General features: G+C 71.8%; 53 protein-coding genes and 1 pseudogene (2 of these 54 running past the window's edge). 31 read left to right on the forward strand and 23 right to left on the reverse strand.

Annotation, left to right across the window (positions count from 1 at the left end; translation table 11 throughout):
- The 6 genes from MUY14_RS18890 to MUY14_RS18915 all read right to left on the reverse strand — a co-directional run.
- Positions 1–1120: the 5' portion of an MFS transporter gene (locus tag MUY14_RS18890; protein ID WP_247024327.1), read on the reverse strand. The gene continues 98 nt to the left of window position 1, outside the view; the window shows 1120 of its 1218 coding nt (coding positions 1–1120); the start codon lies at positions 1118–1120; its stop codon lies beyond the left edge, outside the window.
- A gap of 66 nt (positions 1121–1186) precedes the next feature.
- Entirely contained in the window at positions 1187–1801 is a 615-nt protein-coding gene (locus MUY14_RS18895; protein WP_315863288.1) for a VOC family protein, read from the reverse strand.
- The gene (locus tag MUY14_RS18900) at positions 1729–2091 is read right to left on the reverse strand and encodes a hypothetical protein (protein WP_247024328.1); all 363 of its coding nucleotides are present in this window, start codon (positions 2089–2091) and stop codon (positions 1729–1731) included. The genes MUY14_RS18895 and MUY14_RS18900 overlap by 73 nt, the downstream gene beginning before the upstream one ends.
- A 10-nt stretch (positions 2092–2101) precedes the next feature.
- Positions 2102–3145, reverse strand: coding sequence for a 4-oxalomesaconate tautomerase (locus MUY14_RS18905; RefSeq protein ID WP_247024329.1), 1044 nt, complete (start codon positions 3143–3145; stop codon positions 2102–2104).
- Positions 3142–3846, reverse strand: coding sequence for a 4-carboxy-4-hydroxy-2-oxoadipate aldolase/oxaloacetate decarboxylase (locus tag MUY14_RS18910; RefSeq protein WP_247024330.1), 705 nt, complete (start codon positions 3844–3846; stop codon positions 3142–3144). The genes MUY14_RS18905 and MUY14_RS18910 overlap by 4 nt, the downstream gene beginning before the upstream one ends.
- Positions 3847–3979: 133 nt before the next feature.
- Positions 3980–4654: a GntR family transcriptional regulator gene (locus tag MUY14_RS18915; RefSeq protein WP_247024331.1), complete on the reverse strand. Its 675-nt coding sequence runs from the start codon at positions 4652–4654 to the stop codon at positions 3980–3982.
- 78 nt (positions 4655–4732) lie between these two features.
- Here MUY14_RS18915 and MUY14_RS18920 point away from each other — a divergent pair, with 78 nt between their 5' ends.
- Both MUY14_RS18920 and MUY14_RS18925 read left to right on the forward strand, forming a co-directional pair.
- Positions 4733–5938, forward strand: coding sequence for a DUF1932 domain-containing protein (locus MUY14_RS18920; RefSeq protein WP_247024332.1), 1206 nt, complete (start codon positions 4733–4735; stop codon positions 5936–5938).
- Entirely contained in the window at positions 5935–6072 is a 138-nt protein-coding gene (locus MUY14_RS18925; protein WP_247024333.1) for a hypothetical protein, read from the forward strand. Before MUY14_RS18920 ends, MUY14_RS18925 begins: the two co-directional genes overlap by 4 nt.
- Positions 6073–6121: 49 nt before the next feature.
- Here the strand turns inward: MUY14_RS18925 and MUY14_RS18930 are convergent, their stop codons facing one another.
- The 4 genes from MUY14_RS18930 to MUY14_RS18945 form a co-directional block, all read right to left on the reverse strand.
- Positions 6122–7474 (reverse strand): MFS transporter, encoded by a 1353-nt coding sequence (locus MUY14_RS18930; protein WP_247024334.1) that lies wholly within the window; start codon positions 7472–7474, stop codon positions 6122–6124.
- A gap of 19 nt (positions 7475–7493) precedes the next feature.
- Positions 7494–8408 carry an amidohydrolase family protein gene (locus tag MUY14_RS18935; RefSeq protein WP_247024335.1) on the reverse strand — a complete coding sequence of 305 codons (915 nt, stop codon included), beginning with the start codon at positions 8406–8408 and terminating at the stop codon, positions 7494–7496.
- Positions 8405–9430, reverse strand: coding sequence for an amidohydrolase family protein (locus MUY14_RS18940; RefSeq protein WP_247024336.1), 1026 nt, complete (start codon positions 9428–9430; stop codon positions 8405–8407). Before MUY14_RS18940 ends, MUY14_RS18935 begins: the two co-directional genes overlap by 4 nt.
- Positions 9431–9866: 436 nt before the next feature.
- A complete protein-coding gene (locus MUY14_RS18945) occupies positions 9867–11057 on the reverse strand; it encodes a NaeI family type II restriction endonuclease (protein ID WP_247024337.1) in 1191 nt (396 codons plus the stop codon).
- A 470-nt stretch (positions 11058–11527) separates the two neighbouring features.
- Here MUY14_RS18945 and MUY14_RS18950 point away from each other — a divergent pair, with 470 nt between their 5' ends.
- The 7 genes from MUY14_RS18950 (at position 11528) to MUY14_RS18980 (ending at position 20889) form a co-directional block, all read left to right on the forward strand.
- Positions 11528–12709: a carbohydrate-binding protein gene (locus MUY14_RS18950; RefSeq protein ID WP_247024338.1), complete on the forward strand. Its 1182-nt coding sequence runs from the start codon at positions 11528–11530 to the stop codon at positions 12707–12709.
- Between the two features lie 95 nt (positions 12710–12804).
- On the forward strand, positions 12805–14079 hold the full coding sequence (locus MUY14_RS18955) for an extracellular solute-binding protein (protein ID WP_247024339.1): 1275 nt from the start codon (positions 12805–12807) through the stop codon (positions 14077–14079).
- A gap of 76 nt (positions 14080–14155) precedes the next feature.
- A complete protein-coding gene (locus MUY14_RS18960) occupies positions 14156–15097 on the forward strand; it encodes a carbohydrate ABC transporter permease (protein ID WP_247024340.1) in 942 nt (313 codons plus the stop codon).
- Positions 15094–15912 (forward strand): carbohydrate ABC transporter permease, encoded by an 819-nt coding sequence (locus MUY14_RS18965; RefSeq protein WP_247024341.1) that lies wholly within the window; start codon positions 15094–15096, stop codon positions 15910–15912. Before MUY14_RS18960 ends, MUY14_RS18965 begins: the two co-directional genes overlap by 4 nt.
- Positions 15912–17405, forward strand: coding sequence for a beta-N-acetylhexosaminidase (locus MUY14_RS18970; RefSeq protein WP_247024342.1), 1494 nt, complete (start codon positions 15912–15914; stop codon positions 17403–17405). Before MUY14_RS18965 ends, MUY14_RS18970 begins: the two co-directional genes overlap by 1 nt.
- Positions 17406–17500: 95 nt before the next feature.
- The gene (locus MUY14_RS18975; RefSeq protein WP_247024343.1) at positions 17501–18199 is read left to right on the forward strand and encodes a GntR family transcriptional regulator; all 699 of its coding nucleotides are present in this window, start codon (positions 17501–17503) and stop codon (positions 18197–18199) included.
- Positions 18200–18492: 293 nt separating this feature from the next.
- Entirely contained in the window at positions 18493–20889 is a 2397-nt protein-coding gene (locus MUY14_RS18980) for a hypothetical protein (RefSeq protein WP_247024344.1), read from the forward strand.
- Here MUY14_RS18980 and MUY14_RS18985 read toward each other — a convergent pair.
- From MUY14_RS18985 to MUY14_RS46945, 4 genes are read right to left on the reverse strand one after another with little or no spacing between them, the layout of a single operon-like run.
- On the reverse strand, positions 20869–21657 hold the full coding sequence (locus MUY14_RS18985; protein ID WP_247024345.1) for an MHYT domain-containing protein: 789 nt from the start codon (positions 21655–21657) through the stop codon (positions 20869–20871). The genes MUY14_RS18980 and MUY14_RS18985 overlap by 21 nt on opposite strands.
- Positions 21658–21670: 13 nt before the next feature.
- Positions 21671–22051, reverse strand: coding sequence for a DUF742 domain-containing protein (locus MUY14_RS18990; RefSeq protein WP_247024346.1), 381 nt, complete (start codon positions 22049–22051; stop codon positions 21671–21673).
- Positions 22048–22551 (reverse strand): roadblock/LC7 domain-containing protein, encoded by a 504-nt coding sequence (locus MUY14_RS18995; protein WP_247025170.1) that lies wholly within the window; start codon positions 22549–22551, stop codon positions 22048–22050. Before MUY14_RS18995 ends, MUY14_RS18990 begins: the two co-directional genes overlap by 4 nt.
- On the reverse strand, positions 22548–25721 hold the full coding sequence (locus tag MUY14_RS46945; RefSeq protein WP_281506317.1) for an ATP-binding protein: 3174 nt from the start codon (positions 25719–25721) through the stop codon (positions 22548–22550). The genes MUY14_RS18995 and MUY14_RS46945 overlap by 4 nt, the downstream gene beginning before the upstream one ends.
- Positions 25722–26171: 450 nt before the next feature.
- Here MUY14_RS46945 and MUY14_RS19005 point away from each other — a divergent pair, with 450 nt between their 5' ends.
- Positions 26172–27425 (forward strand): low temperature requirement protein A, encoded by a 1254-nt coding sequence (locus MUY14_RS19005; protein WP_247024347.1) that lies wholly within the window; start codon positions 26172–26174, stop codon positions 27423–27425.
- 282 nt (positions 27426–27707) lie between these two features.
- On the opposite strand, the gene MUY14_RS19010 is transcribed toward MUY14_RS19005, so the two are convergent.
- Positions 27708–28184: a MarR family winged helix-turn-helix transcriptional regulator gene (locus MUY14_RS19010; RefSeq protein ID WP_247024348.1), complete on the reverse strand. Its 477-nt coding sequence runs from the start codon at positions 28182–28184 to the stop codon at positions 27708–27710.
- 61 nt (positions 28185–28245) lie between these two features.
- Here MUY14_RS19010 and MUY14_RS19015 point away from each other — a divergent pair, with 61 nt between their 5' ends.
- The gene (locus MUY14_RS19015) at positions 28246–30036 is read left to right on the forward strand and encodes a thiamine pyrophosphate-requiring protein (RefSeq protein WP_247024349.1); all 1791 of its coding nucleotides are present in this window, start codon (positions 28246–28248) and stop codon (positions 30034–30036) included.
- A gap of 106 nt (positions 30037–30142) precedes the next feature.
- Here the strand turns inward: MUY14_RS19015 and MUY14_RS19020 are convergent, their stop codons facing one another.
- On the reverse strand, positions 30143–30568 hold the full coding sequence (locus MUY14_RS19020; protein WP_247024350.1) for an STAS domain-containing protein: 426 nt from the start codon (positions 30566–30568) through the stop codon (positions 30143–30145).
- A 372-nt stretch (positions 30569–30940) separates the two neighbouring features.
- On the opposite strand from MUY14_RS19020, the gene MUY14_RS19025 reads away from it, so the two are divergent.
- The 6 genes from MUY14_RS19025 to MUY14_RS19050 all read left to right on the forward strand — a co-directional run bounded on the left by MUY14_RS19025 (position 30941) and on the right by MUY14_RS19050 (position 37202).
- Positions 30941–32512: a long-chain fatty acid--CoA ligase gene (locus MUY14_RS19025; protein ID WP_247024351.1), complete on the forward strand. Its 1572-nt coding sequence runs from the start codon at positions 30941–30943 to the stop codon at positions 32510–32512.
- Positions 32509–33285, forward strand: coding sequence for a crotonase/enoyl-CoA hydratase family protein (locus MUY14_RS19030; RefSeq protein ID WP_247024352.1), 777 nt, complete (start codon positions 32509–32511; stop codon positions 33283–33285). Before MUY14_RS19025 ends, MUY14_RS19030 begins: the two co-directional genes overlap by 4 nt.
- Positions 33282–35162 carry an acetoacetate--CoA ligase gene (locus tag MUY14_RS19035; RefSeq protein WP_247024353.1) on the forward strand — a complete coding sequence of 627 codons (1881 nt, stop codon included), beginning with the start codon at positions 33282–33284 and terminating at the stop codon, positions 35160–35162. The genes MUY14_RS19030 and MUY14_RS19035 overlap by 4 nt, the downstream gene beginning before the upstream one ends.
- Positions 35159–36052, forward strand: coding sequence for a 3-hydroxyacyl-CoA dehydrogenase NAD-binding domain-containing protein (locus tag MUY14_RS19040; protein ID WP_247024354.1), 894 nt, complete (start codon positions 35159–35161; stop codon positions 36050–36052). Before MUY14_RS19035 ends, MUY14_RS19040 begins: the two co-directional genes overlap by 4 nt.
- Positions 36053–36064: 12 nt before the next feature.
- Positions 36065–36931 carry a 4-hydroxyphenyl-beta-ketoacyl-CoA hydrolase gene (couO, locus tag MUY14_RS19045; RefSeq protein WP_247024355.1) on the forward strand — a complete coding sequence of 289 codons (867 nt, stop codon included), beginning with the start codon at positions 36065–36067 and terminating at the stop codon, positions 36929–36931.
- A 61-nt stretch (positions 36932–36992) separates the two neighbouring features.
- Complete coding sequence (locus MUY14_RS19050) at positions 36993–37202, forward strand: DUF2188 domain-containing protein (protein WP_247024356.1); 210 nt, start codon at positions 36993–36995, stop codon at positions 37200–37202.
- Between the two features lie 18 nt (positions 37203–37220).
- Here MUY14_RS19050 and MUY14_RS19055 read toward each other — a convergent pair whose 3' ends face one another.
- Positions 37221–37955, reverse strand: coding sequence for an ATP-binding protein (locus MUY14_RS19055; protein WP_247024357.1), 735 nt, complete (start codon positions 37953–37955; stop codon positions 37221–37223).
- 158 nt (positions 37956–38113) lie between these two features.
- On the opposite strand from MUY14_RS19055, the gene MUY14_RS19060 reads away from it, so the two are divergent.
- From MUY14_RS19060 to MUY14_RS19070, 3 genes are all read left to right on the forward strand, one after another.
- The gene (locus MUY14_RS19060) at positions 38114–38758 is read left to right on the forward strand and encodes an HAD family hydrolase (protein WP_281506332.1); all 645 of its coding nucleotides are present in this window, start codon (positions 38114–38116) and stop codon (positions 38756–38758) included.
- A 218-nt stretch (positions 38759–38976) separates the two neighbouring features.
- On the forward strand, positions 38977–39186 hold the full coding sequence (locus MUY14_RS19065) for a hypothetical protein (protein ID WP_247024358.1): 210 nt from the start codon (positions 38977–38979) through the stop codon (positions 39184–39186).
- Entirely contained in the window at positions 39183–39704 is a 522-nt protein-coding gene (locus MUY14_RS19070; RefSeq protein WP_247024359.1) for a sigma factor-like helix-turn-helix DNA-binding protein, read from the forward strand. Before MUY14_RS19065 ends, MUY14_RS19070 begins: the two co-directional genes overlap by 4 nt.
- On the opposite strand, the pseudogene MUY14_RS19075 reads toward MUY14_RS19070, so the two are convergent.
- Positions 39697–40023 (reverse strand): annotated as a pseudogene (locus MUY14_RS19075) (class I SAM-dependent methyltransferase); the annotation flags it as partial. The gene MUY14_RS19070 and the pseudogene MUY14_RS19075 overlap by 8 nt on opposite strands.
- 83 nt (positions 40024–40106) lie before the next feature.
- Positions 40107–41447, reverse strand: coding sequence for an MFS transporter (locus MUY14_RS19080; RefSeq protein ID WP_247024360.1), 1341 nt, complete (start codon positions 41445–41447; stop codon positions 40107–40109).
- A gap of 100 nt (positions 41448–41547) precedes the next feature.
- Between MUY14_RS19080 and MUY14_RS19085 the strand changes: the two genes are divergently transcribed.
- From MUY14_RS19085 to MUY14_RS19115, 7 genes are read left to right on the forward strand one after another with little or no spacing between them, the layout of a single operon-like run.
- Complete coding sequence (locus tag MUY14_RS19085) at positions 41548–42039, forward strand: MarR family winged helix-turn-helix transcriptional regulator (protein WP_247024361.1); 492 nt, start codon at positions 41548–41550, stop codon at positions 42037–42039.
- Positions 42040–42091: 52 nt separating this feature from the next.
- Complete coding sequence (locus MUY14_RS19090) at positions 42092–43021, forward strand: hydroxymethylglutaryl-CoA lyase (RefSeq protein WP_247024362.1); 930 nt, start codon at positions 42092–42094, stop codon at positions 43019–43021.
- The gene (locus tag MUY14_RS19095) at positions 43018–43737 is read left to right on the forward strand and encodes an enoyl-CoA hydratase/isomerase family protein (protein WP_247024363.1); all 720 of its coding nucleotides are present in this window, start codon (positions 43018–43020) and stop codon (positions 43735–43737) included. Before MUY14_RS19090 ends, MUY14_RS19095 begins: the two co-directional genes overlap by 4 nt.
- On the forward strand, positions 43734–44918 hold the full coding sequence (locus tag MUY14_RS19100; protein WP_247024364.1) for a CaiB/BaiF CoA-transferase family protein: 1185 nt from the start codon (positions 43734–43736) through the stop codon (positions 44916–44918). Before MUY14_RS19095 ends, MUY14_RS19100 begins: the two co-directional genes overlap by 4 nt.
- Positions 44915–45667: an enoyl-CoA hydratase/isomerase family protein gene (locus tag MUY14_RS19105; protein ID WP_247024365.1), complete on the forward strand. Its 753-nt coding sequence runs from the start codon at positions 44915–44917 to the stop codon at positions 45665–45667. Before MUY14_RS19100 ends, MUY14_RS19105 begins: the two co-directional genes overlap by 4 nt.
- Positions 45664–47244: an AMP-binding protein gene (locus MUY14_RS19110; RefSeq protein ID WP_247024366.1), complete on the forward strand. Its 1581-nt coding sequence runs from the start codon at positions 45664–45666 to the stop codon at positions 47242–47244. Before MUY14_RS19105 ends, MUY14_RS19110 begins: the two co-directional genes overlap by 4 nt.
- Positions 47241–48200: a nitronate monooxygenase family protein gene (locus MUY14_RS19115; protein WP_247024367.1), complete on the forward strand. Its 960-nt coding sequence runs from the start codon at positions 47241–47243 to the stop codon at positions 48198–48200. Before MUY14_RS19110 ends, MUY14_RS19115 begins: the two co-directional genes overlap by 4 nt.
- 3 nt (positions 48201–48203) lie before the next feature.
- Here MUY14_RS19115 and MUY14_RS19120 read toward each other — a convergent pair whose 3' ends face one another.
- Positions 48204–48902, reverse strand: a complete 699-nt coding sequence (locus tag MUY14_RS19120; protein ID WP_247024368.1) for an alpha/beta fold hydrolase — start codon at positions 48900–48902, stop codon at positions 48204–48206.
- Between the two features lie 124 nt (positions 48903–49026).
- Here MUY14_RS19120 and MUY14_RS19125 point away from each other — a divergent pair, with 124 nt between their 5' ends.
- From MUY14_RS19125 to ligD, 3 genes are all read left to right on the forward strand, one after another.
- Positions 49027–49584: a TetR/AcrR family transcriptional regulator gene (locus MUY14_RS19125; protein ID WP_247024369.1), complete on the forward strand. Its 558-nt coding sequence runs from the start codon at positions 49027–49029 to the stop codon at positions 49582–49584.
- A 129-nt stretch (positions 49585–49713) separates the two neighbouring features.
- Positions 49714–51264: an FUSC family protein gene (locus tag MUY14_RS19130; protein WP_247024370.1), complete on the forward strand. Its 1551-nt coding sequence runs from the start codon at positions 49714–49716 to the stop codon at positions 51262–51264.
- Between the two features lie 44 nt (positions 51265–51308).
- The gene (ligD, locus tag MUY14_RS19135; RefSeq protein WP_247024371.1) at positions 51309–53276 is read left to right on the forward strand and encodes a DNA ligase D; all 1968 of its coding nucleotides are present in this window, start codon (positions 51309–51311) and stop codon (positions 53274–53276) included.
- On the opposite strand, the gene MUY14_RS19140 is transcribed toward ligD, so the two are convergent.
- The 3 genes from MUY14_RS19140 to MUY14_RS19150 form a co-directional block, all read right to left on the reverse strand.
- Complete coding sequence (locus MUY14_RS19140) at positions 53273–53677, reverse strand: hypothetical protein (protein WP_247024372.1); 405 nt, start codon at positions 53675–53677, stop codon at positions 53273–53275. The two genes, ligD and MUY14_RS19140, sit on opposite strands and share 4 nt — an antisense overlap.
- Positions 53678–54058: 381 nt before the next feature.
- A complete protein-coding gene (locus MUY14_RS19145) occupies positions 54059–54418 on the reverse strand; it encodes a hypothetical protein (RefSeq protein ID WP_247024373.1) in 360 nt (119 codons plus the stop codon).
- A gap of 77 nt (positions 54419–54495) precedes the next feature.
- Positions 54496–55437: a glycoside hydrolase family 43 protein gene (locus MUY14_RS19150; protein WP_247024374.1), complete on the reverse strand. Its 942-nt coding sequence runs from the start codon at positions 55435–55437 to the stop codon at positions 54496–54498.
- Between the two features lie 236 nt (positions 55438–55673).
- On the opposite strand from MUY14_RS19150, the gene MUY14_RS19155 reads away from it, so the two are divergent.
- Positions 55674–56296: the 5' portion of an AI-2E family transporter gene (locus MUY14_RS19155; RefSeq protein WP_247024375.1), read on the forward strand. Its footprint extends 343 nt past the window's final position; 623 of the gene's 966 nt are visible here — the first part of the coding sequence; its start codon is at positions 55674–55676; the stop codon falls past the right edge of the window.

Here is a 56296-nt window from a genome sequence, read left to right on the forward strand (position 1 = left end):
CCACGGCGATCGCCGTCGCCGCCCCGGCCAGCTGCGCGAGCACGCCGCCGAGCACGATCCCGAGTCCCTGCCCGGCGATCATCCCCGTCCGCGCGAACCCGAGGGCCCGTCCCCGCAGCGGCGGAGGGGACAGCTGGACGAACGTCGCGCCCGCGGTGACCTGGTACGCCGAGCAGATCCCGGACAGGAACAGCAGCGCCAGCGCCGTGCTCAGCGCGGGCTGGGCCCAGTAGGCCACGAGCGGCGCCGACGTCCCGACCGCGAGCACGCCCAGCGCGCGCACCCGCACCCGGCGCGCGACCAGCCGCAACAGCAGCGCACCGGCGACCGCGCCCGCCGGTTCCGCGGCGAGGAGCACGCCGATCCAACCGCCGCCCGCGCCGACTTCCCTGGCGAACGGCACCGCGAGTCCTTCGGGGACGACGGTGAACAACGCCAGCCAGCCCAGCCACACCAGCGTCGCGAGCGTCCGGTCGCGGCGGACGGCGAGCGCGCCCGCGGCGACCTGCCGCCACCACGACGTCCCGCTCCGGACCCGGCCACCCGGCGGCGGGTGGACACCCAGCCCCGCACGGATCAGCAGCGCGGAAACGGCGAAGGTGGCGGCGTCGATCGCCAGCGCGGTGTGCGCGCCGACCCCGGCGACCACGAACGCGGCCACCGCGAACCCCAGCACCAGACAGAGTTGCGTGGTCACCTGCTGCACCGCCTGGCCCGCTTCGTACCGCGCCCCCAGCAGCTCCGGCAGCACCGCGCCCTGCGCCGCGGAAAACGGCGCTTCGGCCAGTTGGACGAGCACCAGCAACCCGGCCATCAGCGGCAGCGGCGTCGACGGCACGGCCATCACGGCCACGAGCAGCGCCCGCACGACGTCGCACACCACCATGACCTGGCGCCGGGGAAACCGGTCGGCCAGCCACGAAAGCAGCGCACCCGAGACGAGCGCGGGCAGCATCGAAAGCGCGTACGTCGCCGCGCTCAGCGCCGCCGATCCGGTGCGCTGGTACACGAGGATCGACAGCGCGACGCGCGCGAGCTGGTCCCCGGCCACCGAAAGCAGGCCCGCGAGCCACACCACCCGGAACCCGCGCACTGCGAACGCCGACCACGTTCCGGCCATCCCCCACCCCCAGGCTGTCACGGAGAGCGCCGCCTGAAACGCTCAGCGTAGTGCCTGGAGCCGTCTCTACGCCACCGGCGGAGCTCCGTGTGTGTGGAACGACTCGATCGTCTTCAGTCCCCACGCCTGCCCCTTGGCACGCTCGGCTTCGGTCCAGGTGACCGGTTCCCAGTCCGGCGCGAAGATCAGCCGTCCGGCCGGGTTGCACAGCTCGATCCGGTTGCCGCCCGGTTCGTAGACGTAGAGGAAGAACGTCTGCTGGATCGCGTGCTTGTGCGGCCCGGTTTCGATGTGCACGCCGTTGTCGAGCGCGCTGTCCGCCGCGCGCAGGATGTCTTCGCGGGTGTCGGTCGCGAAGGCGATGTGGTGCAGGCGCCCGCGCGAGCCCGTCCAGTCGGTGGTGTAGACGATGTCGTAGGACTTCTGCGCGAAGTGCGTCCACTGCCCGGAAATCACGCCGCTGTCGAGCTGGATCTGTTCGGTGACGCGGCCGCCGAGCGCGTCGCAGACGAAGCGTCCGTTGGCTTCCGCTTCCTTCGCCAGGTAGTTGACGTGGTCGAGGCGGCGGACGCCAACCCCGCGCCCGGGGTACGCCTGAGCCTGGTTCTTCAGCGCGGGCCGCAGGTGTTCCGGCGGCGCGTAGCGCTCGGTTTCCCAGTTCCGGTGTCGCCGTCGACCCAGCCGACGCCGAGTCCGCGTTCCTCCAGCGCGACCACGCGGCGCTTGAGGGCTTCTTCGCTCGACGCGCGCAACGCCGTCCGGCCGACCCCGGACGTCTTCGCCGCGGTGAGCTTCAGGCTGTGGTGCTCGTAGTCGTCCCAGGTGCGCAGGTAGACCGAGTCGCCGTCGGTGCCGTTCTCGATCAGGCCCAGCACGCGGACGAAGAAGTCGAGGCTCTTTTCCGGCTCCGGCGTGCGCAGCTCGACGTGGCCGAGGTGCGCGATTTCTTGGCGCGACGAGGGATCGGGCATGGCCGGCTCCTCAGGAACGCGGGAAAACGGTGCCGTCGAACAACTTCCGCGCGGTCCGGATGACCGTCGAGCGGCGGACGCGGGACCCGTCGAACTCGATCGCCACGGCGAGCTTGCCGCTCGGGTGCTCGATCTCGACCGGTCCAGCACCGGTTTCGAGCAGCTCGTGGCCGACGGCGCCGTCGAGCAGCAACGCCGTGACGACGCTGACGCCACCGAGCACCCCGATCGACGGGTGCGGCTTGACCGGGATGAACGTCCGGGTGCAGACGGCGCCACCGTCGCGGGGCGCGGCGACCAGCGTCGTCTTCGGGACCGAGCTGCCGCGGACGTCGCCGAGGCCCATCAGCTTCCCGGCTTCGACGCGCAGGGCGTCGATCCGCCCGGCGAGTCCGGCGCCGGCGAGCTCCTCGACCGGCTCGTACCCGGTGATGCCGAAGTCTTCCGCGCGTGCGACGACGACCGGCATCCCATTGTCCACACAGGACGCCGCGATGCCACCGACGTCGTCGCGGACGTTGCCGGTCGGCAGCAGGCTGCCGCAGACGGACCCTTCGGTTTCGGTGAAGTCCAGCTCGACCGGGGCGGCGGTGCCGGGGACGCCGGAAATGGCCGTGTCACCGCGGTAGTCGACCGCACCGCCGGGAGTGGCGAACGTCGAGACGGCGATGGTGCCGGTGTTGACCAGCCGCACGCGCACGGTGGTGCGTTCGTCGCCGGCGGGCACGAGGCCCCGCTCGACGGCGAACTGCCCGACGCCGGCCAGGAGGTTGCCGCAGGTCTGCCGGTCGGAGACGGTCGCTTCTTCGACGCCGAGCTGCAGGAACAGGTAGTCGATGTCGTGCCCGGGATCGTCGGCGGCGGAGACGATCGCGACCTTGCTGGTGACCGGCTGGGCGCCGCCCAGCCCGTCGATCTGGCGCGGGTCGGGGGTGCCCATGATCCGCAGCAGCAGGTCGTCGCGGGCGGCGGGGTCGGCGGGCAGGTCGCCGGCGAGGAAGTAGGCGCCTTTCGACGTCCCGCCGCGCATGAGCATGCAGCGCACGCCGGTCATGCCTGCTCCTTTTCGTACTCCTCGGCGGTCAGGTACCGGACGCCGAGGGCGTCGAGCTTTTCGCGCAGGCCATAGCGATCCAGGCCGAGCTGACCGGTCGCGAAGGCCTCGCGGGCGGCGGCTTCCTTTTCCAGCCTTGCTTTCGCGGTGTCGAGTCCGGTTCGGACATCCTCGCGACGGACGCGCATGACGCCGTCGTCGTCGGCCAGGATGGCGTCCCCGGGGCGGATGAGCTGACCGCCGATGGCGACGGGGACGTTGACCGCACCGGCGGTGGCCTTGACGGTCCCCTGCGCACTGATGGCGGCCGACCACACGGGGAAGCCGAGGGCCCGCAGGTCGGTGACGTCGCGGACGCCGGTGGTGGTGACCAGGCCGCGCACCCCGCGGTGGCGCAGCGCGGTCGCGAAGAGTTCGCCGAAGAGCCCGTCGCCGCAAGGTGAAGTGGTGGTGACGACGAGGACGTCGCCTTCACGGCACTGCTCGACGGCCGCGTGGATCATGAGGTTGTCCCCGGGCCAGCAGAGCGCGGTGACCGCGGTACCGCCGACGCGCACGCCGTCTTGGATGGGCCGCAGCCCGGGCCCGAGAAGCCCGGAGCGGCCGAGGGCCTCGTGCACGGTGGCGACACCGTAGTCAGCCAGGCGCGTCACTTGTTCGAGGTCGGCGCGCGGCGGGTCGGTGACGATGACGGGCTTCATGCTTGCCACCGTACGTTTCCGTCGCCAAGATTGTCAACAATCTTGGCGACGGTCTGTTCTGGGGTTGCGGACAGGACCTCGGTCGCGACTTCGGCGGAGGTATCCGGTCCACGGCTCAGTCGGTAGCCCCGGGTCAGGGGTGCAGCAGGGACACCTCGGCATCGGCCGCCTTGAGCGCTTCGATCACGCTGCCCAAGTGCACCCGCGCGGCTTCGGCGGCCCGCTCGGGGTGGTGCGCGCAGATGGCGTCGATGATCGCGAGGTGCTCCGGCAGCGAGACCTGCGGCCGCCCCGGCCGCATCGCCAGCCGGAACTGGTGCCGGACGCTCTGCCCGCGCAGCCGTTCGAGTACCTGCGCCGCGGTCCGCTGCCCGCTGATCTCGCGGACCCGCCGATGCAAGCGCTGATTGAGACCGGAGTACCCGACCACATCCCCGCTCGCGACGGCCTGGTGCATGAGCTCGCCGAGTTCGCGCAGTTCCCCGACCTCGGCATCGGAAACGCGCTCGGCCGCCTTCGCCGCGCACAGCGATTCGAGCATCATCCGGACCTCGGAGATCTCGACGGCCTCTTCGAGCGAGACCGCGCGCACCCGGGCCCCGCGGTTCTGCACGCGTTCGACGAGCCCCTCGTTGGTGAGCTCGATCAACGCGGCCCGCACGGTCGCGCGGCTCGCGGCGAACTGCGCGGACAGGTCGGCCTCGACCAGCCGCTGGTTGGGCACGAACTCGCCGCGGACGATGGCGTCGCGAATGGCCGCCACCACCGAACGCTCCCCCGGCTGCCGGTCCGCAGCACTCTCGGTCATACCCTCGACTCCGATTTTGTTGACAATTTTGTCGAGCACATCGTGTACTCGATCGTAGCTGGCAAGGAGGATTCTGCTATGCCCGGAACCATCGCGGTACTCGGATTGGGTGAAGCAGGCGGCCATCTGGCCCGCGACCTGGCGGCCGCCGGAGCGGTGGTGCGCGCATACGACCCGGCGGTCACTGCCGCCTCGGCAGGCATCGCCACCAGCGGATCGAGCGACACGGCCGCCCCCGAGCTGGGCGCCACGGCCGCCGTCCCGGGTGCCTTCGCCGACACGACAGGGGCTGTCACCGACCCAGCGGCCGTCACCGCCAGCAGGACGGGCGCCGCCGCACTCGCCAGCGCACCAGGGGCCGCCGCCAACGGAGCGGAGGCCAGTACCGCCCCGGCGAGCACCACCAGCAAGCCGGGCGCCACCACGGACCCGGCAGGTACCACTGCCGGTGGAGCAGGTGCCACTACCGCTCCGCCGGACATCACCACCAGCAGGCCCGGCGCCACTACCGACACGACAGGTGCCACTGCCAGCGGAGCAGGTGCCAGTGCCGCCCCGGCAGGCATCACCACCAGCCGACTGGGCGCCACCGCCAGCGAGGCGGGTGCCAGCGCCGCCATTGCGGGCGTCATCCTCACCGGGTCGGAAGCCGAAGCTGCCGACGAGGCCGATCTCGTCCTGAGCGTCAACAGCGCGTCCGCAGCGCTCGACGCCCTGCGTGCCGGGCTCGCCGGATTGAGGCCCGGCGCGGTCTGGGCCGATCTGAACACCGCCTCCCCCGGCACCAAACGCCGGCTGGCCGACCTTGCCGCCGAGCACGGCGTCGCCTTCGCCGACGTTGCGATCATGGCTCCGGTCCCCGGCCGAGGTCTGAGCGTTCCCATGCTGACCAGCGGAAAGGCCGCCGAAGCCGTCGCCGCCACCTTGAACGGGTTCGGGGCCGCGGTCGACGTGCTCCCCGGGGAGGCCGGGGTCGCCGCCGAGCGGAAGCTGCTCCGCAGCGTCTTCTTCAAAGGCATGTCCGCCGCCGTGGTCGAAGCGCTTCAGGCCGCGCGCGCCGCCGGCTGTGAGGACTGGCTGCGTGACGTCATCGTCGGGGAACTGACCGCCGCCGGCGCGGGCACCGTGGATCGGCTCGTCACCGGCTCCTACCGGCACGCCGTCCGCCGCACCGCCGAGATGGCCGCCGCTGCCGAGATGCTCGGGGAACTCGACGTCCGGGCCGACGTTGCCGCCGCGGCTCGGGACCAGCTTCGGTTCATAGCTGGTTCACAGGATTGTTGACAGGTTCGGACGCCTTCGCTGCCGACCGCCGCCTCGGTGCGGTGTTCGGCCCCTGGCTCGGCGGCGTCCTGACGGCGATGGTCGCGCTGGTCCGGCGGACGGCGATGGTACCGACGGTCCCGCAGGCCGCCTGACCTGCGCTGACGCTCCCGCCGGACCGCACGGTAGGAGGTCGCCCCGCCGTCAGACGCCGGCGGGTTCGGCGGCGGTCGACTTGAGGCGGGCCTGGCGTGTCCGCGGGCCGAACAGCGCCAGCACCACCGCGCCGACCAGCCACGTTCCCGCGATGAAGAAGAACACGCTCTGGTAGCCGCTGCCGTTGTACAGCGACGCCACGATCAGCGGGCCGGCCGCGTTGGACAAGCGGCCGAGGCCGTACGACACGCCCGTGCCCAGCGACCGGCCGCGGGTGTCGAACAGCTCCGGCGAATACGCGTACCCGAGTGCCGTGTAGCCGCGCTCGAACATGTTGACCAGGAAGCCGAAGACCACGATCAGGACCGGGTTGAACGTCAGCCCGTAGAACAGGCCGCACAGCGCGATGATCCCGCCGAACGCGACCAGGCACCACTTGCGCTCGAAGCGGTCGGTGACGAGAGCCGCCAGGTACGACCCCAGCGGCGCGCCGATCGTCGTCAGCGCCACGTAAAACACCGACTTCTCGACGCTGAAGCCTTCCTTGGCCAGCAACGTCGGCGCCCAGCTCGAATACCCGAAGAACCCGATCGTCTGCGTGACCCACAGGACCGTGAGCAGCAGCGTCGGCAGCAGGTACTTCTTGCGCAGCAGCAACCGCAGCGGCGCCTTGGCCACCGGGGCTTCCTCGATCGGCGGCGCCGGCTCCGGCAGCGGGCCCTTGTCGGCCGCGACGAGCGTCTCGATCTCGCGCAGCACCGCATCGGCCTTCGCGTGCTCGCCCCGGCTTTCGTACCAGCGCGGCGATTCCTTCAGCTGCCGGGTGAACAGCACGAGCAGGACGCCGAGCGCGCCCCACAGGTAGACCAGCCGCCACTCCCAGTTCCCGAGCGGCACGACGACACTCGCGATCAGGTTGGTCACCGGCGTGCCGCAGATGCCGATCACGATCGCGTAAGCCTGGTACTTGCCGCGGTTGGCCGCCGGGTAGAGCTCGTTGACGTAGATGACCGCGACGACGGTCATCGCCGAGAGGCCGGCCGAAGTGAGGACGCGGAACACGCCCAGCGACACGATGTCCCAGGAAAAAACTGCGGCAAAAGAGAAAATCCCGAACCAGACGGTGGTCCACATGAGAGCGTTCTTCCGGCCCCAGCGGTCGGCGAGCGTGCTCGCGACGATCGAGCCGAAGAACATCCCCACGAACGACAGCGAGGTCACGTAGGCGACCTGGTTGACCGTCACACCCCAGAGCTTGATGAGCTTGGGCGCGGTCGTGGCGAAGCTGTTGATGTCCGCGAACTCGAAGAAGTACGCGAACGAGACGGCTATCAGGGTGAGCTTGTGGAAGCGCGAGATCGGCAGGCGGTTCAGCCGGTTGAGCGCGTTGGCGTGCTGCATTGCATGCCCTTCAGGGGTTTCAGGCGGTTTCGCCGGGCCAGTAGAGGCGCATCGGGTTGTCGACGAGCAGCTTCCGCCGCGCTTCCGCGGTTTCCGCGATCAGCGGGACGTGGTCGACGAGGAGCCCGTCGTCGGGCATGTGGTTCTTGAGGTTCGGGTGCGGCCAGTCGGTCCCCCACAGCACCCGGTCGGGGAACTCGGTCACGACGCGGCGGGCGAACGGGACGACGTCGGTGTAGGCGTGCCGTTCACCGTCGAGCGCCGGGGGCCCGGTCACGGTGAGCCGCTCGGGGCAGCTCACCTTCACCCAGACGTCGTTGCGCTCGGCGAACTCCAGGAACCGGCCGAACTCCTTGCCCTGCACAGGTTTCGTGACGTCCGGTCGTCCCATGTGATCGATCACCAGCGGGACGGGCAGCGTGCCGAAGAAGTCTTCCAGCCCGGGCAGGTCGGCGGCTTCGAAGTACAGCACGACGTGCCAGCCGAGCGGGGCGATCTTCTTCGCGATCGCGGCGAGGTCTGCCGTCGGCGCGGCGTCCACCAGCCGTTTGACGAAGTTGAAGCGCACGCCCCGGACGCCCGCCGCGTGAAGCTCGCGCAGTTTCGCTTCCCCGATGTCCGGCCGCACGGTCGCGACGCCGCGTGCCCGCCCGCCGGCCGCCCGGACCGCGTCGAGCATCGCGGAGTTGTCGGCGCCGTGGCAGGTGGCCTGCACGATGACGTTGCGGGACACGCCGAGGTGGTCGCGCAGCGCGAAGAGCTGGTCCTTGCTCGCGTCGCACGGGGTGTACTTGCGCTCGGGCGCGAACGGGAACTCCGCCTGCGGGCCGAAAACGTGGCAATGGGCGTCGACCGCGCCCGGCGGCAGCGTGAAGTCCGGTGTGGACGGGCCGGCGTACCAGTCCAGCCAGCCCGGCGTCTTCGGCGCGGTCACCGGCCTTGACCCTTCAGCAGGGCGTCCAGGCGCGGGTAGACGGTGCGGGCGTTGTGTTCCCGGATCGCCGCCCAGTCCGTTTCGGACAGTCGCGAGGCTTCGGCGTAGCGGCGGGTGTCGTCGAAGTGGTGGCCGGTGCGCGGGTCGACGCTGCGGACCGCACCGATCATCTCGGACGCGAAGAGGATGTTGCGTGCCGGGATGACGTCGAAGAGCAGGTCCGACCCCGGCTGGTGGTAGACGCAGGTGTCGAAGAAGACGTTGCCCAGCACGTGTTCCTCGAGCTCCGGCTTGCCCAGCGCCATCGCGAGGCCGCGGAACCGGCCCCAGTGGTAGGGCACCGCGCCGCCGCCGTGCGGGATGACCAGCCGCAGCGTCGGGAAGTCGGTGAACAGGTCGCCCTGCACGAGCTGCATGAACGCGGTCGTGTCGGCGTTGAGGTAGTGCGCGCCGGTCGTGTGGAACGCGGGGTTGACGCTGGTGGAGACGTGCACCATGGCCGGGATGTCGTATTCGACCATCTTTTCGTAGACGGGGTACCACGACCGGTCGGTGAGCGGCGGGGCCGTCCAGTGGCCGCCGCTCGGGTCCGGGTTGAGGTTCAGCGCGACGGCGCCGTACTCCTCGACGCAGCGGGTCAGCTCGGGGAGGCAGGTGGCCGGGTCGACGCCCGGGGACTGCGGGAGCATCGCCGCGGGCGCGAAGCGGTCCGGGTAGAGCGCGCTGACGCGGTGGCAGAGCTCGTTGCAGATGGCGGCCCACTCCGCCGACGTCTCGAAGCCGCCGACGTGGTGGGCCATGAACGACGCGCGGGGCGAGAAGATCGTCAGGTCGATCCCGCGCTCGTCCATCAGCTTCAGCTGGTTCGGCTCGATGGTCTCGCGCAGCTCGTCGTCGCTGATCCGCAGGTCGGCGCGCAGGGGCGCGGTCGCGGAGCCGTCCAGTGCGGCGATCTGCTGGTCGCGCCACGCCGCGAGCGCGGGCGGTGCGGTGGTGTAGTGGCCGTGGCAGTCGATGATCAAGGTCAGTCCTCGTCGCTTCGCATGCTTGATGGTCGCACACTAATCGTCGATGAAATTGTTGACAATATCTGCGACGAGGTTGTGACCGTGGCTGAGTACTGAGAACCGCTCGTGACCTAGCTCCAGCACTCAGGAAGACAGCTCGTCAGACACACCGAGACAGCGATCCTACGATTCGGAGCCGCCGACATAGGAGGTGAACCCTTCAGTGAAGGCGCAGTGCGTGACAAGTTAAGCACTCAATGTCACCTCGCGCGCCCCGCTCGCCGGCTAGCGACCATACGACGCACCCTTGGAACAACACCCCCGGCCGCTGCACACCACAGGCACGCCTTGGCCGAAGTCCTGCAGACGAATACGGCGGCAGCCCCCGCCAATTTGTTCACCCTGAGCAGAAACGCACGGGCCGATCCTTCAGGCCACACAGGAGCGAGTGCTACTCCTTGAACCCCGTCAAATCCGGTATTGGCAGTTCTTTCAGGCCATTTTCAGGCGGCGCAGCGAACATATTCTCGCCCTCGCGAGCGACAGCCCAGTTGTGATGCCCCAAGCAGACACTCGGACGGTCACCATACGACTCCACTCGAGTGAGACGCGCCGACAGCCATTCACCTTTTACTGGTGCTTGAAGTCCGAGTCGATCCGCAACTTTCTTATGAGCGCTCTCGTGGCCAAGGATGACGTAACCCTCATTCTTAAGGTTACTCCTGGCGTCCCGTACCCGCTTCGGCGAATCGTCTTGCTGAGCCACGGTAAGTACAGTGTATCGATTTATAATTCTCCCCGTCACCTCCCGGAAGAGCTGATTCACCCGCGCCTGACCAGAACCATCCTTCAATATCCGGTCACGGCACCCTGCATCAAGATGCAGCAGCAGGTTAGTTGGCAAATCTGACTGAACTCCGCCCCAAAGCCAGAATATGTGCTGAAAGCTGGATCGATCGATCTTACGCTTGTTGTCCCTGTTGTAGCCACGCTCACGCTCGTCAGAGTTCTTCCTCTTCCGCCAGCCCAGGCGTTGATCGGTGATCCTCATGAGCCCTGCCGCCCACTCGCTGCGATCATCATCGAGCCAGACGAGCATGGCGATTTGATCAGCTTTGCCTGATCTTGAACCATGGTCGGGACAAATGTACATCTCCATGGGTATCTCCCAGCCACCAAGATCCCGGGAGAACTTGCAGTCCAGGTCGATTCCAGCAATACGCCAGTCAAGGTCCTCACCCGGGTCGATCCCGAATTCTTTGGTGAGGTTCACTTCGACAGAAGTACCAAGGTGGGTCTTTTCAGGTTTGGACAAGTGCTGATAACACCAGCGGCCAGTTCGCTGACCATCCATCAGCTCATCGAGCGAGTCGCGCAACGCCCAGCGGAACCTCTCCCGACCTTCCGGGATTCCGTATATCCAGCTAACTACGTCCCTCAGCTCATCTGACGGCTCCGCCGTGTCACCTCGCGGTATCGACAATCGGTACGACCCCGTTTTCGACATGCGATCCTGCGGTGCAGGATGGCGAATAAAGCTGTTTCGCTTCCAGCCGATAGCTCGCGCACGCGAGTCCACAGCGGAAGACAGCGGGTTCGGATCCGCCCCGGGGAAGAGCGGAAGCTGAGAAGAGTCGGTCACCTGCCGAGTATGCCAGCTCGAGCGTCGCTGCGCCGCTATTCGGCAACGGCTGGCATTCTTCAAGCCGGGCGACGACAAGCCGGTCGGCACACCGGCCGAACCAAGCAGCAGAACTCATTCCGGAGTCTAACGAGACCATCACCACCGAGCAGGCCGGGTGATCGCCAGGCACTTGGCGGCTTACCCGAGGGTGAGGCCATCACAGGCCCACGCTGAGGCTCCAGCACCGGTCGTCGCCTCTGGAACATCTCGTGGCGAGGGTCGCACGCGGACCCGGCGCCCTCCGGTGAACCACGGCCAACCTCAGCGACCAGGTGATCATGTCCGCCAACAAGTGCCCAGCCCGGAAATTACCAAAGGTAAGTTCCATCACCTTATTGACATGACCAATGGTCAAGAGGAAGGTACTGGCCACCCGATTCGTCTAGACCAATCGGCCTCCCCGCGGACGGCATCCCAGGAGGAGACCCATGTCCCGTACCACCCGGACCACCACCGCAGCCCTCACCAGCCTGGCCACCGTGGCCGCGACCGCCCTCATCCTCTCCGGTGGGGCCGACGCCGCTCCTGCGGCCGCCGCGGCAGCCGATTGTGGTGTGCTCTTCGACGACTTCCACTACGCCTCGCCCACCGACTCCGCCTTCAGCGGGGCCGGGTGGACGACCCGCAACGACGTCGGCAGCCCCGGTGTGCCCGGCGCGCGGTGGCTGACCGGCAACGTCAGCTTCCCCACCGTCAACGGCGAACGCGTCGCGCAGCTCAACGCCTCCACCGACGGCACCGCGAACGGCACCACGCACGCCGAGATGTACCAGAACCAGTTGCGGTTCTTCGAAGGTACGTACGCCAGCCGGGTGCGCTTCACCGACGCGCCGGACAGCGGTACCGACGGCGACCACGTCAACGAAACCTACTTCACGATCTCGCCGCTGCGGTACGACCGCGACCCGCTCTACAGCGAGCTGGACTTCTCCGAATACCTCCCCAACGGCGGCTGGGGCGGCTCGCAGGCGAACTACCAGACCAGCTGGTACACCTACTGGAACAACCCGACCTGGGACGGCCTGCGCACGTCCACCGCGCAGAACCGCAGCCTGGCCGGCTGGCACGACATCGTCACGCAGGTCTCCGGCGGGCACGTCAAGTACTACATCGACGGCGTCCTGACCGCCGACCACACCACCGACGCCCAAGGGAACCCCGTCTACCCGCGGACGCCGATGTCGATCAACTACAACATGTGGTTCATCGACACCGCGGGCCACACGAGCGGGAACAGCGTCTACACCGAGCAGGTGGACTGGACCTACTACGCGGGCAACCAGGTCGTCGCGCCTTCCGACGCCACCGCCAAAGCCGCGCAGTACCGGACCGCCGGAACGTCCCATGTGGACACCGTCACCGGGTGCACCACCCCGACCGGCCCGCCGGCGACCACGACCACCAAGCCGACCACCCCGACGACGCCCACGACCCCGACCACGCCGTCCCAGCCCGCCGACTGCTCGACGGCGCCGGAATGGGACTGGGGCACGGTGTACCTCGGCGGGCAGCGCGTGAAGCACAGCGCCCACCTCTGGCAGGCGAACTGGTGGACCCAGGGCTCCGAGCCCGGCCTCACCGCCCAGTGGGCCGACCTCGGCCACTGCTGACCCCCACCCCGTCGTGAGTGTTCGGGGCGGTTAAAACCGCTCTGAACACTCACGACGACCTGCACCGCACCCACCCACGCCTCCCGGGAATCCCCATGCGCAGACGCATCCTCGCCGCCGCACTGGCCGTCGCCGCCCTGACCGCCGGTGCCTGCGGCACCGATACCCCCGCTCCCGCCGCCGGCGGGGGCACCCTGACCGTCTGGCTGATGAACGGCGACCTGAGCGACAAGGCCACCGCGGCGATCACCGCCGCGTTCGAGAAGGCCACCGGCGCGAAGGTCACCGTCCAGATCCAGGAATGGGACAACATCAACACCAAGATCAGCACCGCGCTGGCGCAGGACACCACGCCGGACGTCATCGAGATCGGCAACACGAACGTCCCGCTGTTCGCCGCCAACGGCGCACTCACCGACCTCACCCCGCACCGCGCCGAGCTGTCCCAGGGCCAGACCTGGCTGCCCGGCCTGATCGGTCCGGCCACTGTGGACGATCACGTCTACGGCGCACCCTTGTTCGCGGGCAACCGGTCGGTGATCTACGACAAGCAGGTCTGGGCCGACGCCGGCGTCACCGCCCCGCCCAAGACCTACGCCGAACTCACCGCCGCGCTCGACAAGATCAAGGCCAAACACCCCGCGCCGGACTACTCGGTCTTCCACTTCCCCGGCAAGTACTGGTTCGGCGCGCTGCAGTTCGTCTGGGACGCCGGCGGCCAGATCGCCGTGCAGAAGGACGGCAAGTGGGCCGGTGCCCTCGAAAGCCCCGAGGCGCAGCGAGGGTTGCAGTCCTGGAAGGACTTCCAGAACGCCTACTCCTCCGCCGCGTCCCGCAACGTCGACACCAAGGCACCCGACCAGGCCGCGATCTTCTCCGCCGGCGGCGCGGCGGCGATCCTCGACACGAGCGTCAACACCGTGGTCAAGAACAAGCCGGAGCTCAAGGACCGGCTGGGCACGTTCCCCTTCCCCAGCGCCACGCCCGGCAAGACGCAGCCGGTGTTCCTCGGCGGGTCCGATCTGGCGATCGCGGCCAAGAGCCGCAACCAGGACCTCGCGCTCGCCTACGTCAAGGCGGCCACCGACCCGGCCGTGCAGCGCGAAGCGATCTCCGGCATCGACGGCTGGACCCCGATCTCGACCGAGCTGATCGACCAGGTCACGCCGGCGCTCCCGCCGCTCAACGCCGCGTTCGCCACCGCGGCCAAGACGAGCGTCGCGACGCCGGCCGCGCCGGGCTGGGCGACCATCGAGAGTGACAAGTCGATCAACACCTTCTTCGCCGACATCGCGACCGGGCGCAAGCCGATCGCCCAGGCGGCCCAGGACTTCGACGCCCACCTCACCGAAGCGCTGAACGCCCATTGACCGGCGGGGTGGCCCGGCCGACCGCCGTCCCCGCCGGGCCGCCCCGCCCCTTTTCCGCTTCCGACAAGGAGTCCCCGTGTTGCTCGTGAAAGCGCGGCCGCGCGCGCCGGAAAGACCGGCGGCGCCCCGGCGGCGCCGGTCCCTGCTGCCGTACGGCCTGCTCCTGCCCGCGACCGCGCTGCTCGGGCTGGTGCTCGGCTACCCGCTGCTGCGGCTGGTCGTCATCTCCCTGCAGCAGTACGGTCTGCGGTCGCTGTTCACCGGCACGACGGGCTTCGCGGGCTGGGACAACTACGCCGCCGTCCTCGGCGACGACCAGCTGCTCCCGGTGCTCGCCCGCAGCATCGGGTTCTGCGTCGCGCTGGTGCTCGGCACGCTCCTCATCGGCTTCGGGGTCGCGTTGATGCTGCGCAAGCTGGGCCGCGGGATGCGCACGGCGGTGACGCTGTGCCTGATCGCCGCGTGGGCCCTGCCGAACGTGGCGTCCACTTTGGTCTGGCAGTGGCTCTTCCAGCCCGGGTACGGCGTGGTGAACTGGCTGCTGACCCAGCTCGGTTTCGGGGACTTCACCCAGCACGACTGGACGACGTCGCCGGCGTCGGCGTTCACCCTGGTGTGGCTGCTCGTCGTCTGGCAGTCGGTGCCGTTCGTCGCGCTCACGCTCTACGCCGGGCTTTCGCAGATCCCGCAGTCCTACTACGAAGCCGCCGCGCTCGACGGCGCCGGGGCGTGGCGGGCGCACCGCACGATCACGCTGCCGTTCCTGCAGCCGATCCTCGGCCTGGTCACCATCCTCTCGGTCATCTGGGACTTCACCGTGTTCAACCAGATCTGGATCCTCACCCAGGGCGGCCCGGACAGCGGCACCACGACGCTCGGCATCTGGACGTTCACCCGTGCCTTCAGCCGCAACGACTTCGGCCAAGGCGCGGCGATCGCCGTCGTCTCCGTCGCGCTGCTCGTCGGGATGACCGCGGTGTACGTGCGCCGGCTCGTCCGGTCCGGGGAGGACCTGTGATCCGCCGGGTGGGCCGAAACGCCGCAGCCGCCGTCTTCTGCCTCGTCTGGATCTTCCCGGTGTACTGGATGGTGCTCACGGCGTTCAAGCCGGCGGGCAAGATCCTCAGCCCCACACCGGAGTTCCTGCCCTTCGACGTCACCTTCGACAACTTCGCCGGCGCGCTCGCCAAGCCGGGGTTCGTCCAGGACCTCCTCAACAGCGTCGTGGTCGTCGTCGCCGTCGTCGCGCTGTCCATCGTGGTCGCCTTCCTCGCGGCGACGGCGTTGACCCGGTTCCGGTTCTTCGGCCGCCGCAGCTTCCTCGTCGGCGTGCTGGTGCTGCAGATGGTCCCCGTGCCCGCGCTCGTCATCCCGCTGTTCCTCGGCCTCAAGAGCGCGCACCTGCTCGACACGCTGTTCGGCCTCGTGCTCACGTACGTGGCGCTCGTGCTGCCGTTCACCATCTGGACGTTGCGCGGGTTCCTGCACGGCATCCCCGTCGAACTGGAGGAAGCGGCGATGGTCGACGGCGCGACGCGCGGGCGCGTCATGCGCTCGGTCCTGCTGCCGCTCGTGCTCCCCGGGCTGATCGCGACCAGCGTGTTCGCGTTCATCACCGCGTGGAACGACTTCCTGTTCGCCTACGTGATCATGAAGGACAGCTCGGGCTACACGCTGCCGGTCTGGCTGGTTTCGTTCAGCACCAGCACGGGCACCGACTACGGCGGCCTCATCGCCGCGTCGACGCTGTTCGCGCTGCCCGTCGTCGTCTTCTTCGCGCTGGTGCAGCGCCACTTGGTCGAGGGCATGACCGCGGGCGCGGTGAAGGGCTGATGGTCATCCCCCACCCCGCGCGGCTGACCCGCCACGCCGGTTCCTTCACGCCCACCGGCGTCCAAATCGGACCGGGCACGCACGGACCCGCCCGGCTGCTCGCCGAGTACGCGGACCTCCCCGTCGTCCACAGTGGACCCGCCATCCGGCTCGCGCTGGCACCCGGTTTCGGGCCCGAGGAATACGCGCTCGACGTCACCATGCGAGAAGCGAACCTCACCGCGTCCACCGAAGCGGGCCTGCTCGCCGGCGTGCAGACGGTCCGCCAGCTGCTCCCCCGGCTCGAATGCCTGACGATCCGCGACGCGCCGCGGCTGCCGTGGCGGGGAGTGCTGCTCGACGTCGCCCGGCACTTCCTGCCCCTGGAGTTCCTGCGCGAGTTCGTCGACCTCCTGGCCCTGCACAAGTACAACGTCCTGCACCTGCACCTCACCGACGACCAGGGCTGGCGGATCGAGATCGACGGGTGGCCCCGGCTGACCGAGGTCGGGGCCTGGCGCGCGGAATCGATGGTCGGGGCCGCGGGCAGCGGCGTCTTCGACGGCGTTCCCCACGGCGGCTTCTACACCCGGCGGGAGCTGCGGGAACTCGTCGCCTTCGCCGCCGCGCGGGGGGTGCGGGTCGTGCCGGAGATCGATCTGCCCGGCCACGTCCGCGCGGCACTGGCCGCCTACCCCGAGCTGGGCAACCGGCCCGGCGTGCGGCTCCCGGTGTGGACGGAGTGGGGCATCAGCCCGGACATCCTCGGCGTCCACGACGGCGCGTTCGCCTTCTGCGAGGACGTGCTCACGCAGGTCGCGGACGTCTTCCCGGCGCCGTACCTGCACATCGGCGGCGACGAATGCCCGACGACGCAGTGGGCGGAAAACCCGGTCGCGCGGGCGAAAGCCGCCGCACTCGGGCTGGGCAGCACCGCCGAGCTGCACCCGTGGTTCCTCGGCGAGCTGCACCGCGTGGTCGCCGGGCTCGGCAGGCAGGCGGTGTGCTGGGACGAGACCGGCCACGCCGCCGGCCGGCTGCCCGCCGAACTGGTCGTCACCGCGTGGCGCGACGCCGCACACGGCGAGCTCGCCGTCGCCCGCGGCCACCAGGTCGTGATGGCCCCGCACCTGTCCACGTACTTCGACTACCGGCAGACCGAGGAGCCGGGCGAGCCGCCGCGCGAACCCATCACGACGCTGGAAGACGTCTACCGCTTCGACCCGCTGGCCGGTGGGCTCCCGGTCAGCGACGGCACCCGGCCGGGCGTGCTCGGGACGCAGGCCCAGCTGTGGACCGAGCACGCGCCGACCCCCGACCACGTGCGGCACCTCGCCTTCCCGCGGCTGTGCGCGCTCGCCGAGCGGGCGTGGTCGCCACCGGGCCGCGGTTATGCTGATTTCCACCAGCGGCTGGCCGGGCACCTCACCCGGCTGCGCGCGCTGGGTGCCCTGCCGAAGGAGCGCGTCCGGTTCGCCGGCGCGGTCCCCGTACCCGAAAAGACGGTGCCTTGACCGCTGAGCCATCCGGGGCTTCACCCCAGGCCGGGGGCTCCGCCACCCGGGGCCCCCGAAACGATGGTGGCGAGCCGGCGGACCGGCCGCCCACCGTGAAGCGCGACCGCGTCCGGCGGCACCTGCTGAAGGTGATCGAGAACGTGGGCCCCGGTACCGGCCTGGCCTCCGAGCGGGACCTCGCCGCGGAGCTGGGCGTCTCGCGCCCGACCGTCCGGGCGGCGATCGACGAGCTGACCCGCACCGGGCTGCTGGTGCGCCAGCGCGGCCGCGGCACGTTCACCAGCCCGCAGAAGGTCACCCAGGAACTGGCCACCGGGCTCGCCGTCCCGCCCGCGGAAGGGCACTGGACCAGCCGGGTCGTCGCGTTCACCACGGCACCGGCGGCCCGCTCGCTCGCCGCCGAACTGGCGTGCGAGCCGGGCACGCCGGTCCTGCGCGTCACCCGGGTCCGGTACGTCGACGACGAGCCGATCGCGATCGAAAGCCTGGCGCTGCCCGCCGATCTCGTGCCCGGTCTGCTGCCCGCCGACCTCGAGACCGGCAACTTCTACCGGCTGCTGCGGGAGCGCTTCGGGATCGCCGTGCAGGACGCGGTGCAGACGATCGAGCCGGCCGTGACCAACCCGGACCAGGCCGAGCTGCTGGAAATCGCGGTGTACGCCCCGATCCTGCACATCGAACGGCTGACCCGCGACACGACCGGCCGCGTGGTCGAACTGACCCGCTCGGTCTACCGCGGCGACCGGTACCGCATCACGTCGAAACTCCGCTTCGACGCCGAATCCGGTTGATCGCGCATCCGGAAAATAAATCTTCACCACCGGACGGAAACCGCGTTTCTTAGCATTCCCTCGTTACCCGAACGAGTGACACCGTGCCGACATCCGGGTGAGCACGCGTCGTGAAGTACCTTGTCACACCAGGTACGCACGCGTGCGCCGAAGCCACGAATTGCGCTGTTGGCATCGCCTTTTCGGCGCCCGGGTGAGAGCGCTTCAACGCACCGTGGCCGCGGCATAGGCTTTTCCTTCGGCCAGGAAAACGATTCCTGGAACCTCCACCGCGAAAGAATCGAGGACAGTTCATGCGAAGACGCATGCTGGGAGCGTTCCTGCCGCTGGTGCTCGTGGCGGCGACCGCCGCCCCGCTGCCCGCGGCCGCCGATCCCGCGCCCGCCGCGGTTTCCGCGCTGACGAAGTCCGTGCAGGGCACCGGTTCCCCCGCCGACCACGGCGCGACGGCGAACTGGGTCATCGGGTACGACGACCACGCGACGACGACGGGCGCCGCGACCGTCACCGACGCCGTCGGGGCGGGCCAGGCGTTCCAGTCCGGTTCCCTGCACGTCCCGCCCGGCTGGACCCCGCAGTGGTCCACCGACGGCAGCACCTTCACCGGCACCGAACCCGCGTCCGGCGTGACGGCCGTGCGCGCCACGAACCCGGACGCCGGGCCCGACGCGACCCAGCTGTCCGGCGCCCTCACCCCGCCCGTGCAGGCGGTCACGACGGCGACCGGCGGCGACGGCTTCTCGCCGATCCTGTACCGCACGCCGGGTGGCGTGCTGCAGGCGTGGAACATCTACCACCACCTGGGCGCCACTTCCCCGAAGGTGGTCTGCACCGACCTCGCCACCGGGCAGCGCTGCCCGGGCGGCCCGTGGCCGAAGGTGCTCAACACCGCGTCCGGCCCGCTCGGCACCCTCGGCGCCGGCGACATCGCCAGCACCATGGTCGAGCAGTACGTGCGCGACCCCGCCACGCCTGCGAAGGTCTACTACCCCGCCGTTACGGCGACTTCGGTCGGCGTCGGCTGCCTCGACCTGGCCGCTTCCGCCAACTGCGGCTACTCGGCCCTCGCCGCCGTCGGCGGGTCGCCGCCGGTCAGCAGCATCACCGGCCTGGTGCAGAGCGGCGGCAACCTCTACGGCCTGGTCAGCTCGGGCGCGGTGGTCTGCTGGACCATCGCCACGCAGAGCGCGTGCGGCGGCCAGCCGTACGCGCCGATCGTTCCGGCCGCCAACCAGCCCTACGTCTACGGCGCGCTGTCCCCGGTGGCGGGCAAGATCTTCGCGTCCACGTCGAACCCCGGCTCCACGCAGCAGCCTTCGCTGGGCTGCTTCGACCCGGCGACGGCCGCGGCGTGCGCCGGCTGGGCGTCGGCACGGCCCACCGGACCGGCGGGCAGCTACAACTACAACTCCTACACGGCGTTCAGCACGAGCGGCGCCCCGGTGGGCGCGTGCGCGACGACGACCGGCGGTACCGACGTCACGACGTGCTACGCCCTCGACGGGTCCGCGCTCGCGGCGCCGCCGGGACCGGCCGCGCTGGGCGGTGGTGTCTACGCCTTCCCGCCGGAGGTCGTCACCGATCCGAACGGTCACGTGCGCAGCTACCTCCCGGTCTGGAACGGCGGCATCGCGGGTGCGGCGGTCTGCCACGACTGGACGACGGGGGCGGCGTGCGCGGGGCTGCCGGCCCTGATCACGCACCCGTCGGCGAACGGCGGGGCCACGCGGGACTACGGCTACTCCTACGACGCGCCGTCGGGCTGCCTCATCGGCCTCGGCGACGCGGGCGTGCTGTTCTCGATGGACCCGGAGACCGGGGCCACGCCGTGCGTCCGGTCCGGCGGGCAGGTCACGCTGAAACCGGGAGACTTCTACTGCGACGGCGGAAGTCACGTCCAGGGCTACACGGCGGCGCGGCTGACCGGCGTAGACCCGGCGAACGTCGACTTCGCCGCGTCCCGGGTGACGGTGACCGATCAGGACAACGCGGTCGTGCCGACGCCCGGCTTCGCCCCGGACGGTTCGGTCGATCTCACCGGCGTCTCCGTGGCGGCGCACCCGTCGATCACGGTGACGACGACGCTCGTGCTGCACAGCGCGGCGGGCTTCACCGGCTCGCTGGTGGTCGGCTACGCCGGCGACGCGCCGCAGCTGTGCTTCCGCACGACGATCGCGGCGGACTGCGCGGTGTCGTCGGTGGCGAACACGGCCACCGGCACCGATTCGACGGGCTCGTTCACGTCGAACACCGTGACGCTGCCGGTCGCGCCGGGTGCGTCGTGCACGCCGAAGGTCAAGGTGGAGAAGGAGATCTGCACCTCGGCCACGGCGGCCAAGTGCGGGCCGGGCGGCTCCGGCCCGTGGGCGAAACAGGCCGGCGTCGGTCTGCTCGGTCTGCTGTTCGCGACCGCGTACTGGCGGATCACGGTGACGAACGAAGGTCCGGTCGGCATCACGTCGGCGCAGGTGGTGGACAGCGTGGAACCGTCGTGCCAGACGGGTCCGTTCACCCTCGCCGCCGGGCAGTCGCAGCAGGTCCACTGCTCGACGTACGCGCTGCTGAACCTGTTCCCGATCACCAACCAGGCGAAGGTGAGCTACGTGCCGGTGAACGTTCCGCCGGGGACGCCGCCTTCGCACACGAACTGGTCGTCGGCGAAGGCCTGTTCACTGCTGTGCGTTCTCTAGGATGACCGCCCGCGGGAGGCGTTCCGGCGTCTCCCGCGGGCCTTCCGGCCGGACCGCGGGGGCCATCAGGACCGCGCAGAGCGGGACCGCCATCGCGATCGCGGCGAGCACGAACACCGGGAACAGGAAGGAGAACACCTCGACGCCCGCCGGGTCCGGGGCGGACATGTCCATGTTCATCCGCACCGCGGCCATGCCCGTGTAGTGCATGCCGGTGACCGCCGCGCCCATCACGAACCCGGCGAGCAGGCGCAGGGACAGCCGGTCGAGGAAGACGGCGAACCACAGCGCCGCCGTCGCCGCGACGATCGCGATCACCACCGACAGCGCGACGAGGAGGCCGTCGTAGCCGAAGTCGCCCTTCACGCGCAGGGCCGACATCCCGGTGTAGTGCATGACGTTGACGGCGAGGCCGGTGATCACGCCGCCGAGCGCGAGCCGCCACCAGCCGAACTTCGCACGGCCGCCGACGACCACCAGCCCGGCGAACACCGCGGCGATCGACAGCAGCGCCGACAGCACCGTGCGGAAGACGTCGTAGCGCACCGGCATCCCCGGCGTGCTGAAGCCCAGCATGGCCACGAAGTGCATGAGCCAGATGCCGACGCCGCCGATCGAGATCGCCGCCAGCACGAGCCACCGCAGGCGGTGCCTGCTGCTCACCGCGTGGCGGGCCTGCACCGCGCAGGCGAGGCCGAGCGCGCAGCCGACCACCGAGGTCAGGTAGGCGAGCACGAGCAGCCAGTGCCCGAGCGCGAAGTGTTCCATGGTCGGTTCCTCTCTACAGGTCACGCAGACCGTGCAGCACGCGTTCCATCAAGTCGTGGCGCTCGTCCCAGCCGGCGTGCTCGCCGAGGGTGTCGCGGACGATCACCATGCCGTCTTCCACCAGGTCCGAGACGAGCACCCGGACCACCCCCAGCGGCAGCCGCAGCAGCGCGGCGACCTCCATCAGCGACCGCGGCCGCAGGCACAGCTCGGTGACCTGGTCGAACGCGCTGCTCGACTGGTAGCCGGCCGCCGCGCGACCCGCCGCCGTCGTCTCGACGAGCGCTTCCACCGCGAAGTCGACCGACGGCGCCGTCCGGCCCTCGGTCCAGGCGTAGGGGCGGGCCAGCGCCGGGCTCCGGCGTGGCTCCCCTTCGCCTGCGTAGCCGGTCACCGCCGGTCCTGGCCCACCGGCATCTCGCGCGCGGGCACGTCGACCTGTCGCCCCACCCGCTCGACCAGCATCGTCATCTCGTAGCCGACGAGCCCGATGTCGCAGCCGGTGGACGCGAGGACGACGAGGTTCGAGCCGTCGCCGACGCTCATCAGCAGCAGGAACCCCTGCTCCATCTCGATGACCGACTGGACGACCCGCCCCGCGGTGAACAGCTCCGCGGTCCCGAGCGAAAGGCTCGACAACCCGGCGGCGATGGCCGCGAGCTGGTCGGCGCGCTCCCGGGGCAGCGACTCGTCGGCCGCGACGAGCAGCCCGTCGGCGGAGACGAGCACCGCGTGCGCGACCCCCGAGACGTCCTGGACGAAGCCGTGGATGAGCCAGTTCAACGTGGCGGTCCGTTCGGGCGCCGTCACGGTGCCGGGAAAAGCTGCCAAGGTCCGCGCCGACGGTTCGGCGCCGGGCACGCGCCGCTGGTGCACGTCGGGGAGTTCGGTCATCGGGGTTCCACTCCGTCCTTTCCGGATTCGTCCGCGCTCGCGGCGGTCTGCCGCCGGGCCGCGCGCATGCCCTGGTAGTGCCGGGACAAGCTGTTGCGGACAGCGGTGGCGTCCCGGAACGCCGCCCCGTCCGGCTCCCGCACCCGCGGCAGGGCCGCCCCGGGGGCGAGCTGCGCACCGGGCCGCCGGGTGGGCAGGCCGGCGGAGCTGAGTTTCTGCACGGCGGCGGGCTGGAGAGCGCTTTCCGCAGCGTGCCGCGCTTCGTCGGCGGGACTGGACCAGTCCGGCAGGGGTTGGGCGGCGGGGGGCCGCTCGCCGGTGCGGTCGGCTGGGATGGCCGCGATCGTGGGCCGTTCGCCGGAGCGGTCGGCCGGGGTGGCCGGTTCCGCGCCCGAGTGGTCCGTTCGCGCCGCGGTTCCCGCGGCCGGAGTCGCGGACCGGTCCGCTGAAGCGGCGGCGGCCGCGGGCCATTCGCCGGAGCGGTCGGCCGGGGTGGCAGGCTCCGCGCCGAAGCGATCCGCTCGCGCCGCGGCTCCCGCAGCCGGAGTCGCGGACCGGTCCGCTGAAGCGCCCGCGGCCGCGGGCCATTCGCCGGAGCGGTCGGCCGGGGTGGCAGGCTCCGCGCCGAAGCGATCCGCTCGCGCCGCGGCTCCCGCAGCCGGAGTCGCGGACCGGTCCGCTGAAGCGGCCGCGGCCGCGGGCCATTCGCCGGAGCCGGTGCGGTCGGCCCGTCCCGCGGTCTCGGCGGGGCGCTTGCCCGGACCGGAGTGGTCCGCGTGCCGGGCACCGCCTGTCTCGCCGGTGTGATCCGGGCTCGCGGCCGCGCTCGCGGGCCACTGGCCACTTCCGGACCGATCGGCGCCACCCTGCTCGCCCGAACCGGGACGGTCCGCCGAACCGGAGCGACCCGCGGCCGGGACCACCGGCCCCGCACCCGGACCGGGACGGTCCGCCGAACCGGCACGGTCCGCGGTCCGGGTCGCCGGCCGCTCGCCCGAGCCGGGCACGTCGGCCGCCGGGACCACCGGCCACTCGCCGGTTCCGGAGCGATCGGCCCGTGCTCCGGTCTCCGCGTCCGGGACCACCGGCCACTCGCCGGTGCCGGCGGTGCCGTTCGTGGCCGCGTCCGCCTCGGTGGGCCAGCCGGCCGGGACCGCCGGGGGTTCCGTGCGCGGCGTGCGGCGGTTCACCGGTTTCGCCACCGGCTCGGTGAACCAGCTCGTCACCACCTGCTCGAAGATCGGCGTCGACGCCTGCGCCGGCACCACCGCCACCGGGCGGGCGTGGCCGTTCTGCCTCGCCGCTCCCGTGCGGCCCGCGCCGATCGGGCGGGCCAGGTCCGCGATCACCAGCGCGCCCGGGACGTGGACGCTCGCCGTCACACCCGCGTGGCGGACGCCCGGGGCCGTCGCGCGCAAGCGGACCGTCACGCCGTGGAGGGCCGCCAGGCGGCCGACCACGAACAGGCCCATCCGCCGGGTCGTTTCCGGGCCGACCGTGGCCGCCGCGGCGAGGCGGGCGTTGGCCGTCGTCAGTTCCTCCGGGCTCATGCCGAGGCCCTGGTCGACCACCTCGATGAGGAGGCCGCCGTCGGCGCCGCGGTCCGCGGTCAGGGCGACCTTGTGCTCCGGCGGGGAGAAGCGGGTCGCGTTTTCCAGCAGCTCGGCCAGGATGTGGACGACGTCCGCGGCCGCCTCCGGCTGGACCGAACCACGCGGGGCGTTGCCCAGCGCGACGCGGCGGTAGTCCTTGACCTCCGAGGTCGCCGCGCGCAGCAGGTCGCGCGTCGGCACCGGCTCGCGGCCGTGGCGCACCGGGCGGCCGCCGGCCAGGACGTGCAGGTTCTCGCCGTTGCGGCGCAGCCGGGTCGCGATGTGGTCGATGCGGAACAGCTCGTCGAGCCGGCGCGGGTCCTGCTCGCCGGACTCGAGGTCCTCGATGATCGTCAGCTGCTGCTCCACCAGCGACTGGCTCCGCCGCGACAGCGTCATGAACATTTCGCTGACCTGCTTGCGGAGGTCGGCCTGCTCGACCGCCAGCCGCACGGCCTCGCGGTGCATGTCGTCGAACGCGCTGGCCAGCTGGCCGATCTCCTCGTTCGTCCGGACGCCGACCTCGGGTACCGCGCGCCAATCGACCTCCGTGCCCTCGCGGACCTGCCGGACGGTTTCCGGGAGCGCCTCGTTCGCCGCGTGCAGCGCCGCCGCCCGCAGCCGGCGCACCGGCGTGACCAGCGAACGCACCACCAGCAGCGCGATGGCGAGTGCGCCGAGCAGCGCGCCGAGCACCAGCGCGGTGTCGCGCAGCGAGTCCGACCGGGCGTCGTCGGCGGCCGCCGAAACGTCCGAAGCCAGCTTCGCCGTGACGTCGTTCAGCACGGCCGTCACGCCGGTCGTCTCCTTGGCGATCGACGAGAGCGACGCCGCGGTGGGGTCGAGCCGGTCTTCGGCGCCCTCCGTCGCGGTCTTGAACCGCGCCAGCAGCGGACCGGTGAGCTGGTGTCCGGCCTGTTCCGCGAGCACTTCCTGCTCCGCGGCGGTCTGGATGGCGGCCGGGCGCAGCGACGCGTCGGCGGGGCTGTTCAGCGCCGCCCGCACGTACGTCTCCTCGGTCGCCAGCTCGGCGCGCAGGTGCACCAGCACCCGGGCGACCTCCGCGGTGCCGGCGACGTCGTCCGGGACGGTCTCGGGCACGAGGTCGCCGAGCGTGGCGATGATGTCGTTGTAGCCGGCGGCTTTCGTGTGGGTGTCGCCGTTCGCGGCGCCGGCCGCGCGGATGCCGGCGAGCTTGCCCAGCGCGGTGTTCAGCGCGCGGCCGCTGTCGCCGGGCAGTGGCGCGAAGCCGGTGTCTCGCTGGATCGCGGCCACCTTCGCGTCCACCGCGGCGGTGATCGCGCTCGGCGCCCCGGCCGGGACGGCCACCGCGGCGACCATCTCCTGGCCCAGCGACTCGGTGAGGCCGATCGTGTCGTGCAGCACCGGCAGCCGGTCGCGGGCCGCGCTCAGCTGCGTGGCGCGATCGAGCTCGCCCTGGATCCGGATTTCCGCCAGCGCCACCGCGACCAGCACCGGCAGCAGCAGCACGACGCTGATCTTGGTGCGCACGCTCCAGTGCGCCGGCCACCACGCGGCGTCCGCCAGACGGCGGGGCGTGGGTGTTCTTTCGTGCATGGCGGAACCGCTCGATTCCCAGCCGCGCGCGGCCGACGTCGAACTCGGACAGGAGAGGACCCCAGGGCCGGTCACCGACGTCCCGGGCCAACGGTGGAAATGCCTCTCTCCCGGCCGGGCGAGGACGTGACGATGATCGAGCCGACCAGCAGGGAACATCACGTCCGGCACCCGTGTCAACCCCGCGCACGGCGTTTCGCGAGGGACGGTGTCGAATTATTTCCCGGCTAACTCTTGGTGTTTCACCGGTCGCTGCTTGTACATCGTACAAGCTGTATTCGCGCAGCTCCAGCCGTTGCTGAGCTACGCGAACCGATGTCGGCAGATTTACCCACGCACGGCCGGTCAATGCCGTTCGTGGCGAACTCGGTCATTGTTCCAATGGTTTGTTATTCATTCTCACCCCCTCCGGGTGGGGCGCCCCGCACCGGACCCGGCAGAATCGCCGCCGTGACCGATGTGGACGACAGCGCCGGGGCCGCGGCGGGGCACGGCAAGCGGGTCGGCTGGGTCGAGCTGTACTTCGACCTGGTCTTCGTGTTCGCGGTGGGCCAGGTGGCGCACGGCATCGTGGCCGAGCCGCACTGGTCGCGGGTCGCCGCCGCGCTCGGCCTGTTCGCGACGCTGTGGTGGACGTGGATCGGCTTCGCCGTGCTCTACAACCGCCGTGGCGACGACGGCCGCGCCGCCGACCGGCTCTTCGTGCTCGCCGGCACCATCCCGTGCGCGATCGCGGCCACGCAGGCGCACCACGTCTTCGAGGGGCACCCGGCGATCTTCGCGCTGGCCATGGCCGGGGTCCGGGTGATCCTGGCGGCCGCGCACCGCTGGCCCGCGCGAGAAGGGCTCGACCAGCGCCGGATCACCTGGGGCTACACGGCTTCGGCGGTGCTGTTCGCGGTTTCGGCGTTCGCGCCCCACACGTGGGCGTTCTGGGTGTTCGCCCTGCTCCAGGAGGCGGGGTTCCTGCTGCTCGGCGACCGGCCCCGCCGCCGGCGCGGCGAACGGCCCTCGCGTGCGACCCGCTGGCGTGAGCTCATCTCGTCCCCGCACGACCCCAACCTCGCGGTCGACTCGGCGCACCTCGCCGAACGCTTCGGGCTCTTCATGATCCTGCTGCTGGGCGAGCTGGTGTTCACGGTCGGCACGGCGGCGCTCGACCGCCCGGCCGACGACTTCGCGTACTGGCTGGCGATGGTCGGCGGCCTGGTGCTGGCCGGTGCGCTGTGGTGGCTGTACTTCACGTCGGCGGCGCGGATCTACGAGCGGATGCTCGACCTGTCGGGCGGCAACCCGGCGCTCGCGTATTCGCTGTACGCGGGCGGCCACCTGCCCCCGGCGTTCGCACTGGTGCTCATCGCGGCGGGGGTGAACCTGTCGCTGCACGAGTCCCCACCGCACGCGGCGGCGTGGTTCACGACGGCGGGCCTGACGATCTACCTGCTCGGCACCCGGGTCTTCGCGGCCGGCTCCCACCGCTGGTACTTCGGCCTGGCCCGCACGGCGGCACTGGTGGCCACGGTGAACCTGGCCTTCCTGGACCGGCTCCTCCCGGCCCCGGCGGTAGTGGTGGCGATCGCGGTGTGGGGCGTCGGAGCGGCGGCGATCGCGTCGATGATCCGGCACCGGGCGCTGGACCGCATGGGCGACGACCCGCTGACCTTCCTGCGTGAGCGGGCCCGGCGGGGTGGCGACGACGGGTAGCGCGGGCTCAGCTGGTCAGGATCTGCGGTGAGAGCACCTTCAGCATCGCGTTCGTCCACTTGAGCTGCCGCAGCGTCCGCGGGTGACCAGCAGCGGCAAACCCGGGTCGGACAACGCCGTCCTCGGTCAGGTCCAGGCCGTGGTGACGCAGTCGTCGGCGAGGCGGCTGTCCGCCGGACCGGCCACGGCTCCCCCGGCCCGTACAGCGTCCCAGTCACCCAGGGCACTTGATTCGGCGCCGGGTACCCGCAACTGGATCGGGCAAACGCCGTCGGCGCCGTTTTAAGTTGCGCGACGCAATGGTGACCGCGCATCCGATTCCTCCGCTTCGACCGCCGCGGCGAACCTCTCGAAAGCCTGGATCGCCGCGTCGCGGGCGCCCGGGCCGAGGCGGCGCAGGACGCCCGCCAGCACGCGGCGGCGGTCGCGGTCGACGCGGTCCACGAGCTGGCGGCCCGCGCCGGTCGGCGCCAGCAGCGTCTCGCGGCGGTTCAGCGGGTTCGGGGCCTTTTCCAGCAGCGCGAGCGTGCCCAGCCGATCACACGCCCGGGTGACCGACGAGGGGTTGAGCGCCAGTTCGCGGGCCACCTTGCCCATCGTCACCGGCGTCCGGTCGACCACCACCCGCAGCGCGCGGAACTGGGTGAGCGTCAGCTGCTCGGTGTTCCGCTCGACGGTCGAATTCGCGATGGTCACCATCGCCCGCAGCACCGCCAGTGCCGCTTCGGCGCCATCTTCCGCCTGCCACGTTTGCGTCACGCAAGCATGATAGCCGCCGAAAGCGGGTACGCGCTCACCGAAGCGAAGCAAGGGAGTGCTCATGAGCCAGACAGTCGGCGACTACCTGCTCCAGCGCCTGCGCGAATGGGGCGTGGAGCAGGTTTTCGCCTACCCGGGTGACGGCATCAACGGCATCGTCGCCTCGTTCGGGAAAGCGGACAACCAGCCGCGGTTCGTCCAGACCCGGCACGAGGAGATGGCCGCGTTCGCGGCCGTCGGCTACGCGAAGTTCAGCGGCCGGCCGGGCGTGTGCCTGGCGACGTCCGGCCCGGGCGCGATCCACCTGCTCAACGGGCTGTACGACGCGAAGCTCGACCACGTGCCCGTGGTGGCGATCGTGGGACAGACCGCGCGCAGCGCGATGGGCGGCAGCTACCAGCAGGAAGTCGACCTGCAGGCGCTGTTCAAGGACGTCGCCAGCGAGTACCTCGTCGAGGTCAACGTCGCCGAGCAGCTGCCGAACGCCCTCGACCGCGCGATCCGGACGGCCGAATCGTCCCGCTGCCCGACCGCCCTGATCATCCCTGCGGACCTGCAGGAAGAGCCGTACTCGCCGCCGCAGCACGCGTTCAAGCAGGTGCCCTCCAGCCCGCCGAGCACGTCGTGGCCGCGCCCGGTGCCGCCCGAGGCCGACCTCGACGCCGCGGCCGAGGTGCTCAACGCCGGCGAGAAGGTCGCCGTCCTCGTCGGGCAGGGCGCACGCGGCGCCGCCGAAGAGGTCCGTCAGCTCGCCGAGGTCACCGGCGCCGGGGTCGCGAAGGCGTTGCTGGGCAAGGACGTCCTGCCCGACGACCTGCCGTGGGTGACCGGCGCGATCGGGCTGCTCGGCACCCGGCCGAGCTACGAGCTGATGCGCGACTGCGACACGCTGCTGATCGTCGGCTCGAACTTCCCGTACAGCCAGTTCCTGCCGGACTTCGGCCAGGCGCGCGCGGTGCAGATCGACCTGGACGGCCGGTTCATCGGGATGCGCTACCCGACCGAGGTCAACCTCGTCGGCGACAGCGCGGCGACGTTGCGGGCGCTGCTGCCCAAGCTGGCGAGCAAGCCGGACCGGGCGTGGCGCGAGACGATCGAGAAGAACGTCGCTTCCTGGTGGGACACCGTCGAAAAGGAAGCCGCGGTCGAAGCGGACCCGGTCAACCCGATGGCCATCGTGTCCGAGCTGTCGCGGCGGATCCCGGAGAACGCGATCGTCACCGCGGACTCCGGGTCCTCGACCAACTGGTACGCCCGCAACCTCCGCATCCGCGGAGACATCCGCGGGTCCCTGTCCGGCACGCTCGCCACGATGGGCCCCGGCGTCCCGTACGCGATCGGCGCGAAGTTCGCCCACCCCGACCGGCCGGTGATCGCGCTGGTCGGCGACGGCGCCATGCAGATGAACGGCCTGGCCGAGCTGATCACGATCGCGCGGTACCAGAGCCTGTGGAGCGACCCGACCTGCGTGATCTGCGTGTTCCACAACAACGACCTGAACCAGGTCACCTGGGAGCTGCGCGCGATGGGCGGCGCACCGAAGTTCGAGGAGTCCCAGAGCCTGCCCGACGTCGACTACGCCGGGTTCGCGCTGTCGCTCGGGCTCACGGCGGTCACGGTCGACAAGCCGGACCAGCTGGCCGCGGCCTGGGACACGGTGCTGACCGCCGGCAAGCCCGCGGTGCTCGACGTCCGCTGCGACCCGGAGGTGCCGCCGATCCCGCCGCACGCCACCTTCGAGCAGATGAAGTCCGCCGCCCAGTCGGTGCTCAAGGGTGACCCGGACGCGTTCCACCTCGTGGTGCAGGGGGTCAAGACGAAGCTCCAGGAGTTCCTGCCGGGGAGCCGGTGACCCGGCCGGCGATGCGGTGATCCCGGAACTCCACGAGGGCATCAGCTGAGCGCCCCGGTCCCGCCGCGCGGGACCGGGGTTCGTGGCGCTCGGGCGACGGCGGGCCTCAGCTCTGGCTGGGGATCTCCGTGGCCCGTTCCCAGCCCGACGGCAGGCGGCTGACGTTCAGGGCGTGGTCGAGGCCGCTGGCCGACAAAGCGCGGCGGACCACCCGGTTGTCGCCGGTGACGATGCGCAGGGTCGAGTTCTCGCGGACCGTCCTGGCCTGGATGCCGCCGAGGGCGGCGAGGCCGGCCGAGTCGAGGAGGTCGACCTCGGAGAGGTCGAGCACCAGGATCGGGAAGCGGCGGTGCGCCCACGTGCTCAGCGCCGAGCGGAGCTGAGCGGCGCTGTCTTCGTCGAGGGCGCCGCGGATCTTCACCATGACCGCGCCGAAGTACGGGCGGACGACCTGGATGTCGAAGGGGCTGCGCGCCTGGCGCGCCGACGGCATCGCGGGGATCGCCGTCGCGGGGGGCTGGACGACTAACATTTCTCCACGCCTCATTCGAAGATGACGTGACGAACGGGTCTCACCGGCCCGCTCGAACGGCTGACAAATCGGGGGGCGGCTGAACTTTTCTGAACCGCACTTCGCAGCGTAGCCCTTGATCCAAACGGCGCAACCCCGCCAACGGCCGAACCGGGCACCCCCGCATGCGACGGCCGTCTTCGCAGCTCAAACCACCCATCCGGGTGAAGTTTTCGTCGTGACACCTGACTCTTGACAGCAGCGCGTGCACTACGCATCCTGGATGCATATCAGGTTTCCTTACATCCAACGCCAAGAGATTTGCGCAGAGCGCCACACTTAGCCACCGTCCGTAGCAGGAACCCTGTCACCGGTGACAAGGAGACGAACGCCGTGACCCGATCCCCCGGCCCGGCCGATTTCGGCCTGGGCAGCTGGCCCGCGCGGCGGGCGCGGATCTCGCCGGACCGCACCGCGCTCGACGGCGGCGGCGGGCAAGACCGCACGCTGACGTACGCCGGCCTCGCCGAGCGCGTCGAGCGGCTGGCCGGCGCGCTGACCCGGCTGGGGGTGCGCCCCGGCGACCGGGTGGCCTACCTCGGCGTCAACGCCGCCACCGTCTTCGAGGCGCTCTTCGCCACCGCCCGCTGCGGCGCGCTCTTCGTCCCGCTCAACTACCGGCTCTCCGGCACGGAAATCCGGTACATGCTCGATGACAGCGGCGCCTCGGTCCTGGTGCACAGCCCCGACACCGACGCGCTCGTCGCCGCGGCCGGCCCGCTGCCGGTGCGGCACGTGCTGGCGACGGACCCGGCGTCGTGCCCGGCGGGCGGGCTGGACTTCGAGGCCGAGCTCGCCGCGGGCGGTCCCCCGCCGGGCACCGGGATCGCGCTCGACGACCCGTGCCTGCTGCTCTACACCTCCGGCACCACCGGCCGCCCGAAGGCCGCCGTCCTCACCCACGGCAACCTCACCTGGAACACCGTCAACCAGCTGGCCCACCTCGACGTCCTGGGCACCGACAAGGCGCTGTGCATCGCGCCGCTGTTCCACTGCGTCGGGCTGGGCCAGATCACGCTGCCGACGCTGTTCAAGGGCGGCAGCGTGGAACCGGTCGCGAAGTTCGACGCGGGCGCGATCCTCGGCCGGATCGGCGCGGCCGGCATCACGAGCTTCTCCGCCGTGCCCACGATGCTGGAAATGCTCTGCCGCCACGAAAGCTGGGCGAGCACCGACCTCAGCTCCCTCACCTGCGTCCTCTACGGCGGCTCGCCGGTGGCCGAGCGGGTGGCCCGCGCGTGGCTCGACCGCGGCGTGCAGCTCCTGCAGGGCTACGGCATGACCGAAGCCGCGCCGGGGGTCTCGATGGCCACCCACGAGGGCACCCCCGCCCACCCGGTCGCCGCCGGGGTGCCGCATTTCTTCACCGACGTCGCCGCGCTCGGCCCGGACCTCGCCCCGGCGCCGCTGGGGGCCGAGCCCGCCGAGCTGCTGGTGCGCGGCCCGCACGTCTTCGACGGCTACTGGAACCGGCCCGAAGAGTCGAAGGCGAGCTTCGTCGAGGATGACTGGTTCCGGACCGGCGACGTCGTCCGCGTCGACGACGACGGCTGGGCCCACGTCGTCGACCGGGTCAAGGACGTGATCATCTCCGGCGGCGAGAACGTCTACCCCGCCGAGGTCGAGGCGGTCGCCACGCAGCTGGCCGACGTCGAGGCGTGCGCCGTGGTCGGCGTGCCCGACGCGCGCTGGGGCGAGGTCGGCGCCGCCTTCGTCGTCCCGCGCCCCGGGTCCCCGCTCGACGAAGCGGCCTTCCGCACCCACCTCGAACAGCACCTCGCCCGCTACAAGATCCCCAAGCACGTCGAGTTCACCGAAGCCCTGCCCCGCAACGCCACCGGCAAGATCCGCCGCGTCGAACTGCGCGCGCGAGCCGCCGGCGCCTTCCCGAACGGACCCGCATGACCACCGCCCTGCTGCCCCCTTCCCTGCGCGTCGACCGGCACGACGAGGTCGCCGTGCTGCGGCTGTGCCGCCCGGAGAAGCGCAACGCCCTCGACGACGCCACCGTGCTCGGCCTCGAAGCCTTCTTCGGCGCGCCGCCGTCCGGGGTCAAGGCGGTCGTGCTCGACGCCGCGGGCGACCACTTCTCGGCCGGGCTGGACCTGGCCGAGCTCACCGAGCGCGACGCGTTCGAAGGCCTGGAGCACTCGATGATGTGGCACCGCGCGTTCGAGCGGCTCGAACGCGGGCGCGTGCCGGTGGTCGCCGTGCTCAAGGGCGCGGTCGTCGGCGGCGGCCTGGAACTGGCGGCCGCCGCGCACATCCGCGTCGCCGAGCCCTCCGCGTTCTACGCGCTGCCGGAGGGCCAGCGCGGCCTGTTCGTCGGCGGTGGCGCGTCGGTGCGGGTGCCGCGGCTCATCGGGGCGCACCGGATGGCCGACATGATGCTCACCGGCCGCGTGCTCGACGCCGACGAAGGCCACGCCGCCGGGCTTTCGCACTACCGCGCCGAAAACGGCTTCGAGCACGCCATGGACCTGGCCCGCAAGATCGCCGCGAACTCGCCGATCACGAACTTCGCCGTCCTCCAGGCGCTGCCGCGCATCGCCGAGGCCAACCCGGCGGAGGGCTACCTGATGGAAGCGCTGATGGCGGCGGTCGCGAGCGGCAGCGCCGAGGCGAAGGAGCGGATGCAGGCGTTCCTCGAGAAGCGCGCGGGGAAGGTCGGCCGATGACCGAGATCGGCCGGTACCTGGAATGGCTGGCAGATCGCGGCCACGCGTTCGACGGCTACGCCGCACTGCACCGCTGGTCCGTCACCGACCTCGACGGCTTCTGGTCGTCGATCAAGGACTTCTTCGGCGTCCGCTTCCACTCCCCCGAGACGGCCGTCCTGCCCGACCGCCGGATGCCCGGGGCCACGTGGTTCCCCGGCGCGACGCTGAACTACGCCGAGCATGCGCTCGGCGGCCCGGCGGACGAGATCGCCGTCATCGCGTACTCCCAGACGCGCGAACGCGCCGAGCTGACCTGGGACGAGCTGCGCGACCAGGTCGCCCGGGCCCGCGCCGGGCTGCGCCGGCTCGGGGTCCGAAGCGGTGACCGGGTCGTCGCGTATCTGCCGAACACCCCGGAGACCGTGGTCGCCTACCTCGCCGTCGCGAGCCTCGGCGCGATCTGGGCGTCCTGCGCCCCGGAGTTCGGCGCCCGCTCGGTGGTCGACCGGTTCGGCCAGATCGAGCCGCGGGTGCTGCTCACCGTGTCCGGCTACCGCTACGGCGCCAAGGACGTCGACCGCCGCGGCGAAGTCGCCGAAATCCGCGCCGGCCTGCCGACCGTGGAGCACGTCGTGCACGTCCCCTACGGCGAGCACGGCCTCCCCGGCACGACCGCCTGGAGCGAGCTGCTCGCCGAGCCCGAGCCCGGGTTCGAGCCCGTCGGGTTCGCGCACCCGCTGTGCGTGCTGTTCTCCTCCGGCACCACCGGGAAGCCGAAGGCGATCGTGCACGGCCACGGCGGGCTCCTGCTGGAGCACCTCAAGAACCACGGCCTCAGCTGGGACCTGCGCCCCGGCGACCGGATGCTGTGGTTCTCCACCACCGCGTGGATGATGTGGAACGCGCTCGTCTCCGGGCTGCTCACCGGCACGTCGATCGTGCTCGTCGACGGCAACCCGCTGCACCCGGACCTCGCGTGGCAGTGGCGGCTGGCCGCCGAAACCCGCGCGACGCTGATGGGCGCGAGCCCGGGTTTCCTGATGGCGTGCCGGAAAGCGGGCCTGAACCCGGCGACGGAGTACGACCTGTCGGCGTTGCGGCAGCTCGGCGCGGCGGGCAGTCCGTTGCCGGCCGAGGGCTACCACTGGGTGCGGGACGTCTTCGGGCCGGACGTGCTGCTCAACGTCGGCAGCGGCGGCACCGACGTCTGCAGCGGGATCGTCCAGGGTGGCCCGCTGCAGCCCGTCATCGCCGGCGAGATCTCCGGGCCCTGTCTCGGCGTCGACGCGAAGGCGTTCGACGAGCACGGGAAGCCGGTGGTCGGCGAGCTGGGCGAACTGGTCATCACCGCGCCGATGCCGTCCATGCCGGTCGGGTTCTGGGGCGACGACACCGGTGAGCGCTACCGCGAGACGTACTTCGGCACCTACCCCGGCGTCTGGCGCCACGGCGACTGGATCCGGTTCTCGCCCGGGGGCAGCTGCGTGATCGCCGGCCGCTCGGACGCCACCCTCAACCGCGGCGGCGTCCGGCTCGGCACAGCCGAGTTCTACGCCGTCGTCGAGGAACTGCCGGAGGTCGAGGACTCGCTCGTCGTGCACCTCGAAGACCCCGCGGGCGGCAACGGCGACCTCCGGCTCTACGTCGTCCTCCGTGACGGCGTCCTGGACGCCCCGCTGCGCACGAAGATCGCGACGGCGTTGAAGAGCGCGCTGTCGCCGCGGCACGTGCCGGACGCGATCACCGCCGTGCCGGCGATCCCCCGCAACCGCACCGGGAAGAAACTGGAAGTGCCCGTGAAGAAGCTCCTGCTCGGCGCCCGCGCCGAAAACGTCGTCGGCCGGGACGTCCTGGCCGATCCCACCGCGCTGGACCATTTCGGAGCGCTCGCATGAGTACCGTCGCGGTCGTCGGCACCGGCGTGATCGGCGCGAGCTGGGCCGCCCTCTTCCTCGCCAACGGCCTCGACGTCGTCGCCACCGATCCGGCGCCCGGCGCCGAAGAGCGGTTGCGGAGCGCCCTCGAAGGCACGCCGACGGATCGGCTGCGGTTCGTCCCAGACGCCGGCGAAGCCGCGGCCGCCGCGGACTTCGTGCAGGAGAACGGCCCCGAGCGCGAAGACGTGAAGCACGCCCTGTTCGCCGTCCTCGACGAGGCCGCGCGCCCGGACGTGATCCTGGCCAGCAGCTCGTCCGGGCTGCTGCCGAGCGTCATCGCGCGCGGCTGCCCGCGGCACCCGGAGCGCGTCGTCGTCGGGCACCCGTTCAACCCGCCGCACCTGATCCCGCTGGTCGAGGTCGTGCCCGGGCAGGACACCGCGCCCGAGGTCGTCGACCGGGCCGTGGCGTTCTACGCCTCGGTCGGGAAGCGGCCGATCCGGCTGACGCGGGAAGTGCCCGGCCACCTCGCGAACCGGCTGCAGGCCGCGCTGTGGCAGGAGGCGTATTCGCTGGTGGAGCGCGGCATCGCGACCGTCGCCGACATCGACACCGCCATCGCGTACGGCCCCGGCCTGCGCTGGGCCGTGCTCGGGCCGTTCCTCAACCAGCACCTCTCCGGCGGCGCGGGCGGCCTGGCCCACATCCTCGAACACCTCGGCCCGCCCACCGAGCAGTGGTGGCGCGACCTCGGCCGCGTCCACCTCACACCCGAGCTCGCCGAGACGCTGGTCGCCGGCGTCGACGCCGAGCTGGCCGGCACCGATCGGCAGTCCCTCGTCGCCGCGCGCGACGCCGTCCTCGAGCGCCTGCTGGCCGCCAAGGCCGCCCAGCCCGACCTGCCCTGAGTGGAGTTTTCCGTGGACCTTTCCGCACTGACCGCCATCGACGTGCACACCCACGTCGAACAAGACGGCCACGGCTGTTTCGCCCTCGACCAGGAGCTCCTGGACGCGTCCGCGAAGTACTTCCGGGCCGGCCAGGACCGCACCCCGACGGTGACCGCGATCGCCGAGCACTACCGGGCGCGGAACATGGCCGCCGTCGTCTTCACGGTCGAGGCGCCCTCCGCCACCGGGCACCCGGCGCTCTCGAGCGAGGAGATCGCCGACGCGGCCCGCGAACACCCGGACGTGCTCATCCCGTTCGGCTCGGTCGACCCGCACGCCGGCAAGGCCGCGGTCACCCGCGCGCGGCGGCTGGTCGGCGAGCACGGGGTGCGCGGGTTCAAGTTCCACCCGAGCCTGCAGGCGTTCGAGCCGAACGACGTGCGGTTCTACCCGCTGTACGAGGCGATCCGGGAGCTGGGCGTGCCGGCGCTGTTCCACACCGGCCAGACGGGGATCGGCGCGGGGCTGCCCGGCGGGCACGGCATCAAGCTGCGCTACTCGAACCCGATGCTGCTCGACGACGTCGCCGCGGACTTCCCGGACCTGACGATCATCCTGGCCCACCCGTCGGTGCCGTGGCAGGACGAGGCGATCTCGATCGCGACGCACAAGGCGAACGTGTACATCGACCTGTCGGGCTGGTCGCCGAAGTACTTTCCGCCGCAGCTGGTGCGCGCGGCGAATTCGCTGCTGAAGCGGAAGGTCCTGTTCGGCTCGGACTTCCCGGTGCTCACCCCGGACCGCTGGCTCGCCGACTTCGCCGCCCTCGACCTCAAGGACGAAGTCCGGCCGCTGATCCTCAAGGACAACGCGATCAGGGTGCTCGGCCTGGCCTGACGTTTGCCGGCGCCGCACCGGGGCACCCGTTCCGTCCGGACTCTTTCGATCGGAGGGCGTCGTGGCGGTCGGGGACGTGCACACCTACTTCGAGGGCGGCCTGTGGAAGAACCGGATCGAAGGGGGTGCGCGGGCGTCCAACACGTCCCCCCGCCGGGTCGACGCCGTGCTGGCCGGACGGCAGATCGCGAAGAAGCGCCGCGTCGGCCACGTCGTGCACACGCCGCAGGGTGAGGTGGAGACCGAACACGACTACCGGCGCCGGCCCTGACCGTCCACAACGGACTGATCAGCGTCGGGCCAGCACCGCCCAGACGACCTTGCCGCCGGAGCGCAGCCGGCTGCTCCCCCACCGCTTCGCGACTTTGGACACCAGCCGCAGGCCGAGCCCAGTCTCGAGGACGTCCAGTCCCTCGCGCAGCACGGCGGGCCGCTCGCTCCCGTCGGAGACCGAGACACCCAGCCCGTCGCGGCGCAGCTCGACCCGCAGCCGGAGCGCGGAATCGGTGTGCCGGAGCGCGTTCTCCACGAATTCCGTGGCGACCAGGGCGGCATCTTCGGCCAGTTCGGGCACGAGCCACTCCGCGCACACGCCTTCGACGAACCCGCGCGCCCGCACCGAAGTGCGCGGCGACCGGTCGAGCGCCTTCCCCGCCCGCCGCCGCGACGGTCGTGCCAGCGCGGCTTCGGCGGCGGCGTGATCGCGGTACACGGGCACGTTCCGGTCGGCTCGCGCGGCCAGCACCGCCCGCTGCTCCGGCCGGTCGGTCACCAGCGCGAAGGGAACCGCCGGCCAGTCACCGGCCCGGAGGGCGACGAGCGCGAACACGCGCACCAGCGCCGGGTCACGCAGTTCGAGGCGGTCGATGTCGATCACCACGCCGTCGCGGGCGTCGGCCGCGAACTCCAGCAGCCGGTCGCGCAACCTCGAATAGGTCGTGCGGTCGAGCACCCCGCCGACCGAAGCCGTGGCGACCGTGCCGTGCCGCGGGATGAGCCACACCGATGAGTGGCGGGCGAGCATAACGGACCACCTCCTCGCCATCGTCTCGACTGATCGGGTAACCGCTGCGGGACCCGTCAAACGCGGCGATCCCGTTCCACCCTGCGTGTAGATCGAACCGGGCGGGGGTACCCGAGGGAACTCATCGACGTGAGGAGCCTGCCATCGCCACCGCGGTCCTGTTCGACGTCGACGGCACGCTCGTCGACTCCAATTACCTGCACGTCCACGCCTGGCACCGCGCGTTCGCCGAGCTCGACCGCGCCGTCGACTCGTGGCGCGTGCACCGGGCGATCGGGAAGGGGTCCGGCAAGCTGCTGAGCACGCTGCTGGGCGAGGAGGACGCCGACCGCATCGGCGACCGGGCGAAGGAGCTCCACAGCCGCTTCTACCTGGAGACGGCGGAACTGCTGCGCCCGTTCGACCACGCCCCCGAGCTGCTCCGCACCCTGGCCGGCCGCGGCGTGCGCGTGGTGCTGGCGACGTCGGCGGGCTCGGACGAACTGTCGGTGCTGCGCAAGGTCCTCGACGTCGACGACGTGGTCACGGGCATCGTCTCCGGCGCGGACGTCGACGCGACGAAACCCGACCCGGAGCCGGTGTTCGCAGCCCTCGAGCGCGCCGGAACCCGCCCGGAAGAGACGGTGTTCGTCGGCGACGCGGTGTGGGACGTCCACGCGGCCACGAAGGCCGGCGTGCGCACGGTGTCGGTCCGCTCGGGAGGGGTGAGCGCGGCGGAACTGACGGAGGCCGGCGCGGTCGCGGTCTACGACGACGCTGCTGCGCTGTTGGACGGGCTGGAGGAGAGCGTGCTGCTCGGCTGAGCTCGCGGCGCGTTACGAAAGTCGGTAGGACACCACGTCCTACCCCTTCAGCTTCCCGACCAGGGCAGAACCTGCACGGGTCAGCCGTTTTCGCTGTGCTAATCTGGTCGCAGTTCGGGCATTGGTGTGCCCACCAGCCCCGCCGATCCGGCCGGGGCTTTTTTTCTGCCCATTTCCGCCGGGTGAGTCCGGCGATTTCGTCGTGCCCGGAGGTCGCCATGCTGACGCTGCTCATCTACCTGTCACCGATGCTGCTGCTCATCGCGATCTTCGGCGTGGTGTCGATCGTGGCCCTGTGCCAGGCACGACCTGAAGACGTGCCGAAGATCTTCACCGAGGCGACCCAGGTTTTCCGCAGGCTGAACAGCCGCCGTGCGCCTCGGCTCAGAAGCGATACTGAAAACGACGAACAGGAGGCACAGCCATGACGCGCCGACGGGTGACCGTGGTCGACGGGAGCCGCCGGCTCGACGCGGTCCTCGCTCTGGAGCAGCTCAAGTCCGCCCTCGACATGTTGCCGCCCAGTCAGGCCGAAATCATCGTCCTGCGGTTCGGCCTGCGCGACGGCGTTCCGCGCTCCCGCGCCGAGGCAGCGGCGATCCTTTCCGTGCGCCTGGACGACGTGCTCCGCCGCGAAGCGGCAGCCCTCGGGAAACTGCGTGCTCGGTGGCGCCTGACCGCTCTTCGTGACCACCTCGACTCGGACCATGCCGTCGTTCCGGACCGGGTCCGGGCCAAGATCATGGGCTGGACCGAAACCCCGGAACTCGGGCTGTGCCCGCGTCACGGCTACTTCGAGCCGGCCGAAGGGGCGATCCTCTGCTCGACGTGCCCCTGCCCGGTCACCCCGGCCCGATCAGTGACGTCCGAGCTCGGCCGCCCCCGCCGCTACTGCTCCAACGCCTGCCGCCAGGCCTCGTACCGCGTGCGGAAGGCGATCAGCTGAGCTTCCTGGCCACCAGCCGCTCCACCAGGCCCAGCTTGAACCGCTCCTGCCGCTCCACCGTCAGCCCGGCGGCCTCCACCAGCACCAGCGGCCGCCGCCGGAAGTGCTCGCCCGCCAAGGGAACGCTCGCCGGCTCCAGGAGCCACTGCACCACCCGCACCGGCCACGACGTCGACACCACGTGGTCAGCCAGGATCAGCCGCCCTCCCGGGCGCAGGACCCGCGTCATCTCCGCCACCGCCACCGCGGGGTCGGGGATCGCGCGGAGGCCGAACGTGCAGACCACCGTGTCGAAAGACGCGTCGGCGAACGGCAGGGCTCGGGGTCGTGAGTGTTCAGTCGGGTTAGAACCCGACTGAACACTCACGACAACCCGACCACCTGCCAAGCCCGCACGCGCCGCTAGCGGTGCTTCTCCTTGAGGTCCGCGGCCTTCACCCCGACGAGCAGCACCCCGACCGCCAGCAGCACGATCCCCGAGCTGATCACCAGCCCCAGCGACAGGCTCCCCGTCGCCGACTGGATGAAGCCCAGCAACGACGGCGAAGCCGCGGCCGCGAACGAGCCCATCGACGTCACCACCGCGATGCCCGTCGCGGCCGCGCGGTCGGTCAGGTAGATCGACGGGATCGAGTAGAACACCGTCAGGCCCGAGTAGTGGGCCGCCGCCATCACCGCGAGCAGGATGACCACCACCAGGACGCTGTCGCCGGAGAACGCGAGCGTCAGCATCGCCACCGCCGCCACCAGCCAGCTCACCGCCGCGTGCCAGCGGCGTTCCAGCGTCCGGTCGGAGTGGCGGCCGACCAGCAGCATCACCGCGATGCCGAGCAGCGGCGGGATCGCCGAGAAGAAGCCGAGGTTCAGCACGTCGCCGACGCCGGCTTCGGCGATGATCCGCGGCGTCCAGTACGAGACGGCGTTGGCCAGTGTGTAGGCCCCGCAGGCGCACAGCCCGAGGATCCAGACCTTCGGGTCGCGCAACGCCGAGAGCATGCCGCCGTGCCGCTCCGCCGTGTCCGCCTTCGCGGTCCGCTCGGCTTCGAGGTCGGCCTGCACGAGCGCCTTCTGCGCCGGCGTCAGCCACTTCGCCCGCTCGGGCCCGTCGGCGAGGAAGAACGCGACCGCGACGGCCAGCAGGATGGGCGGGATGCCCTCGATCAGGAACAGCCACTGCCAGTCGGCCAGGCCGCCGACGCCGCCGAGCGAGTGCATGATCCAGCCGGAGACGAGCGAGCCGAGCACCCCGGAAACCGGGACGCCGATGAAGAACACGGCGGTCATCCGGGTCCGGCGCGCGGACGGGAACCACCGCGACAGCAGGTAGAGCGCGCCCGGGAAGAAGCCCGCTTCGGCCACGCCGAGCAGGAACCGCGCGAGGTAGAACGTCAGCTCGTCCTGGACGAACAGGGTCGCGATCGTGACCACGCCCCAGGTGGCCATGATCCGGACCAGCGTCTTGCGGGCGCCGATCTTCGCCAGCAGCGCGTTGCTGGGCACCTCGAAGAGGATGAACCCGACGAAGAACAGCGTGACGCCGAGCCCGTAGACCGCCGAGCCGAAGCCGAGGTCGCGCTTGAGGCCCTGCTGCGCGATGCCGATGTTCGTCCGGTCGATGAAGCTGACCACGTAGCAGACCACGAGCAGCGGCATGACCCGCAGGGCGATGGTCCGGTAGGTCGACGCGCGTTCGGCGGCACCCACCGCGGGGGGCCGTCCGGTGACGGCGGGTTGTTCGGCCATCGCTACTCGACTCCTTCGTCAGGCGGGGCGTGCGGCAGCAGTGTCGGCATCCACTGTTGAGTTTGTCAACACCTGGTCAGCAACGGCTACGATGACCGGCATGGCGGAACGCGCGGACGGCCGAGACCTCGTGCCCATTTCGGGACTCCTTTCCTACCGGCTCTCCCGCACGTCGTCGGCGATGTCGCGCAGCGCCGCGCTGCGCTACCGGCGGGAGTTCGACGTCAGCCTCGGCGAATGGCGGGCGATCTCGCTCATCGCCGCCGACCCCACCCTCACACTCAACCGGCTCGCCCGCCGCGCCGGGCTCGACAAAGCGCAGATGAGCCGGGTGGTCAGCCGCCTGACCGAGCGCGGCCTGGTGGACCGGACGGCCGGGTCGGGCCGCACCTCGCAGCTGGCCCTGACCACCGAAGGCACCCGCGTCTACCGCGGCCTGATCACCGCGGCCAACGAGCGCGACGCCGAGTTCCTGGCCGCGCTGACCCCGGAAGAGGCGGCAACGCTGAGCGGTGCGCTGGACAAGCTCGCCGACCTCGCACTGGCCGTCGAGGAGCGTGAGCGCGCCCACCCCGGCGACACCGACTGTTGACTTTGTCAACACGGCCGCGTAGATCTGGAGCCACCGAACGAAAGGTGGCCCGATGTCCGACGCCGTCACGCTCTGCGAGTGCTTCGCCCGCGACGGGCTGCAGCACGAGCCGGAGTTCGTGCCGACCGCGACGAAGGTCGCGCTGCTCGATTCCTTCGCGGACGCGGGGTTCCGGCGCATCGAGGCGACCAGCTACAGCCACCCCGGGCGCGTGCCCGGCTTCTCCGACGCCGCCGAGGTCCTGACGCGGATCCGGCGCCGCCCCGGCGTCCGGTTCAAGGCGACCTGCCCCAACCCGCGCGCGGTGCGGCGCGCGCTGGCCGACCTCGACGCCGGGCACGGCGCCGAGGAGCTGAGCCTGCTGGTCTCGGCCAGCGAAAGCCACACCGAACGCAACCTGCGCACGTCGAGAGCCGGGCAGTGGGAGCGCGTCACCGAGATGGTCGAGCTGGCCGGCGGCCGCTTCAAGCTGGTCGGCGTGGTGTCGGTGGCGTTCGGCTGCCCGTTCGAGGGCGCGGTCGACCCCGGCCGAGTCGCCGAGGACGTCGCCCGGTTCGCCGACCTCGGCGCCGGCCTGGTCACCTTGGGCGACACGACCGGCGTCGCGACCCCACCGTCGGTCCGCGCGCTGTTCGCCCGGCTGGACCCCGCGGTGCCGGTGGTCGCGCACTTCCACAACACGCGCGGCACCGGCATCGCCAACGCCGTCGCGGCCCTCGACGCCGGCTGCCGGAACTTCGACACCGCGATGGGCGGCGTCGGCGGCCACCCGTCGGCCATCTCCTACGGCGCCGGCCTCACCGGGAACGTCTGCACCGAGGACCTGGTGAGCCTGTTCGACGCGATGGGCGTCGACACCGGCATCGACCTCGACCAGCTCGCCAAGGCGTCTGTCGCCTGCGAAGAAGCTCTCGGCCGTCCCCTGCACAGCATGGTCGCCCGCGCCGGCTTCACCCCGACCCCGAACCAGGAGACCCCGTGACCGTCATCGCCGAGGACCACGGCGCCGTCCGCGTCCTGACGCTGAACCGGCCCGAGAAGCTCAACGCCCTGAACACGGCCCTCACCCGAGACCTGAGCGAAGCCTTCTCGGCGGCCGACGCCGACCGCGGCATCCGCGCACTGGTGCTCACCGGCGCCGGCCGCGGCTTCTGCGCGGGCGCCGACCTCGGCGAGTTCTCGGAGCTGACGCCCGAGCACGCCGACGCCGTCCTGGAACGCGCCGCGCTCACCGCGAAGCTGCAGGTGCAGGCGCGGCAGCTGCGGATCCCGGTGGTCGCGGCCGTGCGCGGTGCCGCGGTCGGCGGCGGCGCCGGGCTCGCCATCGGGGCGGACATGGTCGTCGCCGGCACCGACCTCAAGTTCGGCTACCCGGAGCTGAAGCACTCGATCGTCCCGGCGCTGGTGATGACCGGGCTCGTGCACCACCTCGGCCGCAAGCTCGCGTTCGAGCTGGTCAGCACCGGGCGCCTGCTCACCGCCGCCGAAGCCTTCGAGCACGGCCTGGTCAACCGGGTCGCCGACCCCGCCGAAGTGCTGCCCGCCGCGCTGGCGATCGCCGAGCACTGGGCGAAGGTCGAACCGCGGGCGATCGCCGCCGCGAAGGACCTCTTCTACCGCGTCGCCGACCTGCCGGCCGACGCCGCCATGCGGGCCGGGCAGGACGTCAACGCGCTGATGCGGGGGTTCCGCCGATGACCGGCCCGCTGGCCGGGATCACCGTCCTCGACTTCTCCCGCGTCCTCGCCGCGCCGCTGGCCACGCAGATCCTCGCCGAGCTCGGCGCGACCGTCGTCAAGGTCGAACGCCCGGGCACCGGCGACGAGACCCGCGGCTTCGAACCCCGGCTGCCGCACGGTGAAAGCGCGTACTTCTTCGCCTTCAACCGGGGCAAGAAGTCCGTGACGCTCGACCTCAAGGACCCGCGCGGCCAGGAGGTCGCGCGGAAGCTGGCGGCCGAAGCCGACGTCGTCGTCGAGAACTTCCTGCCCGGCGCGATGGACCGGATGGGCCTCGGGTACGCGGACCTGGCGCGCCCCGACCTGGTCTACGTGTCCGCGACCGGGTTCGGGCAGACCGGCCCGGACCGCGACCGCAAGGGCTACGACACCGTCTTCCAGGCGCTGTCCGGCGTGATGGCGATGACCGGCGAGCCCGACGGGCCGCCGTCGAAGACCGGGATCCCGGTGGCGGACCTGACTTCGGGGCTCTGGGTGGTCATCGCCGTGCTGTCCGGGCTGGCCGGGCGCGCGGCGACCGGGCGGGGCCGGCACCTCGACGTGTCCATGATGGACGTCCAATTGAGCCTGCACGCGCTCAACGCCGCGCGGCTCTTCGCGCTCGGCGAGGACCCGATGCGCACCGGCACCGAGCACCCGGGCCGCGTGCCGTCGGCGGCGTTCCAGGCCGGGGACGGGGAATGGCTGCACATCAGCGGCAGCGACCAGCACTGGGGTCCACTGTGCACGGTCCTCGGGCTCGACGACCTGGCCGCGGATCCGGTGCTGCGGGGCAATTCCGGCCGCGTCGGGCAGCGTGCCCGCGTGATGAAGGCCCTGCGTGGCGCGATCGCCCGGCACGACCGGGACGCGCTCGTGAAGGAGCTGCGCGCGGCCGAGGTCCCGGCCGGTGCGGTCCGCTCGGTGCGGGAAGCGCTCGCCGACCCGCACGCCCTCGCGCGGGGCGTCGTCGGCGAGTTCACCCACCCGGCGGAGGGGACGTTCCCGGCGCTGCGGACGCCCCTGCGTGAGACTGGCGGTGAGCCGACGGCGGTGGGCACGCCGCCCCGGCTCGGCGCCGACACCGACGACGTCCTGGCCGGCCTGGGGCTCGCCCCGGCCGAAATCGAGGGCCTGCGGGCCGCGGGGGTGATCCGATGACCGAGCGCGTGCGCGTCACCGTCGAAGACGGGATCGCGCGGGTCGAGCTGACCCGGCCCGAGGCCCGCAACGCCGTGGACCTGCCGATGTGCCACCAGCTGCGCGAGGCGTTCGAGGCGCTCGACGACGACGTCCGGGTGGTGCTCCTGAGCGGGCGCGGGCCGGTGTTCTGCGCGGGAGCCGATCTCAAGGAACGCACCGGCAAGGACGCCGCCTGGGTGCGGCGCCGCCGCGTCGCCTCCTTCGCCGCGTACGCCGCCATCGAGCAGTGCCGGGTGCCGGTCGTGGCCCTGGTGCAGGGCGCGGTCGTCGGCTCGGGTGGCGAAATCACGCTCGCCGCCGACTTCGCGCTGGCCGCGTCGGGGACGGTCTTCCGGTTCCCGGAGCCGCACTGGGGTACCGTCGGCGCGACCCAGCGCCTGCAGCGCGCCATCGGCAAGCGCCGGGCCAAGGAACTGCTGTTCACCAACCGCCCGCTCGGTGCGGAAGAGGCCGCCGACCTGGGCGTCGTCACCCGCGTCGTCCCGGCGGACGCGCTCGCCGAAACCGGCGACGAAACGGCCGCGAGCATCGCGAAAGCGCCGCCGCTGGCCATCTCGCTCACCAAGCGCGCGGTCGACCTCGGCTCGGAAACCGACCTCGACCGCGGGATCCGCATCGAGCTGGCGGCGATCGAACAGTGCCTCGCCGACGGCGGCTGGCGCGACGGCGTCGCCCGCTTCACCGCCGGGAACGGAGAACCGCGATGACCGACCTGCGCACCGCCTGCCCGCTGACCACGCACGAGGTACTGGCGCGCGCGGCCCTGCTCGCGCCGGACGTCGAAGCCGTCGTCACGGACACCGAGCGGATCACCTACGGCGAGCTGGCCGAGCGGGTCACGCGGGTCCGCGCCGGGCTCGCCGCCGCCGGGATCGGCCGCGGCGACCGCGTCGGCATCTGCCTCGGCAACGGCCCGGACTGGGTGGCGCTGTTCCTGGCGATCGGGGCGGCGGGCGCGGTCGCGGTGCCGGTCAACACCCGGTTCACCGCGGACGAAGTGCGCTACACGCTCGAGCACGCCCGTGTCCGGACGCTGTTCGTGGCGTCCCGGGTGCTCAACGTGGACTTCGCCGCGATGCTGCGGGAAATCGGCGTCGAGTCCCTCCCCGCGCTCGAGAAGGTCGTCGTGCTCGGCGACGACGTTCCTCCCTTCGCTTCTTCGTGGGGCGAGTTCCTGGCCGCGGCTTCGGAGGCTCCCGCGCCGGCCGGCTCGCCCGGCGACGTCCTGCTGGTGCAGTACACGTCCGGCACGACGTCGCGGCCGAAGGGCGTCCTGCTGACCCACCGCAGCATGTGCGCGGACGCGTTCTTCTCGGGCGCGCGGATGGGCCTGCGCCCCGGCGACCGGTTCCACTCCGCGCGGCCGTTCTTCCACGTCGCCGGCAGCACGCTGTCGGTGCTGGCGTCGATCCAGCACGCGACGACGCTGGTGACGATGCCGAAGTTCGAGCCGGAAGAAGCCTTGCGGCTGCTGGAAGCCGAGCGCTGCACGCACTTCTCGGGCAACGACACCATCGCGCTGCTGCTGCTCAACCACCCTTCGCGGCCATCGCGGGAGTTGTGTTTGCGCGGCGCGTGGGTGGCCGCGTCGCCGATCGTGATCCGGCGGGTCATCGACGAGCTCGGCGCGCGCGAATGCGTTGCGGGGTATGGGCTTTCGGAGGCGTCGCCGAACGTCGCCCAGTCGGCCTGGTGGGAGCCGGAGGAGCTCCGCGCGTCCGGCGCGATGGCCGTCGAACCCGGCGTCGAGGTGCGGATCCGCGACTTCGCCGGCGACCGCGACTGCGCGCCCGGTGTACCCGGCGCGGTGCTGGTGCGCGGCTGGAACGTGATGGTCGGCTACCTGGACGACCCGGTGAAGACGGCCGAGACGATCGACGCCGACGGCTGGCTCGCCACCGGCGACGTCGGGCTGCTCGACGAGACCGGGCGGTTCCACTTCACCGGCCGCACCAAGGACATCATCCGCGTCGGCGGCGAAAACGTGGCCCCGGCCGACATCGAAGACACCCTGCACCGGCACCCGATGGTGCGGCAGGCGGCCGTCGTCGGCGTGCCGGACGCGCGGCTCGTCGAGGTGCCGTTCGCGTTCGTCGTGCTGACCGGCCCCGGCGTCTCCGAGGAGGAATTGCTGGGGTGGGCGCGGGCGCGGATGGCGGGCTTCAAGGTGCCGCGGCACCTGCGGATCGTCGAGGGCTTCGAGGGGATCGGGATGACCGCGAGTTCGAAGGTGCAGAAGAACCGGCTCGCCGCGCACGCGCGTTCCCTGCTGGAGCGGGGATGACCCGCATCTCGACGTCGGTCACCGGACTGCTGGGGATCGACCTGCCGATCGTGCAGGCCGGGATGTCGTGGGCGTCGTCGTCTTCGGCGCTCCCGGTGGCGGTTTCGAACGCGGGCGGGCTCGGCGTGGTGGCGGCGGGGCCGATGCGGCTGCCCGACCTGGACCGGGTGCTGACCGAGGTGGCCGCGGGCACGCCCCGGCCGTGGGCGGTCAACCTGCCGCTGTACCGCGCGGGCGTCGACGAGGTCATCGAGCTGGTGCTGCGGCACCGGCCGCCGGTGCTGATCGCGTCGCAGGGCGGACCGCGTCGGTACCTCGAACGGTTCCACGGGATCGGGACGCGCTGCCTGCACGTGGTGGCCGGGGTGCCGCACGCGCTGAAGGCGGCCGCCGCCGGCGTCGACGGCCTGGTCGTCGTCGGCGCCGAGGCCGGCGGGCACCCGCCGCCCGCGATGGTGACGACGTCGGTGCTGGTCCGCGCGGTCGCCGCGGCGGTGCCCTCGACGCCGGTGATCGCGTCCGGCGGGATCGCGGACGGTGCCGGGCTGGCCGCGGTGCTCGCCCTCGGCGCGGGCGCCGCCCAGTTCGGCACGCGGTTCCTGGCCAGCACGGAGGCATCGGTGCACCCCGCGTACAAGGAGGCGGTGGTCGCGGCCGGGGTGGACGGCACCCGCACGGTCGGGCACGGGCTGGGCGTGATCCGCGCCCTGGACAACGACTTCACCGCGCGGATGCTGGCCCTGGAGGAGTCCGGCGCGGAGGAAGACTTGCGGCGCAAGGCTTTCCAGGCGGCCACGCTGCGCGATGCGGCGTTGCACGGCGACGTCGCCGAGGGGAAGCTCGAAGCGGGCCAGTCGGCCGGGCTGGTGGATTCCGTGCTGCCCGCGGCCGGCATCGTGGCCCGGATCGTGCGGGAGTACCGGGCGGCTCGCGCCGGACTCCCGCCGATCACCTGAGCGTCACTCGGCGGCGGCCGCCAGGATGACCTCGGCGACGACACCGGGCTGCGACACCGCGACGGCGTGCGAGGCGTCGATCCGCCGGACCGTCGACTTCGCGCGCTCGGCCATGAACTCCTGAGCGGCGGCCGGGATGGCGTTGTCCTGGTTGGCGATCAGCGTCCACGAAGGCAGCTTCGACCAGGCCGGGGTGCCCTCGAACGGCGCGGCGAGCGCCTGCTGCGCGACGGCCCGCTGGGTGACGGCCAGTACCGCGGCGGTCCCGGCGGGTACGTCGCCGGCGAAGACCTCGGCGAAGTCTTCCGGCTTGATCGACAGCTCGGGGTTGCCGTCGTGCACCAGGACGTTCGTGGTCTCCGGGCCGAGCTTGGCACCCGGGTAGCGGCCGGACAGCTCGAAGACGCTCTCCCCCGCGTCGGGCTGGAAGGCGGCGATGTAGACGAGGGCGCGGACGTTCGGCGTCTCGGTGGCGGCGCGGGTGATCAGGGCGCCGCCGTAGGAGTGGCCGGCCAGGACGACGGGGCCTTCGACGCCGTTGACGACGTCCGCGACGTAGGCCGCGTCGGACTCGAGGCCGCGGAGCGGGTTGGCCACGGCGACGACCGGATAGCCGTTCTCCTGCAGCTTCGACACGACGCCGGTCCAGCTGGAGGAGTCGGCGAAGGCGCCGTGGACCAGGACGATGGTGGGCTTGCTCATGGCTGGCTCCTTGAAAGAGAACGATCAGTCTTTCTGCCCCTCGAACTCTGCCTCGTCCCGAGAGCGGGCGCAATGTGACGAAGCCGATCTGGCAGAACGATCGGTCTTTCTTTATGCTGGCCGGATGACGTCTGCCCCGGTGCACCCGAAGGACCGGCTGCTCGCGACCGCGTCCCGGCTGTTCTACGCGGAGGGCATCCACGCGGTGGGCGTCGAGCGCCTGGTGTCGGAGGCCTCGGTGACGCGGGCGACGTTCTACCGCCACTACCCGACGAAGGACGACCTGGTGGCGGCGTACCTGACGGAGACGAGCCACCGCATCCGCGCGGCGGTGGATGCCGCACGAGCGGGCAAACCCCCACGCGAAGCCCTGGCGGCGGCGTTGTCGGTGGTGGGCGACGCGACGTGCGGCGAGGACTTCCGCGGCTGCCAGTTCCTCAACGCGGCGGCGGAGTACCCGGATGCGGAGTCCCGGGTCCGCCGGGTGATCGAGGACCACCGGCGGTGGTTCTTCGAGGTCCTCCGGGATGAGGCGGCGGCGTTGGGGCACCCGGAGCCCAGCCACGCGGCGCGGGTGCTGGTGCTGTTGCGGGACGGCGCCTTGCACGGCGGCGAGCTGGACGACGCGGAGACGGTCCGGGTGACCTTGCGGCGGGCCGTGGAGGAGTTCTTCCCGGCCTGACCCGCCACGATGGCGTCCCGCGACCCGCGCGGGCCCCTCGCGGAGGCCACCGGAGCCGGCCACCCGCACGCGGCGGCCATGTGGTCCTTCCCACCCGACCACCGCCGCTGTCGCGTGATGGAATGGGATGTGCCGTCCGAACCCCTCCCCCGGATCGCGCGTCCCCGCACGCTGCTGTTCGCCCTTCCGGCGGCCGGTCGGAGATGGGGCGCCGGGCTTCGGGCCGCCGCCGCGGTGGCCGTCCCCGGCGGGCTCACCGTCCTCACCGGACACGCGGACGTAGCACTCTTCGTCACCTTCGGCGCCTTCGCCGTCCTCTACGGCGAAGGCCGCCCCTACCGCGTACGCGCCCGAGTCGTCCTCACCGCCGCCGCGATGCTGGTGCTCGCCGCCGCCCTCGGTGCCGTCGTCGGGAGCTCCGGCGGTCACAAGGGCGCCGTCATCGTCGTGGTCATCGCCGTCGCCGTGCTCGCCGTCTACGCCGTGGACGCGCTCCGGCTCGGGCCGCCCGGCGCCCTGTTCTTCGCGCTCGTCTGCGGCGGTGCGACCGTCGCCACGGAATCGGGCGCCGGCCCCGTCGCCATCGTCGTCTGCACCGCGCTGGGCGGCCTCGCTTCGGCGATCGTCTCGATGGCCGGAAGACTCACCGACAGGACCAAACCCGAGCGCACCGCCGTCCGACGAGCCGTCGCCGCCGTCGACACGGCGGCCGAGAACCCCGGCGCCGAAGCCCGCCACAGCGCCGGTTCGGCGATTTCCGCGGCCTGGAACGCCGTCCACGACGCCGGTCACGGACCCGGCTCCGGACTCGCCGCCACGCTGATCGCCGCCCACCGCCGGTTCGCCGACGCCACCGGCGGCCAGGAGGAAACCACCCTCCCGCTCCCCCGCCCCAGCGTGGGCTACCGGCTGCGCCGGTCGGCGACCCTCCGCTCGCACGCCATGGTGACGGCGCTGCGCGTCGGCGTCACCTGCGCGGCCGCCGGGAGCCTGAGCGCGAGCCTCGGTCTCGCGCGCCCGCACTGGGCGATCCTCAGCGCGCTCGTCGTCCTGCAGCAGGGCACCGACCGCATGCGCGCCAACGTCCGCGGCCTGCATCGGTTCGCCGGCACCGCGGTCGGCCTCGGGTTGTTCGCCGCCGTGTCCGCGGTTTCGCCCGCCGGGCTCGCGCTGGTCGCGACGATCGCCGTGCTGCAGTTCTGCATCGAGCTGTTCGTGCCGCGCAACTACGCGGTCGCCGTCGTCTTCATCACGCCGGTCGCGCTGCTCGCCGGGGGCGCCGCGGCGAGCGGTCCGATCGGGCCGGTGCTGCGCGACCGCCTCGTCGAGACCGTGCTCGGCGTCGCGCTCGCCGTCCTCGCGCAGTACCTGCTCGCCCCGAACGCGCACCGCACGACGTTTCGCTGGACCGAAGCCCGCATCCGCGCCGGAGCCCGGGCCGTGCTCGAGACCACCGGCCGGGCGGCGCGGCGCGACCTGCAGTTCGAGCTCGAAGGCGCCACCCGCGCCGCGGTCGACTCCGCGCACAACGACGTCCGCTGGACCCGGGAGCACTGGCCGGCCCACGCCGCGCTCGTCCACCTCGGCTACGACCTCCTCGCGGCGTGCTGGGCCGGGGACGTCGACCGCGGACGCTGGGCACCGGCGTTCCGGTCACCTGCGCAAACCCGGCAAAACTAGGCCGAACGGGTTACCTTGAACGCGAAAGGTGACGGAGGTCCGGCATGGCGGCAGAAGACGCGTCCCGCGCCCCGGCCTGGGTCGAGCCGATGCTCGCCAAGGCCGACGGCGGACGGCTGCGCAGCGGCCCCGAATGGGCGTACGAGTACAAGCTGGACGGCTACCGCGCGGCCATGCGCATCGCCCCCGACGGCACCACCGTCCTCACCAGCCGCAACAACATCGACTTCACCGCCGAATTCGCCGACCTCGACGGCGTCCTCGCCCCGGCGCTCGACGGCCGGGCCGCCTACCTGGACGGCGAAATCGTCGTCTACGGCGACGACGGCCGGATCGACTTCGAGCTGATGCAGGAACGCCGCGGCCGCTACGTCCGGCACCAGAGCGGGCCACCGGGCCGCGAGTTCGAGGACGTGCCCGTCCGGTTCCTGGCCTTCGACCTGCTCCGGCTCGGCGACCGCAGCCTTCTCGCCACGCCGTACGACGAGCGCCGCGCCCTGCTGGCGAGCCTGCCGATGCCCGACCCGTACCGCGTCTCGGTGGTGCGCGCGGTCACCTTCGACGAGCTCGCCGCCGACCGCCGCACGCCGGCCGACTTCCTCGCCCACGCCGCGTCGGCCGGGTACGAAGGCGTCGTCGCGAAGCTGCGCAGCTCCGCTTACGTGCCCGGGCAACGGCCGGACTCCTGGCTCAAGCACCCGCTGATCCGGACCCAGGAAGTCGTCGTCTGCGGCTGGCGGCCGGGCCAGCGCAGCTTCACGGGCACGCTCGGCGGCCTGCTGCTCGGCGCGCACGACCCCGCGACCGGCGCCCTCGTCTACATCGGCGACGTCGGCACCGGCTTCAGCCAGGCCGCCCGCGCCGATCTGAAGGCCCGGCTGGAGCGCCTGGAGCGCCGCACGCACCCGTTCATGTCGGCGCCGCCGCGCGAAGACACGGTGCGCGCCCGCTGGGTCGAACCGCGGCTGGTCGGCGAGGTCGTCTACCGGCAGTTCACCCGCGCGGGGCGCGTCCGCCACACCGCCTGGCGCGGCCTGCGCGCCGACAAGGACCCGGCCGACGTCATCGCCCCGCGCGCGGTGCCGCACGAGCCGCCGCCCCCGCCACCCGAGAACCGGATCACCGTCCAGGCGGGAGATCGACGGCTCACACTGTCCAATTTGGACAAGGTGCTGTACCCCGCGGACGGTTTCACCAAGGGCGAGGTGATCAACTACTACTCCCGCGTCGCGCCGGTCCTGCTGCCGCACCTGGCCGGCCGCCCGGTGACGTTCATCCGCTACCCGAACGGCGTCGACGGCGAGAAGTGGTTCGAGAAGAACGCCCCGAACGGCGCCCCGTCCTGGCTGCGCACGGCGCGCCTGCCGAGCACCGGCTCACGCGGCAGCGGCGACAGCATCGACTACCCGCTCCTGGACGACCTCCCGGGCCTGGTGTGGGCGGCGAACATGGCCGCGCTCGAACTCCACGTTCCTCAGTGGACGGTGACCGACGGCGCGCGAGGCCTGCCGGACCGCCTGGTGTTCGACCTGGATCCCGGCCCCGGCACGTCCATCGTGGACTGCTGCCGGGTGGCCGAGCGCCTGCACGACGTCCTGGTGGCCGACGGGCTCACGCCGTACGCGAAAACATCGGGCTCGAAGGGGATGCAGCTCTACTGCGGCATCGAAACCGCCGACGCGGCAGCCCCGTCCGCCTACGCGAAGCGGCTCGCCCAGCGCCTCGCGAAGGAGACGCCGGAGACGGTGACCGCGGTGATGGCGAAGGCACAACGCAGCGGCCGGGTGTTCATCGACTGGAGCCAGAACAACCCGGCCAAGACAACGGTGGCCCCGTATTCCCTGCGCGGCCGCGACCACCCGACGGCCTCGACCCCGGTGACGTGGGAGGAGGTCCGCGCGTGCCGGCACGTCACCCATTTGACGTTCACCGCGGAGGACGTCCTCGACCGCATCACCGATGTGGGTGATCTCCTCGCCGGGTTGATCGGTGCGCGAGCGCCGTTGCCTTAGCGGCGAAGGAGGCGCTGGGCCCGTCCGATGAGTCCGTCGAGTCCGTTGAGGACAGAGGCTTTGCGACGGTGGGTGGCCGGCCGCGCGGGGGCTTCCGGCTTCGGCTCGGGTCGGGCCTGCGGCTCCGCTTCCGCTTCGGCGCGCGGCGAGGGGATCTCGCCGGTGATGGTTCCGGAATCCGGAACCATCACCTCGGGCCGCTCGGCCGCGGCGACGGCCTGTCGCTGCGGTTCGCCCGCGTACTGCCGCTCTGGCGCTTCCGCGTCGACCGCGTGCCGCTCCGGCGAAACCGCGCTTGCTCGCCGCGAATCCACCGGCTCCCGCCGCTCTTGCGCCACCGCGGTCGGCCGCCCTGTCCCCTCACCAACCCGCGGATCCACCGCCCCCTGCCGCTCACCCACCGCAGCATCCTGCCACTCCGGCGCAGCCCCGCTTACTCCCCGCGGATCCGCCGGACCTCGCTGCTCATCCGCCCCGGCGGACCATTGCCCCGGCTCCGCCGGCCTTTGCTGCATTGGCACCGCTGCCCTCACACCTCGTGGATCCGCCTCCCCCTGCCACTCACCAGCCGCAGCATCCCGCCGCTCCGGCCCGGCCGCGCTTACTTCCCGCAGATCCGCCGGGACTCGCTGCTCATCCGCCCCAGCGGACCGCTGCCCCAGCTCCGCCGCACCTTGCCGCGCTGGCACCACACCTCGCGGCTCCACCGACCCCGGCCGCTCCTGCGCCACCGCGGTCGGCCGCCCTGTCCCCTCGCCAACCAGCTGCGGATCCAACGCCCCCTACCGCTCAGCCGCCTCGGCATTCCGCCGCTCCGGCGCAACCGCGCCAACTCCCTGCGGATCCACCGCCCCCTGCGCCATCACGGTCGGCCGCCCTGCCGTCCCCTCGCCAACTCCCCGCGGATCCGCCACCCGCTCCAGCACCCCCGCCGGCTCGTTTCGCGGCGTCGGCGCGAGCATCTCCGGCGTCACCACCGGCGTCATGAGCGGCGTGTGCGCGGCATCCGCGTTCGGCCGTGCCGGCTCGCGGGCCACCGGGTAGCGGGCCAGCGGGTCGGCTTCGCGGGCGCGGTGACCGCGCAGCAATCCGCAACACCCCAGCAAGCCGAGCAGGCCCAGCAGACCCCACCACACCGTCATGACGGTCTCCCTTCCTCCCGGCGACGGGTATCCGGCCCTCGCCTCCCCAACCCCGGCGCTACCCCTGTGGGTGACACTCAGCCCAGTTGCGGCACGTCGCCCGGGAACGTCACCGGCAGCTCGTACAGCCCCCTCGCCGTGCGGCCGCCGCCGAGCCAGCCGTGGAAGTAGATGTGGCCGTCCACCACGTCGGCGCCGCCCGGGGCGTCCACTTTGCCGCCGAGGAGCTCGGCCGACAGGAACTGGGCGTCAGCCTTCACGAACGGGCCGGCCAGGGTCGGCGCCGACGCGTAACACGTGTGGTAGCCCGAACTCTGGAACGTGTCCGCCGAGTAGAACAGCAGGTACCGGCTCGCCGTCTTCACCACCGAAGGCGCCTCGACGACCGCCTTCTCGGCCGTCAGGTCGGCCCGCAGCAGCTCGGTCCGCGGACCGGTCAGCGAGCGCCCGTCGGCCTGCAGCCGCTGCGCCCAGATCGCCGCCGGGGCGCCGGTCGCCGCGCCGTCGCTCTTGTAGAGGAGGTAGCGGGCTCCGTCCGCGTCGACGAACGTCTGCGGGTCGATGTCGCCGTGATCTTCGGGCACGCACACCAGCGGCCGGTCGCCGGCCGGGGTGTACGGGCCGTCCGCCTTCGCCGCCGTCGCGACGCCGAGGCACATCTCGCCGCCCGCCGTCTGCGCGGCCGAGAAATAGAGGACGAACGTGCCGTCCGCCAGCTGCGTGACGTCCGGAGCCCAGAACCCGCCGTCCGGTTTGGCCCACTTGGGCACCGCGCCGAGCGCGTCGCCGACCACCCGCCACGGCCCTTCCGGCACCGCGGCGGTCGCGAACGGGACGCGCCCGGAACCTGTGCTCGTCGAGAACGCGAAGTAGCCCCCGGCGGTCTTGACGACGTCCGGGTCGGGGAAGTCCTGGTTGATCAGCAGCCGCGGCGCGGAGGCCGCCGCCGCCGGTGGGGCGACCGTGAACGCGGCCAGGAGCACGGCTACGGGAGCGAGCAGGAAGTTCTTGAAGCCCATGAACGATTCTCTTGAGAGCGCAACGGTTTCGGCAACGGCAGACGGAGGTCGTCACCGGGAAGCGTGGACTTGCCCGCGCGCCCGGATCGGGTGGATTCGACCGGCCGCCGCGAGGTAGCCGCCCTCTCATGCACGCGAGGAACGGACGGGGTGCGCACCGCGCCGGGCACGCCGTCGGAAAGGCCGAAGGCGCTGCGTCCCGGCAGCGGGAACCCTTGGGTGCACCGGGAAAACCGGTGAACCGGCGGTCGCCGTTCTTCACCGGTCTCCTGGCGGCGGCCGGGGTGGCGGTCACGATCGCCGTCGTCGAGGTCGTCCTCGCCGCCTCGGATGTGCTGCTGCTGATCGGGATCGCGTTCTCCCTCGCGGTCGGCCTCGAACCGCTGACCGCCCGGCTCACGCGCCGCATGCCTCGGGCGCTCTCCGCCGCCGTGGTCGTCGTGACCGGGCTGGCGGTCCTCGGTGGCGCCGTCGCCGCGGCGGCCGTCCCGCTCACCGATCAAGCCACCCGGCTGCGCGACCTGGCCCTGCTGCGCGAGCCGGGATCGCTGCCGGCACAGGCCAATGAGGCGTTCGGTCTCGAAGCCGCCATCCGGTCGATCCACGTGGCGGACGTCGCGAAGCCACTCGCCGCGGTGCTCGGCGACACCCTGATCGTCGTGGTGCCGGCGACGTACTTCGCCGCCGACTTCCCGCGGGTCCGCACGGCGCTGGACCGGCTGACCCCGCGAACCCGGCGGCCGCGGGTGATCCTGATCGGCGACGCGGTCTTCCGGAAGGTCGGCGCGTACCTCGTCGGCAACGTCGTCGTGTCGCTGATCGCGGGCGTGGCGACGTTCGCCTGGCTCTGGGCCTTCGG

It is taken from the genome of Amycolatopsis sp. FBCC-B4732, assembly GCF_023008405.1.
GTDB lineage: Bacteria > Actinomycetota > Actinomycetes > Mycobacteriales > Pseudonocardiaceae > Amycolatopsis > Amycolatopsis pretoriensis_A.

What these genes read in the sequence shown, in the direction of transcription:
- MUY14_RS18900 (WP_247024328.1), bottom strand. Translation starts at nt 2,091, where the DNA reads ATGCCCGATCCCTCGTCGCGCCAAGAAATCGCGCACCTCGGCCACGTC.
- MUY14_RS18905 (WP_247024329.1), bottom strand. Translation starts at nt 3,145, where the DNA reads ATGACCGGCGTGCGCTGCATGCTCATGCGCGGCGGGACGTCGAAAGGC.
- MUY14_RS18910 (WP_247024330.1), bottom strand. Translation starts at nt 3,846, where the DNA reads ATGAAGCCCGTCATCGTCACCGACCCGCCGCGCGCCGACCTCGAACAA.
- MUY14_RS18915 (WP_247024331.1), bottom strand. Translation starts at nt 4,654, where the DNA reads ATGACCGAGAGTGCTGCGGACCGGCAGCCGGGGGAGCGTTCGGTGGTG.
- MUY14_RS18920 (WP_247024332.1), top strand. Translation starts at nt 4,733, where the DNA reads ATGCCCGGAACCATCGCGGTACTCGGATTGGGTGAAGCAGGCGGCCAT.
- MUY14_RS18930 (WP_247024334.1), bottom strand. Translation starts at nt 7,474, where the DNA reads ATGCAGCACGCCAACGCGCTCAACCGGCTGAACCGCCTGCCGATCTCG.
- MUY14_RS18950 (WP_247024338.1), top strand. Translation starts at nt 11,528, where the DNA reads ATGTCCCGTACCACCCGGACCACCACCGCAGCCCTCACCAGCCTGGCC.
- MUY14_RS18955 (WP_247024339.1), top strand. Translation starts at nt 12,805, where the DNA reads ATGCGCAGACGCATCCTCGCCGCCGCACTGGCCGTCGCCGCCCTGACC.
- MUY14_RS18970 (WP_247024342.1), top strand. Translation starts at nt 15,912, where the DNA reads ATGGTCATCCCCCACCCCGCGCGGCTGACCCGCCACGCCGGTTCCTTC.
- MUY14_RS18980 (WP_247024344.1), top strand. Translation starts at nt 18,493, where the DNA reads ATGCGAAGACGCATGCTGGGAGCGTTCCTGCCGCTGGTGCTCGTGGCG.
- MUY14_RS18985 (WP_247024345.1), bottom strand. Translation starts at nt 21,657, where the DNA reads ATGGAACACTTCGCGCTCGGGCACTGGCTGCTCGTGCTCGCCTACCTG.
- MUY14_RS18995 (WP_247025170.1), bottom strand. Translation starts at nt 22,551, where the DNA reads ATGACCGAACTCCCCGACGTGCACCAGCGGCGCGTGCCCGGCGCCGAA.
- MUY14_RS46945 (WP_281506317.1), bottom strand. Translation starts at nt 25,721, where the DNA reads ATGCACGAAAGAACACCCACGCCCCGCCGTCTGGCGGACGCCGCGTGG.
- MUY14_RS19015 (WP_247024349.1), top strand. Translation starts at nt 28,246, where the DNA reads ATGAGCCAGACAGTCGGCGACTACCTGCTCCAGCGCCTGCGCGAATGG.
- MUY14_RS19020 (WP_247024350.1), bottom strand. Translation starts at nt 30,568, where the DNA reads ATGTTAGTCGTCCAGCCCCCCGCGACGGCGATCCCCGCGATGCCGTCG.
- MUY14_RS19030 (WP_247024352.1), top strand. Translation starts at nt 32,509, where the DNA reads ATGACCACCGCCCTGCTGCCCCCTTCCCTGCGCGTCGACCGGCACGAC.
- MUY14_RS19035 (WP_247024353.1), top strand. Translation starts at nt 33,282, where the DNA reads ATGACCGAGATCGGCCGGTACCTGGAATGGCTGGCAGATCGCGGCCAC.
- MUY14_RS19040 (WP_247024354.1), top strand. Translation starts at nt 35,159, where the DNA reads ATGAGTACCGTCGCGGTCGTCGGCACCGGCGTGATCGGCGCGAGCTGG.
- MUY14_RS19055 (WP_247024357.1), bottom strand. Translation starts at nt 37,955, where the DNA reads ATGCTCGCCCGCCACTCATCGGTGTGGCTCATCCCGCGGCACGGCACG.
- MUY14_RS19065 (WP_247024358.1), top strand. Translation starts at nt 38,977, where the DNA reads ATGCTGACGCTGCTCATCTACCTGTCACCGATGCTGCTGCTCATCGCG.
- MUY14_RS19070 (WP_247024359.1), top strand. Translation starts at nt 39,183, where the DNA reads ATGACGCGCCGACGGGTGACCGTGGTCGACGGGAGCCGCCGGCTCGAC.
- MUY14_RS19080 (WP_247024360.1), bottom strand. Translation starts at nt 41,447, where the DNA reads ATGGCCGAACAACCCGCCGTCACCGGACGGCCCCCCGCGGTGGGTGCC.
- MUY14_RS19085 (WP_247024361.1), top strand. Translation starts at nt 41,548, where the DNA reads ATGGCGGAACGCGCGGACGGCCGAGACCTCGTGCCCATTTCGGGACTC.
- MUY14_RS19090 (WP_247024362.1), top strand. Translation starts at nt 42,092, where the DNA reads ATGTCCGACGCCGTCACGCTCTGCGAGTGCTTCGCCCGCGACGGGCTG.
- MUY14_RS19100 (WP_247024364.1), top strand. Translation starts at nt 43,734, where the DNA reads ATGACCGGCCCGCTGGCCGGGATCACCGTCCTCGACTTCTCCCGCGTC.
- MUY14_RS19105 (WP_247024365.1), top strand. Translation starts at nt 44,915, where the DNA reads ATGACCGAGCGCGTGCGCGTCACCGTCGAAGACGGGATCGCGCGGGTC.
- MUY14_RS19110 (WP_247024366.1), top strand. Translation starts at nt 45,664, where the DNA reads ATGACCGACCTGCGCACCGCCTGCCCGCTGACCACGCACGAGGTACTG.
- MUY14_RS19115 (WP_247024367.1), top strand. Translation starts at nt 47,241, where the DNA reads ATGACCCGCATCTCGACGTCGGTCACCGGACTGCTGGGGATCGACCTG.
- MUY14_RS19120 (WP_247024368.1), bottom strand. Translation starts at nt 48,902, where the DNA reads ATGAGCAAGCCCACCATCGTCCTGGTCCACGGCGCCTTCGCCGACTCC.
- MUY14_RS19125 (WP_247024369.1), top strand. Translation starts at nt 49,027, where the DNA reads ATGACGTCTGCCCCGGTGCACCCGAAGGACCGGCTGCTCGCGACCGCG.
- ligD (WP_247024371.1), top strand. Translation starts at nt 51,309, where the DNA reads ATGGCGGCAGAAGACGCGTCCCGCGCCCCGGCCTGGGTCGAGCCGATG.
- MUY14_RS19145 (WP_247024373.1), bottom strand. Translation starts at nt 54,418, where the DNA reads ATGACGGTGTGGTGGGGTCTGCTGGGCCTGCTCGGCTTGCTGGGGTGT.
- MUY14_RS19150 (WP_247024374.1), bottom strand. Translation starts at nt 55,437, where the DNA reads ATGGGCTTCAAGAACTTCCTGCTCGCTCCCGTAGCCGTGCTCCTGGCC.